Here is a 57,230-nt window from a genome sequence, read left to right as displayed (position 1 = left end):
CAATATTAAAGCAATATTGTTACAAAAAACAACTATTTTGTATAATAGTAATAGAATATGTTTTTGAAATTTGATAATGAAAGAGTGAGAAGTTTGAAAGAAATATTAAAACAACAGTATGCCATTATAGATATTGGATCTAATACAATGCGTTTAGTTATTTATGAAAAGCAAAATGGAGGTTTTTATAAAGAGATTGAAAATACGAAAGTGGTTGCTAGGTTAAGAAATTACTTAATTGATGGTGTGTTGAATGAAGAGGGAATAGAAGTATTATTACAGACATTATTTCAATTTCAAGAAAGTACAAGGTTTCATCAGTTGCATCATGTACTTTGTGTTGCAACAGCAACAATTAGACAGTCTGAGAATCAAGAGGAAATTAAGAAGCTTATTGAAGGACAAACGGACTTTACTCTTAGAGTATTATCAGAATATGAGGAAGCGCGTTACGGATACTTGGCGGTTATGAATTCTACATCGTTTTCAGAAGGAATAACGGTAGATATTGGTGGGGGAAGTACGGAAGTTACATACTTTAGAAATAGAGAGATTTTAGAGTACCATAGTTTTCCTTTTGGGGCACTTTCTTTAAAGCAACAATTTATTAAAGGTGATATTCCTACTAAAGATGAGTTAGAGGGAATGCAACAGTATTTAGAATTTCAATTTCAAACGTTACCATGGTTAATCAATAAGAAATTGCCTCTTATTGCAATTGGTGGTAGTGCGAGGAACTTAGTAAAAATCCATCAAAATTTAATATGTTATCCTATAGCAGGATTACATTTATACAAGATGAAAGAAGAAGATATTGAAAATGTAAAAGATGAATTGGAAAAATTGTCGTTCATAGAACTTCAGAAATTGGAAGGATTGGCAAAAGATCGAGCGGATACGATTATTCCAGCGGTTGAAGTATTTCATACACTTGCTAATGTTATAGAGGCACCGGCATTTGTATTAAGTAGAAAAGGGTTAAGAGAAGGTGTTTTCTATGAAGAGTTGACAAAAGATTTGGGGATTTCATATTATCCGAACGTAGTTGAAGAAAGTTTGCATTTACTATCACATGAATACGAAATGGATATGGAATTTGTTATTCAACTTATTAAACATGGAAGACTAATTTGCAAACAACTTGAGGAAATAGGGCTTATTTCTATGTCAGTAAAAGACTGGGAAGTGTTCCATCAAGCAGCGAAAGTATTTAATATAGGCAAATATATAGACGAAGAAGCGAGCCGTTTACATACGTTTTATTTATTGGCGAATAAAACAATTGATGGCATGATGCATAAAGATAGAGTGAGGTTAGCGCTTATTGCATCTTATAAATCAAAAATGCTATTTAAACAACATTTATCTCCATTTGAAGGTTGGTTTGATAAAAGTGAACAAAAAAAAATCCGCCTATTAGGAGCTGTTTTACAATTTTCAGCTGCTTTAAATGCAAGGCAACGATCGCTTGTTGAAACCATATCTATAACAGAAAGCAAAGAGGCATTAACGTTTAAAGTTTTATGTGAACAGTCTGCATTAGCAGAAAAAGTGCAAGCTGAAAAACAAAAAAAACAGTTAGAAAGAGTATTAAAAACGAATATTAACTTGTTATTTGAACTAAAACATTAGGTCGTACGGATGTCTTTACGAAAAATTTACACTTTGTAATATTGTAATTTGATAAAATAAAATTAACTAAATTATAGTAAAAAAGTTTCAAGGGGAAGTGTGAAGAGAATGGAATTATCGAAGGGGAATGCAGTAAATTTAAATGATACAGCTTATTACAATAATCGAGAGTTAAGCTGGCTAGCATTTAATGAACGTGTACTACAAGAAGCGCAAGATGGAAATAATCCACTTTTGGAAAGATTGAAATTTATTAGTATTTTTAGTTCGAATTTAGATGAATTCTTTATGGTACGTGTAGCGGGATTAAAGGATCAAGTGAGTGCTGGATTTAATCAGCCAGAAAATAAAGCTGGCTTAACACCAAAAAAGCAACTAAATAAAATTGCGATAAAAGCCCATGAACTAATGACAGTACAATATGATACATTTAAAAATTATGTATTGCCAGCGCTTGAGTTAGAGGGAATTGAACGTTTAACATTCCATGATTTGACGAAAGAGCAGCGAGAATTTATAGAAGAGTATTTTGATGAGCAAATTTTTCCGGTGTTAACCCCTGTAGCTATTGATGCATATCGCCCATTTCCAATGTTATTAAATAAAAGTTTGAATTTAGCTACTCTTTTATATGATGAGAAGCAAGCGGAGGAAGAGAATCGGACGAAGCTAGGAATTGTACAAGTTCCTTCATTACTTGAGCGCTTCATATTTTTACCGAGCGAAGGGCAAAAGCATAAATTTATTTTATTAGAAGACGTAATTAGTAGTTTTACTCATAAATTATTTACGGGATATACAGTATCATCTGTTACTCGTTTCCGTATTACACGCAATGCAGATTTAACGATTCATGAAGAAGGTGCGAGAGATTTATTAAAGGTAATTGAAAAAGAATTAAAAAAGCGTAAGTGGGGGGGGGCTGTACGTTTAGAAGTTGGGAAAGAACACATTGATGAAAGAGTATTAGCGTTATTATATGAGGTTCTGGAAGTAAAAGATGAAGATGTATATATAATGGATGGGCCATTAGATTTAACATGTTTGTTTTCTTTATATAAAAAACTAGCTCCTTTATATGAACATCTTGTATATCCGGCTCTTATTCCGCAACCGCCTCAAGATTTAGGTGATGAAGAAGATGTATTTGAAAAAGCAATTGAGCATGATATTTTATTACATCATCCTTTTGAATCATTCCAGCCGGTAGTTGATTTTGTCCGTGATGCGGCAGACGATCCGAATGTACTTGCGATTAAACAAACGTTATATCGAGTAAGTGGTGATTCACCAATTATTCAGGCGTTAAAGATAGCGGCTGAAAAGGGAAAACAAGTGACGGTATTAGTTGAATTAAAGGCAAGATTTGATGAAGAAAACAATGTTCATTGGGCTAAAGAATTGGAACAGGCAGGCTGTCATGTTATTTACGGTGTAAGTCACTTGAAAACACATAGTAAAATTACGTTAGTTGTAAGAAGAAAAAACGGAAAAATTGAAAGGTTCGTACATCTTGGAACTGGAAACTATAATGATGCAACAGCGAAGTTATATACTGATTTTGGATATATTACATCAAGAAAAGACTTTGGGGTTGATGCAACCAATTTCTTTAATTATTTAAGTGGTTATACAACAAAGCCACATTTTCATCATTTATCGGTTGCTCCATTTGATATAAGAGAACAATTTATGGATTTAATAGATGAAGAAATCCGTTATCATAGGCAATATGGAAATGGATATATTATCGCTAAGATGAATTCATTAACAGATAAACCATTAATTAAAAAAATGTACGAAGCATCACAAGCTGGAGTAAAGGTAGAGCTCATTGTTCGAGGAACATGTTGTTTAAGACCTGGTATTCCAAATGTAAGTGAAAATATTCGTGTAGTTAGTGTTGTTGGAAGATATTTAGAACATAGCCGTATTTATTATTTCCATCATAATGGGGAGGAGAAAATATATTTATCTTCAGCTGATTGGATGACGCGAAATATGGAGAAGCGAGTGGAAATATCTTTCCCGATATTAGATATTGAAATGAAGGCACGAATTAAGGCAATTTTACAGCTTACATTAGCTGATAATGTGAAAACACGTGAACAAAATAAAGATGGTGATTACTATTATGTTATTAATGGTAGTACAGAAGAAATTGATAGCCAAGTGAAGTTGTTTAAGATGGCGTATCAAAATACAGATGCTGAATAATGAAAAAAGTAAAAACCTCTTATGTCTATAAGAGGTTTTTACTTTTTTCTACTCATATGCTCCCAAAATGGAAGGATGAGTAGAAACAATAGTTTTATTATAAGCGTGTAATAAGATGGCTCGTTGAGAGAATAACATTTGAAATAATCGTTATTTTAACTTAGTAATAGTATGGTTGTTGACATGGTCCACCGTAACAAGGATAAGGTGCTGGCGGCGGGAAAGGTGGTGGATAAGGTGGGTAAAATGGTCGAGGGCCGAAAGCTAATGCTCCGCCGAGTAATCCACCAGCAATTCCAGCTAGAAAGGGAACGCCAAAAAACGGGAAGAAGCGTGAGTCGCCTACTGGACCAATAGGTGCTGAACGGACTGGGATTGGTTGATAATATGGATACATGAACATACCTCCTTTATTGGACTCACTTTCATCATATGGTAAATGAAACGTGGATGAGCGCGTACAAGAAAGGATATGTAAGAAAATAGGCGAATTATTACGAATGTTGGAGTGTGAAAATTGTGATTTCAGGTTTTGACATAAAACGAAATGGGACACGTGTTCTTCCCAGGCCTCGATTAACATAGAGAGTTAAATCCTGAATTGTATAGAAGCCTTCAATATAGTCTTTGGCGAGTGAAGGTGTAATAATAGCTCCTAAAAAAGGAATTTGTACTTGTCCGCCGTGACTATGACCAGAAAGTTGCAAGTTGATTGGATATCTAGAAACTTGGGGCGCGATATCTGGTTCGTGAACAAGAACAATGTTATAAGTATTTTGCCGTGCATGCGCTAATGTTTTCTCTATTTTTGGTTTGCCTAGTAGTATATCATCGAGACCGAAAATAGAAATTTCACTATTATCCATTAGACGAATTCTTTTTTCACTATTTAGCAATAGTTCAAATCCTGATTCACGCATGATGTGCTCATAGTATTCAGTTCCATATCCACCGTGATCATGGTTACCATAAATAGCGAATTTACCGAAGGGGGCTTGTATATTTTTTAAAATGGATGCAACGAAAGGAGTGTCAGTATACGTTTGATAATTATCAATGAGATCTCCAGTAAAAAGGACAATATCTGGATTTACAGCATTAATTTTAGAAACAACTTGAGATAAATGTTGAAGCGAGAAATAGTATCCGAGATGTAAATCGCTGAATTGAAGAATTTTCATCCCATGAAAACTTTTTGGGATGAGTTGTGATTTTAATGTGTGCTGTGTAAAAGAAATGAAATGGGGCTCTATATATTTAGCATAGTAGTATCCGATGCTACTGGTTATAAATGAATAGAGACAAGTACGCATACCAATTTTTAAAAAATTTCTTCTTGTAATGTGCTTCATAAAAATATGAGTATACCTCAATGTTTTTATTCCATTTATAGGCTACTCAAATCTCCTTTCAGTTTATTTAAAATATACTTTACATAATAAAAAAGTAGTATAGATTACGAAAAAAAATGAATAAAAAGAAAGTTCTTTACGTTAAAATATCAGAAAAGTTTAAAAATATAAAGATTTCTATTAAATAAAGTGATAAAATGAATGTGTATTCATTTTTTGGAGGGGATGTATGTGAAAGAAAAAGTAGTTATTATAACAGGTGGATCGAGTGGAATGGGAAAAGGAATGGCGACTCGTTTTGCAAAAGAAGGGGCACGAGTTGTTATTACAGGACGTACAAAGGAAAAACTAGAGGAAACAAAGTTGGAAATTGAACAATTTCCAGGGCAAGTATTACCTGTACAAATGGATGTAAGAAATACGGATGACATTCAGAAAATGATTGAACAAATTGATGAGAAGTTTGGTAGAATTGATGTTTTAATAAATAATGCAGCTGGAAACTTTATTTGTCCAGCAGAAGATTTATCTGTGAATGGCTGGAATTCAGTCATTAATATTGTGTTAAACGGTACATTTTACTGTAGTCATGCTGTCGGAAAATATTGGATTGAAAAAGGTATAAAAGGGAATATCATTAACATGGTAGCAACGTATGCATGGGATGCAGGTCCAGGAGTGATTCATTCGGCTGCAGCGAAGGCAGGGGTATTAGCGATGACGAAGACGCTCGCTGTTGAGTGGGGGCGTAAATATGGAATACGAGTTAACGCTATCGCGCCAGGACCAATTGAACGTACGGGCGGTGCTGATAAATTATGGATTTCAGAAGAAATGGCTAAGCGTACGATACAAAGTGTTCCGCTTGGAAGGCTAGGTACGCCAGAAGAAATCGCTGGTCTAGCTTATTATTTATGCTCAGATGAAGCGGCGTACATAAATGGAACTTGCATGACAATGGATGGAGGACAACATTTACATCAATATCCATTTTAAAAGGGATAAAAAATGAATGTTTGATTCATTTTTTTATGGTTAAATGTGACGGAATTGTGACATATGAAAGAAAAGTGTTTACAAGAGGTCATATATACGTTATATTTAAGACCTCTTTTTTCTTCATAGTAGAATTGCTAATTCCCCTTAGCATTTTACCCCTCTAATCCCTTCAGGAAAACTGAAGGGATTTTTTATTATTTTTCCGTAAATATCATGTTATAATTTTTGAAAAGTAAAGGGAGGGAAGCACGTTGATAGATGCATTAGATGTAATGAGTAACTTGGATAAAGTCCTTCCTTATTATCAAGCTATTTTTAGTGCTGATGAGCATACTGTAATTGGATATGAAGTAGTAGGACGTATTCAAACAGAAGAGGGCATACAAAGTTTAGCTTCTTTCTTTCACGATGATTCGATTCCAAGTGAATTTCAACTGGAAGCGGATAATATTATAGTAGAAAAAGCTTTAAATCGTTATTTAGAAAGCGATCAAAAATTATTATTATTTATACATCGGAATGCTAATGTATTAATGAATGATGATGATGAAAGCTTGCTTCAACTTTTATTGAGGTATGAAGAACAAGGTTTAAATTTAAAACAAATTGTTTTAGAGATTACAGAGCATGAATGTAAAGAAGATATAGAGCAATTTAATCATTTGCTTATGTATTATCGTACATATGGTATTCAAATTTCGATTAATAAGGTCGGAACGGGCACAAGTAATTTAGAGCGTATTAGCGTGTTAGCACCTGATATTTTAAAAGTAGATTTAACGAATTTAAGGCAAACAGCACTTTTACAATCTTATCAAGATATTTTATATTCTTTATCATTACTTGCTAGAAGAATTGGTGCAACTTTGTTATATGAAGAAATAGATGCTTTTTATCAACTGCAATATGCTTGGAAGAACGGTGGAAGATATTATCAAGGTAATTATTTGAAAGAATGTTTACCTGATTTTATTGAAACGAATGTTTTGAAAGAGCGACTTGGTAATGAATGTCATCAGTTTATTCAGCATGAAAAGAAGAAGTTACAAAAAATTTATAATTTGACAGAGATGTTACGCGATCGCATTGGCGATGTTTTATCAAAACAAAAAAAGAATGAAGATATAAATGATTGGTTATTACAATTTAGTCAAAGTGTATCACAGTGTAGTTTTCGTATATTTATTTGTAATGAAGATGGTTTCCAACAATCAGGAAATGTTATGAAAAAAGATGGAGAATGGATTGTGATGCCGGATTATTATATGAAGAACTGGAGTTGGCGCCCGTATTTTCTCGAGAATATCATGAAAATGCGTTTTGAGAATAAGGCAAGGCTTTCAGATTTATATGCAGATATCGAAACGGGCGAAATGGTACGAACATTTTCTTTCCCAATAGATGATGACAACTTTTTATTTATAGATTTATCTTATGAATATTTATATGAAGAAGATGTTTTATTTTAATGCACGAAGAGATTCGTGCATTTTTTGTTTGTTTTTATCATAAATTGGTAATAGTGAAAATGGTGATGAAAATGCTGTCTATCGTTGTAAAGATTTTACGAACGAAATCTGTCCTTTCTTTGCATAATCATTGTTACAATGAATACTACAAAGACAAGTTCTTTTAAAAGGAAGGTGAAAAAATGAGGAAATATGGAATATGGCTTGTTCTATTTGTATGTGTTGCCTTTCTAGTTGGTTATAGTGTTACGACTGTTTTAGGGAAAGAGGAAGTGAAAGTTGATCGGAAAGAAGTATTTACAACGATACAAAAAGGCTATGAAACCCAGTTTTCAATTCGTGGGAAGCATTTGCCGATGAATAAGATGATAGAGACGTTATCACCGTATTTTACAGATAATTTCCTTCAAGTGTTTACAGATGAAAATAGTAGAAGTGATAAACAAAGTGGTGAATATTTACTTCCGGCAAAAGAAGCACCGTTTTCTTTTAATTCAGAAACGAAAATGTCGTATGATGAAGAACATAAAAATTTATATGTATATGAGCGGACAAAAAGTGGACAATATCAAATTGTAACATTGAAAAGAGATCAAGATAAATGGAAGTTAGCAGGATATCATGAAAGTCAGGAACTCTTAACTGAAATAAAAAGGTTGCAACAATTATAAAGTGAAACTTTTAACCAGTGGGAGGGATTACTAGCCCATCTAACTCCTTTGCTTTAGCTAAATTTTTTGGGTTTTACTACCTACAAATAGCGGGATAAGAATAGGAATAGGCATTTACCTATTCCTATTCTATATTGAGTAGTTTTTGTAACTTTTCAATTTGAAAACCTGCAACTACTTCGCCATCAATTACGACTGTTGGAGTTGAATAAGAATCATAGTCGTTTAAAAGACGATTGCGAGCAGCAGCGTCTTTTTTTACGTCAAATTCTTCATATGCAACGTTATTATGCTTCAAAAATTCTTTAACAATAACACATGGCGGACAATCAGGTTGTGTATAAACCTCAATTTTTTTCATTGTAATTCCTCCTTTTTTCTGTTTTTTATTATATTCTTCCAGTATAAAAACCGCAATAAAGAAGGGGAAATATGTTCTTTCTGTTTTTTCCTTCGCATTTCGACAAATTTTTAGTTGAGTTTCTGGCCAATAACCTTTATCCTAGAGTGTGGAACATTTTTTCTGTTATGACGGATAGAATGAGTATAGCTGTAAAACCTATTGGTAGGAAGATCAGAGAAAGGAGAGATTTCATGTCTCTACTCCAAGGAATTTTAACTCGACTTGTTAGTCTACAAGAACAAGCTGAAAGCGGTGAAGTAGCACAACGCTATTTTGAAGTGAACGGTGAGCGCAAATGTAGCGTGAAATTTTTCGATAAAAGTGAAATGTATGAGTTAGAAGTGTATCAACAAGGTGAAAAACCTCAAGTGTACCAATTCGATAATATCGACATGGTTGCAATTGAGATTTACGATATCATTTCTTGATACATATAAAAAAGGTACTGCCATGTGGCAGTACCTTTTTTAGTTCTATTACTTTCCAGCGTAATGTATAGAAGTTTTTTATTTTTCCTACAATGGTATTAAAATGAAAATTTAATCTGTGTAAGTTTGCCTATCTATGTGGATAAGTAGTCCCGCTAACCGGATGAATATGTGAAGCTAAACTTCTCACAATTGCTGGGTTCTGCAAATAGTGGGAGAAATATAACTAGGAGGTTATCGTATGGAACATTTACCAATTGTGATTTGTCCTAATTGTCAAAGTTCTGCTGAGATTATTCATGTATTAACGGCTCAATCTAATCAAAATGTAATTTATACGTGCCAAGTTTGTCACTTTGTAATTCGAAATATTGAAACGAATAAAGGATAGGAAGTTATAATTTTAGTTTTTGTCCCATACAATGAGAATACGAAAAGTCTGTCTAATTGAAAGGACGTGACTCTGTGGACGGTGCACATAAATTTTACAATGTTTCAGAGAGACATTTAAATTTTGATATGGTCTTTAACCGTATTTGTAGTTTCATTGAAAAGGATCCACGAAATTTATATCGATTATCCATTGGGACAGACTCGCAAGCACATCAAAAGGATACGAGGTTTATTACAGCAATCCATATTCATCGTGTTGGAAAAGGTGCCTGGGGTTGTTTACACCATAGATCAGTAAAAGATAAGCCAGCAACCTTACGTGAGAAAATATATTTAGAAACGCAGTTTAGTCAAGAAATCGCATGTCTATTTACACCTACTCATATACAAACAATATGGGAGTTATTGCATCCTTATGCTCAAGATGGGGCTGGATTCATAATGGAAATTCATTTAGACATTGGGAATGATGGTTTAACAAAGGAATTTATTTTAGATATGACAGAAAAAATTCGAGCGATGGGATTAACTGCAAAAATTAAGCCGGATGCTTATGCGGCGTTTAGCTATGCAAATCGATATACGAAATGATTTTTTGTATGTTTACAATTGCTACATATCTTTTGGTAAAAACTGAATATTACATCTATTAAATAGGTTAAATTTTTTATATAATAAGAGTAACGATGCGATTGTAAGGAGAGGGGTATATGCAAAGGGAAGTTGTTTTAACGAAGGAAGAAGAAAGTTTACTACTAGATATTTTATTTCAGCAAAATTATGCAAGTGAAATTTTAGCTGTGGAACTTACAGATATTGAGAATGGTTTGAAACAGACGGATGTGATGCAATATAAAAAAATCACAAGGTTATTTTACAGATTAAAAAATAAAGGGTATTAAGCGCTACCGGAATGGTAGTCTTTTTTTTGTGCTGTATGCTAAAATAGCTGTGTGATTGTATTTTTATTGAAATAAATTTAGGACAAAATAATAATATGAAAACGCTGTCATAAAATGTGAATAGAGTTATGAACATAAGCAGGAAAAAGGGAAAATGGGGGATGTAATATGATTAGTATTCCGAAAGACGAATTTCAACAAATTCTTGTGAAGGATTTAATGATTTCATCGGAAAAAGTAGCTCATGTCCAAATTGGAAATGGTTTAGAACATGCTTTACTCGTTCTTGTGAAATCTGGATATTCGGCGATACCTGTCTTAGATCCAATGTATAAATTACATGGTTTGATTAGTACTGCCATGATATTAGATGGTATGTTAGGATTAGAGCGTATTGAGTTTGAAAGACTTGATGATATGAAAGTAGAGCAGGTGATGAAGGAAGATATACCTTTTCTTAAATTAGAAGATTCATTTGCAAAAGCTTTAGAAATGACAATTGATCATCCTTTTATTTGTGCTGTTAATGAAGAAGGCTATTTTGAGGGGATTTTAACACGTCGTGCTATTTTAAAATTGTTGAATAAGAAAGTAAGGCAACATAATCGATAACGTGAGAAAAGTGACTTCATGGAAACGAAGAAGTCACTTTTTTTCGTGCATATCACTTGTGTATGTATTATATTTAAAAAGACATAAAACATAAGGAAAGTTTGCGCTGGAAAATTGTATTTTCTGAATGAAAGCTTGTTGAAATAAGGTGTATGGAAGCTAAGGAAAGAGGGAGAAAGTTGCAAATTGATGATTTTCAAATGATGGTTGTGTTAGCTCAGGAATCAAATATGAGAAAAGCGGCGGAACGTTTATTTGTTTCCCAACCTGCGCTGAGTCAACGATTACAATCTATGGAGAAACAATGGGGAATGAAGTTTTTTATTCGCTCACAAAAAGGATTGACAATTACACCTGAAGGGGAAAAAGTTGCAAATTATGCCAAAGAAATGTTGCAAAAGGAAGAGGATATAAAAAGTGAGCTAGCTGTTTTTAGAACGGAAACTCATGGAACGTTAAAAATAGCTGTTGCATCAGTTATTGGTCAATATTGGCTTCCTCCTGTTTTGAAAAAGTTTGTGCATAAATATCCTTCTGTAAAGATATCACTGTTTACTGGTTGGAGTAGTGAAGTGCAAAAGCAGTTTTATGAAGGAGACGTTCATGTTGCTATACTGAGGGGAACACAAGAATATAAAGGTCAAAAGCAAAAATTATTTGAAGATGAACTGTATTTAGTTGATAAAGAAATAAAAGATATTTCGATGCTAAAAGAAACAAATAGGCCGTTCATTCAATTTAAAAGTGACTCGACTTATTATGGACAAATACAAAATTGGTGGTATGGTTTATTTTCTAATCCGCCTAAGCGAACGATTGTAGTTGACCAAATTGAAACATGCAAACAACTTGTTTTAAATGGTATAGGTTATGCCCTTTTACCTTCTACTGTTTTAAAGGAAGTACAGGGAAATATGTATAAAACACCTGTTCAATTGACGAGAGAAACATGGTTGTTAACAAGTGACTCAGCAAGGCAGTTGAAGCAAGTACAAGCATTTTTAGAAATTATAGAAGAAATTCAAAGGGAAAAATAAGATTATTATCTTGCTACTCGCTCTTTCGTTTGGTAGAGTAACATTATAAATGGATTTAGGAGGCAACAAGAATGAAAATGATGGACGCTAACGAAATTATTTCGTTTATTCAAAAAAGTGAAAAGAAAACTCCTGTAAAGGTATACATAAAAGGGGATTTAAAAGAAGTAACATTCCCTGAAACAGTACAAGCATTTGTGAATAAAAAATCAGGTGTATTATTCGGAGAATGGTCTGAAATTAAGACAATTCTTGATGAGAATAATAAGCACATCGTTGACTACGTTGTAGAAAACGATCGTCGTAATTCTGCAATCCCAATGCTTGATTTAAAAGGTATTAAAGCTCGCATCGAGCCAGGTGCTATTATTCGTGACCATGTTGAAATTGGTGACAACGCTGTAATTATGATGAATGCAACAATTAACATTGGTGCTGTAATTGGTGAAGGTTCTATGATCGACATGAACGCAGTACTTGGTGGACGTGCAACAGTCGGTAAAAACTGTCACGTAGGTGCAGGTGCTGTACTTGCAGGTGTTATTGAGCCACCTTCTGCGAAACCAGTTATCGTTGAAGATGATGTAGTAATCGGTGCAAACGTAGTTGTTTTAGAGGGTGTTACAGTAGGTAAAGGTGCAGTTGTAGCAGCGGGAGCTGTTGTAACAGAAGATGTGCCTCCATACACAGTTGTTGCAGGTACTCCAGCACGTGTAATTAAAGAAATTGATGAGAAGACAAAAGCAAAAACAGAAATTAAACAAGAGCTTCGTCAATTAAACCCAGAGAAATAAAAAGCAAAAAAGCGTAAGAGCGTAAATGGGCTCTTACGCTTTTTATAGATAGAGGTGCAAAAATGACAGTAAGCAAATTTGTCCAAATTCGTAGAGATCTACATAGAATTCCAGAAATCGGATTTAAGGAGTGGAAAACACAACAGTATATTTTAGATTATATAGGAACGCTTTCTCATGAATTTGTGGAAGTGAAGACATGGAAAACGGGTGTAATCGTTAAAGTAAATGGAAAAAATCCAGAAAAAATAATAGGTTATCGTGCAGATATAGACGGTTTACCAATTACAGAGGAAACTGGATATGAGTTTGCTTCTATTCATGAAGGAATGATGCATGCATGTGGCCATGATGTACATACAACAATCGGTTTAGGCCTTCTAACGAAAGCTGTGAGCGAAAGAATAGATGATGACCTTGTATTTCTATTCCAGCCAGCAGAAGAAGGACCAGGCGGTGCTCTTCCTATGTTAGAAAGTGAAGAGTTAAAAGGATGGAAACCAAATATAATTCTTGGTCTTCATATTGCACCAGAATACGCTGTAGGGACAATTGCAACGAAAGAAGGACTGTTATTTGCCAATACTTCAGAATTATATATTGATTTAAAAGGGAAAGGTGGCCATGCTGCCTATCCGCATACTGCAAATGATATGATTGTTGCAGCGAGTCATCTTGTTACACAGCTTCAATCCGTTATTAGTCGCAATGTAAATCCTCTTGATAGTGCAGTAATTACAATCGGGAAAATTACAGGTGGTACGGTTCAAAATATTATTGCAGAAAAATCTCGTTTAGAAGGAACGATTCGAACATTATCAGTAGAATCAATGAAGCGTGTGAAAAGCAGAATTGAGGCAATTGTTGCAGGTATCGAAGCTTCTTTCCAGTGTGAGGCGATTATAGATTACGGAGCAATGTATCATCAAGTATATAACCATGAAGAGTTAACGAGAGAGTTTATGCAATTTGTACATAAACAAACAGATATGAATGTTATTACATGTACTGAGGCAATGACAGGTGAAGATTTTGGTTATATGCTTCGAGAAATCCCTGGATTTATGTTTTGGCTTGGAGTAAATTCAGAATATGGTTTACATCATGCGAAATTAAAGCCAGATGAAGAAGTGATTGAAAAGGCAATTACATTTTTAAGCCAATATGTAAAGTGGAAAGGGAATAGAAAATAAAACTTCCGCTTTCTTGAAGTTTCCAAAATTTTTTTGTTCTGAGGTGTAAGTAACGCTCGTATAGATTGATTTTAGACATTTACATACAAATGAAAGAATAAAGTTAATTGGACTGTTTTAATAATGAGCAGGGGGTTTTTAGCCACTGCTCATTATTAATTATTTGACTAACTTATATATGTTTACTTTTAGTATGAAAAGTGTGTAAAATCAATGTGAAACATAGAAAAAAGGGTGGGGAATTACGTGCAAATTAGCAGTGCGATTTTATGTTTCGTCTTATATGCGTATGTTATTATTGCGGCGGTTTATTTTGGGATAAGTTTTTATGCCTATCGTCTAGTAGATAATAATGAATATGACGAAACATACAAATGGGTGAAGAGATATTTATCACCTGTACTAGAAATTATGAATGGGTTTGTGCTCTTTTTATTTATTGGATTAATTGCTTTCTCAACGAGTTTAGTAGGGAATAAAACTACGTTATTTGTATTGGGTATCATTATTTTTATGCTGTTAGGAATAAGGATTGGTAATACGGTCTTTTGGAATGAAAGAAAAGTAGATGGTTGGACGGGAATGTTAATTCCGTGTATGTTAGCTGCAATCGTGACAAATATAGAACATGAATATTATCAATTACATTTTTGGCTCATTATCGTTTTAACAATTCTTTCTGTTTTGTATATAAGCACAGTAGTACTAACATATATTGCACATGAAAAAGGAGATGTTAAAGGCACTCGTTTCTTTAGAGGACGGGCATTATTTTGGAGTGTGCCGACGATGGCAGTTATCGCGCTTATTGCGATATTAGTAAATGGATATCAATTTACTAATTGGCAACTATTTTTAGAAAATTGGTGGATCTTTATCTTTTCGTTTATTGCTTTTTTAGGTGCAACGCATTATTTATTTCATCAACATCATTACATATGGGCGTTGTTATTTGCATTCACACAGCTGCTATTTGCCTTTTTTGGTCAAGAAACATTATTATTCGTTTTTGAAACATTTAGTTCGTTTGGAAATATATTTGTATTTGCTATGTTACTTGTTGGTATCGCTTTTTACTTGCAACAATATTTTTATATACAAAAACAAAAATAAGAGCTAATTACAGTTTTTGTGACGCATATAAAGTGTGTTACACTGAAAATAAATAGTACTTGAAGTTATTGGAGGAATTCCTGTGGGTGAGAAAGAAAAAGAATTTGCTGTCATTGGACTTGGTCGCTTTGGTGGAAGTATTTGCCGAGAACTAGCTCAATTAGGTATGGAAGTAATGGCAATCGATTCAGATGAGGATAAAATTAATGAATTTGCAAATATAGCTTCGCATGCTGTAATTGCAGATTCAACAGATGAGATGGTATTAAAAAGCCTTGGTATTCGAAATTTTGATCATGTAGTCGTTGCTATTGGAGATAATTTAAATTCAAGTATTTTAACGACTTTGATTTTGAAAGAGTTGGGTGTAAAAAATATTACTGTAAAAGCTCAAAATGATTATCATGAAAAAGTGTTAAGTAAAATAGGTGCAGATCATATTGTGCATCCAGAACGTGATATGGGAAAAAGGATTGCTAATAATATTGCATCAAGCAATGTGTTAGATTACCTTGAGCTTTCAGATGAGCATAGTATTGTAGAGATTATTGCGAATAAAAAAATTGATGGGCACTCTTTAATTGAATTAGATATTCGTGCGAAGTTTGGATTGAATATTGTAGCAATTAAACGAGGTAAAGAAGTTATCGTATCCCCTCGGGCTACGGAGAATATTCAAGCAGGAGATATATTAATTGTCATTGGTCATGACGATGAAGTGGATCGATTTAAACACTTTTTAAGATAAGAGAAAAGAAAAGGACAATGCCTTCATAGCATTGTCCTTTTTCTTATATTTCCATAATGATTGGTAAAATCATTGGACGGCGTTTCGTTTTCTCATATAGGAATGGAGCTAATGTGTCTGTAATTTCATTTTTAATTTCAGACCATTGTGTTGTTTTACGCTCCATTACTTTTTCTAAATGAGTTGTAATTAATGTTTGTGCATCATTGATTAAATCACTGCTTTCACGCATGTAAACGAAACCGCGTGAGATGATATCAGGTCCTGCTGCAACTTTAAATTCTTTCATATCAATGCTTACAACTACAATTACAAGTCCTTCTTCAGAAAGGATACGACGATCTCGTAATACGATATTGCCGATATCTCCAATACCGTTTCCATCAATGTAGACCGAACCAGATGGGATTTTTCCAGCTACGCTAGCTTCATCCGAACGTAAAGCAAGAACATCGCCATTATCCATAATGAAGCAATTTTCTTCAGGGATACCACAATCATTTGCTATGTTCATATGCATACGCTGCATACGATATTCACCATGAATTGGCATGAAGTACTTCGGTTTAATTAGACGTAACATTAACTTTTGTTCTTCTTGCCCACCGTGTCCACTTGTATGGATATTTGAAAGTTTCCCGTGAATTACATCAGCGCCAGCGCGGTACAACATGTTAATTGTACGACTTACGCTAATTGTATTTCCTGGAATTGGTGAAGAAGAGAACACAACTGTATCTCCAGGAATAATTTGAATTTGGCGGTGTGTACCGTTTGCAATACGTGAAAGTGCTGCCATCGGTTCACCTTGACTACCTGTACATAAAATAACAACTTTATTAGCTGGTAAGCGGTTTAGTTGAGATGCATCTATGAATGTATCTTTCGGGCAACGAATATAACCAAGGTTTTGTCCGATTTCAATCGCTGCTTCCATACTTCGACCAAACACAGCTACTTTACGGTTGTTTTCAACAGCAGCTTCAATAACTTGTTGTAAGCGGTGAATATTTGATGCAAAGGTTGCGAATATAATCCGTCCGTCTACTTTACGGAAAATGTCTTGAATGCTATCACCAACGCGACGCTCAGACATAGTAAAGTTTGGAACTTCACTGTTCGTACTATCAGATAATAGACATAGCACGCCATCTTTACCGATTTCAGCCATTTTTGTTAAATCAGCTGGTTCACCAACTGGTGTGAAATCAAATTTGAAATCACCTGTATGAACAACTTGACCTTGAGGTGTTTTCACAACAACGCCGTACGAATCTGGAATACTGTGAGTTGTACGGAAGAAGGATACAGACGTTTTTTTGAATTTAATAACGTCATCTTCTTGAATTTCGTAAAGTTTTGCTTTACGAAGTAAGCCGTGTTCTTCTAATTTATTTTTGATGAGTGCAATTGCTAATTTTCCGCCGTAAATCGGAATGTTCACTTGACGTAATAGATAAGGAATTCCGCCGATATGATCTTCGTGACCATGTGTAATGAATAACCCTTTAATTTTATCTTCGTTTCGCACAAAATAAGTGTAGTCTGGTATTACATAATCGATTCCGAGGAGTTCGTCCTCTGGAAATTTAATTCCAGCATCAATTATAATAATTTCATCTTGAAATTGAACAGCGTATGTATTTTTACCGATTTCACCAAGCCCACCGAGAGCAAATACAGCAACTTGGTCGTTTTTTAGAAATTTCATATCGCTATACGATTTCCGCTAATGTTAAATCAGCGTTTTCTTTTTCATATTCAAGATGAGCGCCAGTAACAGACTGAACAAACTCGATATTATATGCGAACTTATTTAATTTTGTACGAACATCTTTTTCAGACGTAGCCTCTAAATATAAAACTTTTGTATTTTCACGTACTGGAACCTCAGTTAATTTTTCTTGATAAAATACTTTAAAAATCATTTGGAAAACCTCTCCTTGTCTATGTTTTGCATTATCTGTTACTTATTATAAAGCAAACAGTCACGATTTTCATGTTTTTTCGAATGAGAATGAAGAAAAAGCCCGAAATGGGCACAAGTTAAGCGATTGTCTTTTTACGGACTAGACCGTTTAAATAACGCTTGAGCTTTTTCTTCAGCTTCTTCAGCATGATTACTCCTTCCTTTCCTTATTTTAAACATGCCTATTACTAGTGAAAACTCTATCTCTGATATAAGAGATAGGACAAAAGTGAATGGTGAATCTTGTCCTTTCCCATACAGTGAAAGTTATTCTATAGTAACGATTAGTAGCCGTTAGTTATAGGTATAGTATGAGGAAGAATGGAAAAGAAAATTCATCCGAACAAGTATCCACATGTTTTACTAATATATATATGCAAAGTTTATAAATAAGGTCAGAAAGGGAACGCTTTCTTCACAGATGTTTAATATGTTATACTTTTTTTTAGAATTTGAAAAGCGATATTCAAAATAGGAATATAGAGTGCCAGAAAGGATTTTGACAAATGAATGATAAAATTGTTTTTTTTGATATTGATGGAACATTATTAGATCATGATAAAAAAATTCCGCAATCTACACGAGATGCAGTAAAACAGTTACAAGAAAAAGGTGTACATGTAGCAATTGCGACAGGGCGCGCGCCATTTATGTTCGAAGATATTCGCAAGGAACTTAATATACATAATTATGTTAGTTTTAATGGACAATATGTTGTCTTTGAAGATGAGGTAATATTTAATAATCCGTTACATCCAGATGCTTTACATAAGTTTACTCAGTTTGCAAAACAAGAAGGATATCCACTTGTATACCTTGACCATCAAGATATGAGAGCATCAGTGGAATATCATGATTATGTGAAAGAAGGCTTTGGAAGCTTAAACTTCGAGCATCCCGCATATGAGCCTAATTTTTATGAGGAACGTAATATTTATCAAACACTACTTTTTTGTGAAGTAAATGAAGAGGAAAAGTTTATTAATCATTATCCAGATTTTCATTTTATTCGTTGGCATGCATATTCAATGGATATCATTCCGAATGGTGGTTCTAAGGCAAAAGGAATTGAGAAATATATTGAAAAGTTAGGTTTTAATCGTAATCAAGTGTATGCATTTGGAGATGGCTTAAATGATTTAGAAATGATCGAAGCCGTTGGCACAGGTATTGTGATGGGAAATGGCCATGAAGACTTGAAAAAACTTGCAAATCATGTGACAAAGGACGTTAGTGAAGACGGTATATATCATGGACTAAAGTGGGCTGGATTGCTGTAAGTGAATATGGAACCCATTTCATAATAAAAAGGCGGAAGATTAACTTCCGCCTTTTTATCCCGCTATTTGCCGGGTAGTAAGACCCCCACCTCAAAATTCAGCGAAAGCAAAGAAGTTAGGTGGGGGGGCTGCTGCCCGTAAAAGCCCGATTGGTGAGGGCTAATAATCAGTGGGGGATGAACAAAACCCCCACTGATTAAAGTTTCACTTTATTATTATCGCTCTAGAGGTTTGGAATCATCAGGAGCGACAAATGGATTTTCTTTATTAATATGGTCATAGAACATAACGCCATTTAAATGGTCAATCTCGTGCTGGAATACGATTGCTGGTAAACCTTTTAAACGTAATTTTACTTCTTCCCCGTTAATAGAAGTTGCTTTTACTGTAATTCTTGTATAACGAGGAACATAACCAGGTACTTCGCGGTCTACAGATAGACAGCCTTCACCGCCCTGTAAATATGTACGTTCAACAGAATGGCTAATGATTTTTGGATTGAATAATGCATGGCTATATAATGTACCGTCCGCATCGGTTACATGAACTGCAATCATTTTTTTTGAAACACCGATTTGCGGAGCCGCTAATCCGATTCCAGGGCGTAAACTATATTTTTCAGCCATTTCAGGATCTTGGCTATTTATTACAAATTCAATCATTTCTTTTAAGGTAGTTGTATCTTCTTCGCTTGCCGGTAATGACACCTCTTCTGCAACGTTGCGCAAAATAGGATCTCCTTCGCGAATAACATCTTTCATTGTAAGCATATGTAATCTCTCCTTTCCTCTTTAGTCTACCAAAGGAGATGGAAAAAGTCATCGGCAAGAAAGGGAAGGCATTTTGGAAATCGTTCTATTATAGAGTAGTTATGTATGTAATAAAAAGAAAAAGACGGCAAAGCCGTCTTTTTCTTTCCATAGTTGTTTCGTTTTACATTAGCGAATGCAAGCAGCACCAACGATAATTAAAAGAATAAACAACACAACGATTAAGGCGAAGCCGCGTCCAGATCCGCCACAAGAACCGCCATAACCGTAGGAAGGATATGAACAAGTTGGATAGCAATATGAGTATCCGTACATGAGATGACCTCCTTTATCATTTCCCGCTAATACTGCGGTTATTATAATGTATGGAAGAGAGGGTAGGAATGTATAGGTATTTACCTAAAAAAGGAAGAGTAGTTTGTATATTTTTGTTACGAAGAGAGAAAAACTAAAGAGAATTAAATCGTTTACATATTATTCTAAGAGAAAAAATAAGTGAAAAAGGGAATAATATAACAGTAGGTCAATGCTTACTAATACAGATGTAAAAAATAAAAACACGTTTGTGTAGTAGAAACCTGCATATTATTTATAAAAAAACGTATTCAAAGTAATTGACATCGTAATTAGAATAGTTGTAAACTAAAAAACGTGATCAAGATTGTATTAATATGTTTCTGAAAAAACATTAGTACAGATTGTTAGGTACACAAAATTATTCTCAACCGACAGACAAACATGTTGGTTTACATCGTTGCGCTTTTTAAACTGGAAAATAGCCAGTGAAAGCGTTTCAGAATATGGTTCAAGAGAGGAAGAGGTGAACGGAATGGGTACTAAAACAAAAAAGACCCTATTTAATGTTGATGAGCAAATGAAAGCTATCGCAGCTCAATTTGAAACATTACAAATTTTAAATGAAAACGGTGAAGTTGTGAATGAAGCAGCTATGCCTGAATTATCTGATGATCAATTAAAAGAATTAATGCGTCGTATGGTGTATACTCGCGTATTAGATCAACGTTCTATTTCTTTAAACCGTCAAGGACGTTTAGGTTTTTACGCACCTACAGCTGGACAAGAAGCTTCTCAATTAGCGAGTCATTTCGCACTTGAAGCAGAAGACTTCATCTTACCAGGATACCGTGATGTACCACAATTAGTATGGCACGGATTACCATTATACCAAGCATTCTTATTCTCTCGTGGACACTTCATGGGTAACCAAATGCCTGAGAATGTAAATGCATTAGCTCCACAAATCATTATCGGTGCGCAAATCATCCAAACTGCTGGTGTTGCGTTAGGTATGAAACTACGTGGTAAAAAATCTGTTGCAATTACTTACACTGGTGACGGTGGTGCTTCACAAGGTGACTTCTACGAAGGTATGAACTTTGCAGGTGCATTCAAAGCTCCAGCGATCTTCGTTGTTCAAAACAACCGTTATGCAATCTCTACTCCAGTAGAAAAGCAATCTGCAGCTAAAACTGTAGCACAAAAAGCAGTAGCAGCAGGTATTTACGGAATTCAAGTAGACGGTATGGATCCATTAGCTGTATATGCAGCAACTGCTTTCGCTCGTGAGCGCGCAGTAAATGGCGAAGGCCCTACTTTAATCGAGACTTTAACATTCCGTTACGGTCCACATACAATGGCTGGTGATGACCCAACTCGTTACCGTACAAAAGATATCGAAAACGAATGGGAACAAAAAGACCCAATCGTACGCTTCCGTAAGTTCTTAGAAGCTAAAGGCCTATGGTCTCAAGAAGTTGAAGAGACAGTAATCGAAGAAGCAAAAGAAGACATCAAACAAGCAATTGCTAAGGCTGACCAAGCTCCAAAACAAAAAGTAACTGATTTAATGGAAATCATGTACGAAAAAATGCCTTACAACTTAGCTGAACAATATGAAATCTACAAAGAAAAGGAGTCGAAGTAAGCCATGGCTCAAATGACAATGATTCAAGCAATCACTGATGCTTTACGCGTTGAAATGAAAAATGATCCTAACGTACTTGTATTTGGTGAAGACGTTGGTGTAAACGGCGGTGTATTCCGTGCTACTGAAGGTTTACAAGCTGAATTTGGTGAAGATCGTGTAATGGATACTCCACTTGCAGAGTCTGGTATTGGTGGACTTGCAGTTGGTCTTGCACTTGAAGGATTCCGTCCAGTTCCAGAAATCCAATTCTTCGGTTTCGTTTTTGAAGTAATGGATTCAATTTCTGGTCAATTGGCTCGTATGCGTTACCGTTCTGGTGGACGTTGGACTGCTCCAGTAACAGTTCGTTCTCCATTCGGTGGTGGTGTTCATACTCCTGAACTACATGCTGATAGCTTAGAAGGATTAGTGGCTCAACAACCTGGTCTAAAAGTTGTTATTCCATCTACTCCATACGATGCTAAAGGTCTTTTAATCTCTGCGATTCGTGACAACGATCCAGTAATCTACTTAGAGCATATGAAATTGTATCGTTCATTCCGTCAAGATGTACCAGAAGGCGAATACACAATTGATTTAGGTAAAGCTGATATCAAACGTGAAGGTACAGATGTATCTGTTATCGCTTACGGTGCTATGGTTCACGCTGCATTAAAAGCTGCTGAAGAACTTGAAAAAGAAGGTATCTCTTTAGAGGTTGTTGACTTACGTACAGTTCAACCATTAGATATTGAAACAATCATCGCTTCTGTTGAAAAAACAGGTCGCGTAGTTGTAGTTCAAGAAGCTCAAAAACAAGCTGGTATTGCAGCTAACGTTGTAGCGGAAATTAACGACCGTGCAATCTTAAACTTAGAAGCTCCAGTTGTACGTGTTGCAGCTGCTGACACAGTATTCCCATTCTCTCAAGCAGAGAGCGTATGGTTACCAAACCACAAAGATATTGTTGAAGCTGTAAACAAAGTAATGAACTTCTAATTTTTAGCTTTTCATGTGCAAAAGAAATCAGCACATGCTGGTTTCTTTTGTACATATTCCATAATAATGAAATGAATCAGGGGGCTGAATTCCGTGGCATTTGAATTTAAACTACCAGATATCGGTGAAGGTATCCACGAAGGTGAAATCGTAAAATGGTTTATTAAACCAGGCGATGAAGTAAACGAAGACGATGTACTTCTTGAAGTACAAAATGATAAAGCAGTAGTAGAAATCCCTTCTCCTGTTAAAGGTAAAGTACTTGAAGTACTTGTAGAAGAAGGAACAGTTGCAATCGTAGGAGATACATTAATTAAATTTGATGCTCCTGGATACGAAAACCTTAAATTTAAAGGTGACGATCATGATGAAGCTCCAAAAGCTGAAGAAGCAGCAGTAGAAGCTCCAGCAGCGGAAGCTACTCCAGCAGCAACTGCAGAAGTAGTAAATGAGCGCGTAATCGCTATGCCATCTGTTCGTAAATACGCTCGTGAAAAAGGTGTAGACATTCATAAAGTAGCTGGTACTGGTAAGAATGGCCGTATCGTAAAAGCTGACATCGATGCATTTGCAAATGGTGGACAAACTGTAGCAGCAACTGAGGCTCCAGCAGCAGTAGAAGCTACTCCAGCAGCAGCGAAAGAAGAAGCACCAAAAGCACAACCAATTCCAGCTGGTGAATATCCAGAAACTCGTGAGAAAATGAGTGGTATCCGTAAAGCGATTGCGAAAGCAATGGTTAACTCTAAGCATACAGCTCCTCACGTAACATTAATGGATGAAGTTGATGTAACTGAGCTTGTTGCTCACCGTAAGAAGTTCAAAGCAGTAGCAGCTGACAAAGGTATTAAATTAACTTACCTTCCATACGTTGTTAAAGCTTTAACATCTGCATTACGTGAATACCCAATGTTAAACACTTCTTTAGACGATGCATCTCAAGAAGTAGTTCATAAACATTACTTCAACATCGGTATCGCAGCTGATACAGACAAAGGTCTATTAGTACCAGTTGTTAAAGATACAGATCGCAAGTCTATCTTCACTATTTCTAACGAGATCAATGATCTTGCTGGTAAAGCACGTGAAGGTCGTCTAGCTCCAACTGAAATGAAAGGTGCTTCTTGCACAATTACAAACATTGGTTCTGCAGGTGGACAATGGTTCACTCCAGTTATCAATCACCCAGAAGTAGCAATCCTTGGTATCGGCCGTATCGCTGAAAAACCAGTTGTGAAAAATGGTGAAATCGTTGCAGCTCCAGTATTAGCATTATCTCTAAGCTTTGACCATCGTTTAATTGACGGCGCAACTGCTCAAAAAGCGTTAAACCAAATTAAACGTCTATTGAATGACCCACAATTATTAGTAATGGAGGCGTAATAACAATGGTAGTAGGAGATTTCCCAATTGAATTAGATACAGTCGTTGTTGGTGCAGGTCCTGGTGGATACGTTGCGGCAATTCGTGCAGCACAATTAGGTCAAAAGGTAGCAATCATTGAAAAAGCTAACCTTGGTGGCGTATGCTTAAACGTTGGATGTATTCCTTCAAAAGCGTTAATCAATGCAGGTCATCGTTATGAGAATGCAATGCATTCTGATGACATGGGTATCACTGCAGAGAACGTAAAAGTTGACTTTACAAAAGTTCAAGAATGGAAAAACGGCGTAGTTAAGAAATTAACTGGCGGTGTTGAAGGCCTTCTTAAAGGTAACAAAGTTGAAATCATTCGCGGTGAAGCTTACTTCGTAGATGCTAATACATTACGCGTTATGACTGAAGATGCAGCTCAAACTTATACGTTTAAAAATGCTGTTCTTGCAACTGGTTCTACACCAATCGAAATTCCAGGATTCAAATACTCTAAACGTGTTATCAACTCTACAGGTGCTTTAAGCTTACCTGAAATTCCTAAAAAACTTGTTGTAATCGGCGGCGGTTACATCGGTATGGAATTAGGTACTGCATATGCTAACTTCGGTACAGAAGTTACTGTAGTAGAAGCTGGCGACGAAATCTTAGCTGGTTTCGAAAAAGCTATGAGCTCTGTTGTTAAACGTGCTCTACAGAAAAAAGGTAACGTAAATATCCATACAAAAGCTATGGCTAAAGGCGTTGAAGAAACAGAAACTGGCGTAAAAGTTAGCTTTGAAGTTAAAGGTGAAATCCAAACTGTAGAAGCAGATTACGTATTAGTAACTGTAGGTCGTCGTCCAAACACTCAAGAAATCGGTCTTGAGCAAGTTGGAGTTAAAATGACTGACCGCGGCATCATCGAAATCGATGAGCAATGTCGTACAAATGTACCAAACATATATGCAATCGGTGATATCGTTCCTGGACCACCATTAGCTCACAAAGCTTCTTACGAAGGTAAAGTAGCTGTAGAAGCAATTAGTGGCCATGCATCAGCTATCGATTACATCGGAATTCCTGCAGTATGCTTCACTGATCCAGAATTAGCATCTGTTGGTTACACTAAAAAACAAGCTGAAGAAGCTGGAATGACTGTAACTGTATCTAAGTTCCCATTCGCTGCTAACGGTCGTGCATTATCATTAAACAGCACTGACGGTTTCCTACAACTTGTAACACGTAAAGAAGATGGCCTTCTTGTAGGTGCTCAAGTTGCAGGTGCAGGTGCTTCTGATATTATCTCTGAGATTGGTTTAGCTATCGAAGCTGGAATGACAGCTGAAGATATCGCTCAAACAATCCATGCTCACCCAACATTAGGTGAAATCACAATGGAAGCAGCTGAAGTTGCTCTTGGAATGCCAATTCACATTGTAAAATAATTTAATTAATAAAAATAGCCCCTCTCTTATTGTAAGAGAGGGGCTATTTTTATTTTCATCAAATGACTTGCAAGGTCTTTAAACGTACTTGTCGAATGAATATATAATACTTTAACAAATGATTCATGCGTAATTTACTTCAAAGGTAATATGTATCATCCTATAATATGTAATTGATTCAAACTTAACCCCATATATTAATAAAATAGAGCATGTCAAAGGAGAAGGTTCCATGAAAATATTACATGTTATATTTTATCATTTACTACTATGGAGTGGCTTTTCCACTGTGTTAACATTATCGAATGGTGATAAGCTTCATTATAAAGTCATTCTTTTTTTCGTATTCCTGTATTTAGCCTATGTAATAGCATATTTTGTATTACACGTAAGAAAGCAAGCTTTATTTCTTACATGTTCGAATTGTATACTATTTTTAATCATATTATCTATTTTTTAAATTAACGTTTATAAAAATACATTGTTCTTCCATTAAATAATTGTAACTCTCCTTCTAATTTCTTCGCTAAAAAACGGCAAAATTCATTTGCTTTCCCTTTGTCACCATATGTTGCATTAGGTGGTAAAGAAACTTGGATGAAAGATTGTTCATTTTCTATACCAACACCAATATAAATTGAGTCATACCGGTCGTGATTGGATTGAAGTTTTAATGTTGTTGTAGATGTATCTAAAATTTCATAAGGAAAAGCGGTATTTGTATACGTGTAATTAATTTGGGCCCCAGTTTTATAAGTAACTGTTTTATAATAATGAAAAAGTTGTTTTATATCATCTATTGAAACAGATTGTTGATTGGATTTAGGTACAAGCGTAATAAAGGCATGTTGCATAGAACTTCCCCCTAACTTAGTAGAATACTATCATTCTACATCCTACTGAATTTTTTGACAATTAAAAGGAGTATTACATGTTTTGTTTAATATACTAGTAATGAAACGTGATGTAGAAAGGTGGAAACCAATGTTTGAAAAATTGTATGATGAGCATGAAAGTGTGAAGGTACGATTTTTAGGGTTTATGACACATGATACACGTTATGATTTTGGTGTTATTTATACAAATATGTTTTTTGGAAAGCCGCTCATTGTTTGTATGCAAACAGGAAGGTCTACTTTACTCGGACGAGATGATGTAGAGAATGTTCAATATATACAGGAGATTTTTAAATTAGGATCAGAAGAGGAAGCAAAGGAGTTAGCTCAGTTTTTCAAATTTCTAGTTCCGTCAACTTCTTTACATGCGGAATATGAAGAATAATTAATGTGAAACAGTCGTACTTATAAATATGGCTGTTTTTTTATTTTAATATCGCATACTAATTTAAATTTAAAATATTTAATGTGTTATACTAAAAACCTATTGACGTAAAAAGTATAACATATTAAAATGAAGACAGAAAGTTAAGCGGTTACAAAAAAGTTTTTGGGATTATAAACTTAGGGGGAAATGAAAAATGGGAACAATCGTATGTCAAGATTGTGAAGGTACAATTGCACACTTCGAAGATGAGAAAGTAACGGTACTTTACGGGAAATGTGGATCTTGCGGATGTGATCACACAGAGCATACAAAAGCCCAATAATTGATAGGAAATGGACAGCTAAAAGTTTTTAGGACCATAAACTTAGGAGGAAATGAAAAATGGGAACAATCGTATGCCAAGTATGTGAAGGAACAATCGGACATTTTGAAGATGAGAAAACGACGGTACTTTACGGAAAATGTGGAACAAATTGTGACTGTGCTAGAAAAGATAATGCGAAAGCTTAATGATAAATAAATAGATTACTATTAAAACTCAGGGGGAAATGAAAATGGGAACAATCGTATGCCAAGTATGTGAAGGAACAATTGGACATTTTGAAGATGAAAAATCAACAGTACTATACGGGAAATGTGGATCTCATTGCGAATGTGACCATAAAGAACATACAAAAGCTTAATAATAAGAAAAAGCGCCTACATGTGTAGGCGCTTTTTTTAATAAATTGTAGTTGTATGGCCAACTGTTGCAACGATTGCATCATCTCTAATTGGAATAAAGCTTATGGATGTCTGTGGTGTACTAGAAGAAGCGTATTGGCTCATTATACGGCTATCGATACGGGTAATAGTATCGGTCAAGAAAGCTGAAATAAAAGCGTAAGGGACTCGTCGTTCATTTAATGAATAAATAATTTCTTCTTTTGTTTTTACACCTACGCCATGTCCGTAAAAAAAGAAATTTCCTAAATAGATTGTGTTTTCTCCTTGCCACTCAATCGTAGCTGGATTCACTTGTGGGTTTTTAAAGTAAACGAGGTCACCTGGAACAAGATCGCCACCGGTTTTTGTTATGAGCCTTAGATCTTGATCGTAGTCCCATGTATAAAGTAAAAGGTTTGCAAATAGACGATTGAAAGTTTCTTCCTCATACAATGATAATAAAGCTTTATAAAAAATAATGATCATAGCGGTTGCGCATTCAGTTCCATATAGTTTTCCGTTTTTGAAAATATCTTGTATGGCAATAGAAGGTGGTATGTTTGGAAGAAGCTCGAATCCTCCAAGGGACGTTCTTTTCCAATACTGGGGGTTGCAAAAGGATTGTTGAAATGTGCGAAACTGAAATCCACTTTGAAAAAGTTCTAGTGCAGAGATAATAATATTAACTCGTAAATTGAGATCAAAGCTGAGTTCATCAGCTGTTCGGAAGGAATAAACTTCTTGATTTCCTGCCATTATTGATAAAATTTGTTGTTTCTCTGCTGCAAATGGCTCATATTCATTTGTAATATAAGGATGTACAATAGAACGGCCTATTACAATCATAATAGTATCCCCACCTATACGTTACATTCTTTAGTATCGTATGAAGAATAGGAAAAAAGGTGAAAAAAAAGCCTATCAACTGATAGGCTTGTACTCTTTAATAACACGTAATGTTTGTAATGTCATATCTTCAGGACCTTGTACAGGTAAACCTGCTTCTAAGTTTTTACGAATATACTCTAAGTTTTCTTGTGTAATAATTTCCCCCGGAGTAAAGATTGGAATCCCTGGCGGATAAACCATAACAAAATCAGCTATAATACGACCCGCTGCATTTTCAAATGGAATGACTTCTGTTTCCGAATAAAAAGCATCTCGAGGAGAAAGTGCTAGCACTGGAATTTCTGGAATCTCTACTTGTACTTGAACACCTTTATCTGCCCTATTTCTAAATGTTGCTGCTAAATCTTGTAATGCTGCAATAAGTGTATTTGTATCACTTTCTGTATCTCCCAAAGTGATAAGACATAGTATGTTGTATAGATCTGAGAGTTCTACTTCAATGTTATATTTCTCTCTAAGCCATACTTCAGCTTGGTGGCCGGTAATACCTAAATCTTTTACAGATACAATTATCTTTGTAGGATCATAGTTAAAGGTAGCATCTGTACCTAACATTTCTTTTCCAGGACAGTAAAGATGCTCAATAGAATTTATAGCATCACGAACATGTTCAGCTAATTGTATTGTTTGTGCTATGAGTGCTGTTCCTTCTGTAGCAAGACGTTTTCTGGCAACATCAAGGGATGCTAACAAGATGTAAGAAGTTGATGTAGTCGTAAGCATGCTAATAATAGATTGGACATGCTTTACATTCACCAAGCCTTCTTTCACATTAAGAATAGAACTTTGAGTTAAAGAGCCTCCTAATTTGTGAACACTTGTTGCTGCCATATCTGCACCCGCTTGCATCGCTGACATCGGCAATTCATCGTGAAAATGAATATGAACACCATGAGCCTCGTCGACTAGTACAGGGATGTCATAAGAATGTGCTAATTGTACAATCTGTTCTAAGTCTGCAGCAAACCCAAAGTACGTTGGATTAATAACAAGTAAGCCCTTTGCATCTGAGTGCTCTTCAAGTGCTTTTTTGACAGATTGAATTGTGATTCCATGAGAAATACCGAGCTTCGGATCGATTTCAGGATGCATGAAAATCGGTTTTGCACCTGAGAAAATAATAGCTGACATTACTGATTTATGCACGTTTCGTGGTACTAGGATTTTGTCACCAGGACCGCAAACGCTCATCACCATTGTCATAATAGCGCCACTTGTACCTTGAATAGAAAAGAAAGTATGATCTGCACCGAATGCAGCGGCTGCTAAATCCTGTGCTTCTTTAATCATACCTTTTGGATGATGTAAATCATCGAGTGGCGCAATATTAATTAAGTCAATTGCTAATGCATTATGCCCAATAAATTCGCGAAATGTAGGATCCATGCCCTGTCCTTTTTTATGACCAGGAATATGGAATTGAATTGGATTTCGCTTACTGTGCTCAACTAAAGCGGTAAACAATGGTGTTTCGTATTGGGACAATCTATACACCCCTTCTTCTTCATAATATTTAGTATAATTTGTTTTATATAATCCTGCTCTAAAAAAGGTAAGTCTTTTTTTAGAATGAGGCTTGTTTTTCTGCCATTCAAAAAATCGTTTTTGAGATGGTAGCTTCACTTTATTTTCTATAAAACAAAAGCATTATATCACCAATAATTATAGATGTATAGAAAAAAATGTTTTTAAGGTGAGTATGTTTAATAGTTAGCCTCAACTAATGAATAGAGGAAGACAATTCCATTAAAATGAATAAATAGTGTATAATGCAGAGTGGCTATAATGAATAATAAAATATTCTCTTTAAGATAGCATAATGAAACAAGAAGAAATGATAAATGGGGTGCGAAATGGAATATCAATATCCGTTAGATTATGATTGGTCAAATGAGGAAATGGTTATAATTGTGAAGTTTTATGAAGCAATTGAGAAAGCTTATGAAAAAGGAATTATAAGAGAAGAATTAATGGGTTTATATCGTCGCTTTAAAGAGATTGTTCCATCGAAAGCAGAAGAAAAGAAAATTGATAAAGAGTTTCAAGAAGTAAGTGGATACTCTATATATCGTGCTATTCAAAGAGCAAAGGAAGTCGAAGAACAAAAGGTTGTAAAAATGTAAAAAATATTTTGAAAAATAAAAACTGAAGTGATATAATGTGATAACAACTAAAAACGGACAATATAAATTGTCCGTTTTCTACTATCGATTACAAAGTGCATATAAAGGAAGGAGTGATTGCATCGTAGATTCAATCTTAGCAAGGAATTGTTCGTTGGTCATTGCTGAAAACTCCTCTGGTGATATATGAATACCAACTAATAATTCTGCTTTTTTTACAGTAGCTAGTCGTTCAATCATCTTTTGTAAGTCTTCGGTTTCAAGTGTTTTATGTAATTTCACACTTGGTTTAGTATGGTCAATGGACCAAACGAAGTCATTTGGAATATTTGTTTTTAAATCATTTAAATGTTCTAAGAAGGCATGAGCCGTCTCAACTTTTTGTGGACACTCATAGATTAAACCAAAGTATATGAAGGCATGAGTACCCCATAAGCCGATTTGGAAATGCGGTAGCATTTTATATCCTCGTTTATTTGTTGAAAAAGCAACCCAAGTATCGTTTGGTGGATTGACTTTGCGACGTGCGTGTTTTGCAACATGATAAAAAAAGTTCTCATCAGTGTGTTGGGATAAGTATTCTGCAAATTGTTCCCCTAAAGCTTCTAGCTTAGGATGAATGTTCGTTTTAATTGCACTCATTCGTTCTTCGAGACCATCAACTGTAAAGACATCAAAATCAGTTGACTTGAATGTTTGTATTGTCATGATTGTTCCTCCAACTCCTATTTTGCTTTTATTTTAGCATAGCTTGTACTATTCATAAAAAAAACAGCACAAAAAAATTTAAATAAAAAAATATAATTTTGTTGCATAGATGATTTATCCAACATAGTATAGTATAAAACAAAAAATCAGAAAATTGAATTAATTCTAGTCCGAGGGCAGACGAATATTGGGAGGAGGCAAATAATATGAGACAGGTGATTAATGCGTTAAAGAGAACAGATGCCGAAAAGAGAATACCGGTGCTACGTTTGGAGCTAGATTATGAATTAGCAACTTTATATGATGCGATGATGGAAGATGATAAACAGAAAAAAGAAGAGTGTGTACAAAAGTTAGAAGTGTTAAGACTTGAAATGATTCGTTTAGAAGCGTAATAATAGTATATGTATAAAAAATTAGTTGGTGCGAACCTTATAAAGGGTTCGTTTTTTCTGTGAACAGTAAAGATCGGAGTGTTTAAACATGCAAGAAGTATGGAAAGACATCGATGCACACGCCAAACGGTGGATTCGGGATGCAGGAGAGCATTTAATGGCATCCATGAAAAAAGCACTTATTATAGAAACAAAATCCAATGCAGCTGACTTAGTGACAAATATGGACCGAGAGATAGAACAGTTTTTAATTGGGAAAATTAAAGAAACATTCCCGAATCATAATATTTTAGGAGAAGAGGGTTATGGAGACGAGATAACGTCTTCTGACGGGGTTGTTTGGTTAATTGATCCAATTGACGGCACGATGAACTTTGTTCATCAAAAAAGAAATTTTGCAATTTCAATGGGGATTTATGAGAACGGTATCGGAAAGATTGGACTTATTTATGATCCAGTACATGATGAACTATATCATGCAGTCAAGGGATCTGGAGCTTTTTGTAATGATATATCAATTCCTCCATTGGAAAAAGGAACTGTAGAGCAAGGTATTGTAGCTTTAAATGCGATATGGCTTACAGATAATCCATTGCTTAATATGGAAAGTATGATGGCACTTGTTAAGAAAGCAAGGGGCACGAGATCGTATGGCTGTGCAGCGTTAGAGATGGTGTACGTTGCAACAGGAAGAATAGATGCATATGTAACGCCGAGATTATCACCATGGGATTTTGGCGGAGGACAGATAATTGTAGAAGAAGTTGGAGGGAAGGTAACGACATTCTCTGGAGCGCCACTTTCTATCATAGAGAAGAGCAGTGTGCTAGTTGCAAAACCAGGAGTGTATGAAGAAGTGTTATCTTTTATATCAGAGCCACAAAAAAAGTAAGAGGCTATGTATAAGCTTCTTACTTTTTAGCGTTATTGTGATTTGCGCATTTTTCTTTTTGTTACAAAACCGTATCCAACTGCAACAAATGTACCGATAATGCAAATAATAATACCGATTGGACTATTTTCAGCAATCATAATGCCGATACCGATTAAGAAAATAACACCGATAATTGCGGTTAATAAAAAGCGATATTGAATGTGTTCCATTTCTTCACCCTCCAATCTCATTTTACTTTCACAAAAGTAAGAATACAACTATATTTTCATTCTTGCTTTTATTTTAATTGCTATTGTATCCCCTTCGCTCTTATAATAGAGAAGGATTAAAAAGACATTAGGAGTTGGACATGTTGAAAAAACGACAAGATTTACGTAATATAGCAATTATTGCCCACGTTGACCATGGTAAAACAACACTTGTTGACCAGTTATTACGTCAAGCGGGGACATTCCGTGCGAATGAACATATTGAAGAACGCGCAATGGATTCAAATGATCTAGAGAGAGAACGCGGTATTACAATTTTAGCGAAGAATACAGCGATTCACTATGAAGATAAAAGAATTAATATTTTAGATACACCAGGTCACGCTGACTTCGGTGGAGAAGTAGAACGTATCATGAAAATGGTTGATGGTGTTCTACTTGTTGTTGATGCATATGAAGGTTGTATGCCACAAACACGATTTGTTTTAAAGAAAGCTCTTGAGCAAAACTTAACTCCAATCGTTGTTGTAAACAAAATTGACCGTGACTTCGCTCGCCCTGATGAAGTAGTTGATGAAGTAGTTGACTTATTCATCGAACTTGGTGCAAACGAAGATCAATTAGAGTTCCCAGTTGTATTTGCATCAGCAATGAACGGAACAGCAAGCTTGGATTCAAATCCGGCAAATCAAGAAGAGAATATGAAATCATTATTCGATACAATTATCGAACATATTCCAGCACCAGTTGATAACAGTGAAGAGCCACTTCAATTCCAAGTAGCACTTCTTGATTACAACGACTACGTTGGACGTATTGGAGTTGGACGCGTATTCCGCGGTACAATGAAGGTTGGGCAACAAGTTGCTTTAATGAAAGTTGACGGAAGTGTAAAACAATTCCGCGTAACGAAATTATTCGGTTACATTGGATTAAAACGTCAAGAAATTGAAGAAGCAAAAGCTGGAGATTTAGTAGCTGTTTCAGGTATGGAAGACATCAACGTAGGTGAAACGGTATGTCCGGTTGAGCATGAAGAGGCTTTACCATTATTACGTATTGATGAGCCAACGCTACAAATGACATTCCTTGTAAATAACAGCCCATTTGCAGGTCGTGAAGGTAAATTCATTACATCTCGTAAAATTGAAGAGCGTCTTCGTTCACAATTAGAAACAGATGTAAGTTTACGTGTAGATAATACAGATTCTCCTGATGCATGGATCGTATCTGGACGCGGGGAACTGCATTTATCTATCTTAATTGAAAACATGCGTCGTGAAGGTTATGAACTACAAGTATCTAAGCCTGAAGTAATTATTAAAGATATCGATGGCGTAAGATGTGAACCTGTAGAGCGCGTACAAATCGATGTTCCTGAAGAGTACACTGGTTCTATTATGGAATCAATGGGTGCACGTAAAGGTGAAATGTTAGATATGGTGAATAACGGAAACGGTCAAGTTCGCCTTACTTTCATGGTTCCGGCACGTGGTTTAATTGGTTACACAACAGAATTCCTAACATTAACTCGTGGTTACGGTATTTTAAACCATACATTCGATTGCTACCAACCAGTACATGCTGGACAAGTGGGTGGACGTCGCCAAGGTGTTCTAGTTTCACTTGAAACAGGAAAAGCATCACAATACGGCATTATGCAAGTTGAAGACCGTGGTGTAATCTTCGTTGAACCAGGTACAGAAGTATATGCTGGTATGATTGTCGGAGAACATACTCGTGAGAACGACTTAACAGTTAACGTTGTGAAAATGAAACAACAAACTAACATTCGTTCTGCGACGAAAGATCAAACTTCAACAATGAAGAAACCACGCCTAATGACTTTAGAAGAATCATTAGAGTACTTAAACGATGACGAGTTCTGTGAAGTAACTCCAGAATCAATTCGTCTGCGTAAAAAGATTCTTGATAAGAGTGAGCGCGAAAGAGCTGCTAAGAAAAAGAAATCTGTTGAAGCGTAAAAACAAAAAAACAACGACCTTTTATAAAGGTCGTTGTTTTTTATTATGTTTATTTTTTAGAATATTTACTCTTTTTTGTGGACAGTATTTTTTTTGCGAGTTACTCTTGTATTAAGTGTATAAAGAAAATTGTATTTTACTGCTAGGGGGGAAGAGTGTGTTAGAAAGGATGTCTTTTTTTGCGAAATTGTGTAAGGTAGATGAAAATCCAGAGTTAGGAATGTGGTTACTTTATGGGACGATTATTATATTAAGTGCTCTCGTCTATAATTTAGGGTTTGCTAGAAAGTTGTCTGTACTTAAAAATATTGTGATATACATATCATTAGCAATTGGATGTACAGTATTAACCTTTTTTGCTGTATTTTTACCCGTTGGAGAAGGACTTGTTGTAGCGGCAATTGTACTTGGGATTTATAGATTACGTTTGCGTCAAGCGAAACAACAAAAAGCAGGATGAGGAAGGGGGAGTTTTTATGCGTTCAGTACAAGATGCACTATATAATTGGTTAACAATTAAAACAGTTGCTGAAGCACGTCCAGATGATAGTGCTGCAAAAGAAACGTATTTGTTATTTCAAAATATGATATATGAAGAACATAAATTAAAAAATGTGGAAGTCGAAAAGAACGAGGAGATGTATTTAATTACATATGAAATGAATGGGGAAAGGAAGTCTGCAAGGTTTCCGCTAGAAGCCATTGATTGTTTTTTGGATCAGATGAATCGTGAACCAGAAAAATATAAATAAGTCCTTATCTATATGAGTAAGGACTTATTTACATTTTACCAATCGTCTTCGATTTTTTTATCACGATATAATCGGAAATTACCACTTGCATGACGTTCCATTGTACGTTCTGCAATTCGTTCCGAACATTCCATGCACATATATGTATGAATAGGGCGATTACGCAGTTTTTTTGCCATAGGATTTTCATCATCTAACATATCTTTTTTATCACAAATCATACATTTGACTCTCATTTCGTCACCTCAATACGAATTCTATCAGTATAAGTATATCATGGAAGTATAATGTTTTTGAATAATAGTGGGAAAAAATAATATTTTCGCAATTCAAAAAATAAGTTATGATAAGGATATACCAAGTATGTTTGGAGGTGAAAATATGGCGAATGTAGTAGAGCCTACCTTAACAGAGGATTTAGTACAAACGTTGCGTAAAGAGTGTATTGTTATGATAGCAACGACAGATTTCGAAAAACAAGTTCCTAACGTAAGTGCTATTTCTTGGGTGTATGCAGTGAGTAAAACTAGTATTCGATTTGCAGTAGATCAACGTTCACGTATTGTGGAAAATATCCGGCATAATACAGGTGTGGTATTGACTATAATGGCGAATGAATCCGTATTTTCCATAAGTGGTGCAGGTGAAATTTTGACAGATAGAATGGAAGGTATTTCTTTAAAATTAACTGTAATAGAAGTAAATGTGCAAGAAGTGCGTGATGTTATGTTTTATGGAGCGAAACTTGCAATTGAACCAACATATGAAAAAACATATGATCTTCGGGCAGCGAAAAAGCTGGATAACGAAGTGCTAGTAGGGATAAGAGAATTATAAAGATGCTAAATAAGAAATTCGTTTATTCACTTTTGTAATCGGTTATTGTGATTTAACGTTAATAATTATAATAAAAGGTAATATATTGAATAGAAATGAATAAAGAATAAATAAAAGGTTTAATGACTATGATTTTCGATTCTACCTCGTTTACACGGTACATATAATTATAACAATGGTTCGTCCATATTTTATGGATGAAACCCTTGTTCTACAAATTTAAAAGTGGAGTCAGGGGGTAACAGGTTGGATAAAATTTATGTGTTAGATACGAATGTACTTTTGCAGGATCCTTTATCTATTTTTTCATTTGAAACCAATGAAGTAGTGATTCCAGCAGTTGTATTAGAAGAGGTTGATTCGAAAAAACGTTATATGGATGAAGTAGGACGAAACGCTCGTTATGTATCTAAGTTAATAGATAAATTTCGTGAAATAGGAAAGCTGCATGAAAGTATCCCGCTAGAAAACGGCGGAACATTTCGTATTGAATTGAACCATCGTTCATTTGTGCAACTACAAGATATTTTTGTAGAAAAAACAAATGATAATCGAATTTTAGCTGTAGCAAAAAATCTATCTTTAGAAGAACAGGAAAAAGAGGACGGGAAGTCTGTTATTTTAGTAAGTAAAGATGTACTCGTAAGGGTAAAAGCTGATGCAATTGGTTTGAAGGCTGAAGATTATTTAAGTGATCGCGTAATTGAAGTAGAAAATATATATTCTGGCTTTTTAGAAGGATATATATCAAAAGAACAATTGGATTATTTTTATGAGAAAGGTGAATTGCCTCTATCTGAAATTGCGAATCATCCTTTTTATCCAAATCAATTTGTAGTAATGAAAGATGCATTGGGGGGCTCTAGTTCTGCGCTTGGCATCGTGGATCACTTAGGTAAGAAGGTAAAGAAACTTATTTTTCACAATGAACAAGTGTGGGGGATACGACCACGAAACGTGCAGCAAATCATGGGATTAGAATTGTTGCTTCGTGAAGATATTCCGCTTGTAACGTTAACAGGGAAAGCCGGCACAGGAAAAACGTTACTTGCATTAGCTTCGGGACTTATGCAAACAGAAGACTTAGGGTTATATAAAAAATTACTCGTTGCAAGACCGATTGTCCCAGTCGGAAAAGATATCGGTTATTTACCAGGAGAAAAAGAAGAAAAGTTAAGACCATGGATGCAGCCAATTTTTGATAACCTAGAGTATTTATTTAATACGAAAAAGCCAGGAGAGTTAGATGCTATTTTAGCTGGAATGGGTTCGATTGAAGTAGAAGCCCTTACTTATATACGCGGGAGAAGTATTCCAGATCAGTTCATTATCATTGACGAAGCACAAAATTTAACAAAGCATGAAGTGAAAACGATACTAACTAGGGTAGGGGAAAAGAGTAAGATTGTATTGATGGGAGATCCTCAGCAAATTGATCACCCATATTTAGATGAATATAATAATGGCTTAACGTATGTTGTAGAGAAGTTTAAAGAACAGCGCATTAGTGGTCATGTGAAGTTTGTTAAAGGGGAGCGATCTAATTTAGCTCAACTAGCAGCAGATTTATTGTAAAAAGGAGTGAGCTTAAGCTCACTCCTTTTCTTTAAATAATTGTAAATTTACGGATGTTCCGGATTGGATTTTGTTGATTAGATCCATCATTGAAATAGAGATGAACAGGTCCGTCTTCTTTTAATGGTTTTCCTTCTTTTGAAAAGCCTAGTATAGCATTTTTGACAGTTTCTAATGGAAGTGTCATTGTATGATCTACCGTTTCAATTTCAACTTGCGTAGCGTCCTCTAAAATTTCAGCGTTAGCAAGGAATGGATGAAATGGTATACCAAATGTTCCAGTAATCAGCTGTTCTTTTTTATATTTCTTCACACTTTGTTGTATTGGAGGAAAAGCGGCACCATCACGGATTTCGCGATCCCAATGTTCTGAAGTGTTTTTTAAATAAGTTTCTAGTTCAGACGTGTTTTCTCTAGTTTCATCAAAGTAAGTTGTCAAATCTACTTTTCGATCGTCAAAGATCCAAACAGTTGGATCAATAGTGATTGGAAAACGTACTTTTCCGTTAATAAATAAAATTTCGCTCATTGTTGTTCCCCCATTTGTGTTATACTCCCACTTTTCAGTATAATAGTATTAGACACTGTTGTCACAAAAAATGTTTCTATTGCAATTTATGAAAACTATCGCTAATATTAATAGATAGGATAGAGGAGAGTAGGACGGAAACGGAGGGAATCAATTTGGCGTCTGAGACAGTAGCAAATCATCAGGAAAAGGCACTAGCCCTTCTACAAGCGGATGCAGAGAAGATTTTAAGACTTATTAAGGTGCAAATGGACCATCTTACAATGCCGCAATGTCCATTATATGAAGAAGTGTTAGACACACAAATGTTTGGACTATCCCGCGAGGTCGATTTTGCAGTTCGCCTTGGTCTTATTGCAGAAGAACAAGGGAAAGCAATGTTAGGTGAGCTCGAACGTGAGTTATCTGCACTTCATGAAGCGTTTACAAACAAACAACAATAACGGGTTCAAATAAGGGGGCTCAAACTAAATTAGTTTGAGCTTTTTATTTGTATAATAAAGCAGGAAGAATCAATGTACATATGGAATACAACAATAATTAAATTGAAACAGAAAGAGGAAATGAAATGAAAAAAGTATGGAAATCAATGGATTATTCATTATTACTTCCTCTTGTTATCTTATGTGTGCTGGGAGTAATAATGGTATATAGTTCTAGTTCCATTGCTGCGATTTCGAGGCATAACTGGCCGGCAAATTACTTTTTTAAAAAACAATTAATAACTTTAGCTATTGGAACGGTATTGTTAGTAATTGTAGCCTCGTTACCTTATAAGTTTTGGAGGAAACGAATAATTTTATCGGCGATGGGGCTAGGGAGTATTGCTTTACTAGCAGCAGCCTTGATTTTTGGTAAGGAAATAAATGGTGCAAAAGGTTGGATATTAGGTATACAGCCCGCTGAATTTGTTAAACTATCGATTATTATAATATTAGCTCGCTTTTTTGCAAGAAGACAAGAGACAAATACACCTGTTTTTAAAGGGTCGGGACTTACACTTGGTTTTGTTGGAATGGCAATGTTTTTAATTTTAAAGCAAAATGATTTAGGTACCGATTTGTTAATTGCAGGAACAGTAGGAATTATGTTTCTTTGTTCAGGAGTACGGATTAATTTATGGATTAAACGAATTGTTTTAACTTCTATAGTATGGATTCCAGCGCTATATTTTCTGGCTAATTATAAATTAAGTGGGTACCAAAAGGCCCGTTTTTCAGTTTTTCTTGATCCATTCAATGATCCTCAGAATGATGGATTCCAATTGGTAAATTCTTTTATTGGAATTGCTTCAGGAGGGCTAAACGGTCGAGGATTAGGAAATAGTGTGCAAAAATATGGATATTTACCAGAACCGCAAACAGATTTTATTATGGCTATTATATCTGAAGAGTTAGGTTTTATTGGTGTAGCTATTATTTTAATTTGCTTGCTACTTATTATTATTCGTTCATTCAGGATTGCTCAAAAATGTAAAGATCCGTTTGGAAGTTTAATTGCAATCGGAATTGCAAGTTTAATGGGAGTACAAACTTTTGTTAATGTTGGTGGTATGTCTGGATTAATACCGCTTACGGGAGTACCTTTACCGTTTATTAGTTATGGCGGGAGTTCCTTAATAGCTAATCTACTTGCGATGGGAATACTACTTAATATTGCTAGTCATGTAAAACGAGAAGAGAAACAGCAGAATGAGGGAATAAAAGAAAGAGAACAAAATGGACCACATCTTGTAGTTGTAAAATAAAAACACATTGTGCTTTAGAGCATGATGTGTTTTTATTTTTAAGTAGTTTTAAATGTGATGTATTAATTTCTCTTTTAGTTAAAAAATGTATCACATTAGTTAAAATGTGATATACAATTAAGTTGTTAGAAAAGGAAGAGGTATGCTATACTATTTTTGTGAAACAAATTGAACAGAAAACTTATCATTTGTTAAAAAATAAGGTATGATGGATAAAAATAAAGTGAAGCTTTCTAAGTATAATATAATGTGGAAAGTGAAGAACTTCACGCTTTTTAAGGTGTGTATATATTTTATCTCTAGAGTGGTAGGAAAGTAGAGGGGGAAAATCATGACAAAGCTGCAACGTATTCAAAAAGTATTGGTAGCTAACCGTGGAGAGATTGCAATTCGTGTGTTTCGAGCTTGTTCGGAACTAGGATTAAAAACAGTTGCAATCTATTCTAAAGAGGATAGTGGTTCTTATCATCGCTATAAAGCCGATGAGTCCTATTTAGTTGGGGAAGGAAAAAAACCAATTGATGCTTATCTAGATATTGAAGGCATTATTGAGATTGCAAAAAGTAATCATGTAGATGCAATCCACCCTGGATATGGTTTCTTGTCAGAAAATATTCAATTCGCGAAACGTTGCGAAGAAGAAGGAATTATCTTTATCGGTCCGAAAAGTAAGCATTTAGATATGTTTGGAGATAAAGTGAAAGCAAGAACACAAGCGCAGCTAGCACAAATCCCAGTTATACCTGGTAGTGATGGTCCAGTAGATTCATTAGAAGAAGTCGAAAAATTTGCTGAAAAGTATGATTACCCGATTATTATTAAAGCGTCCCTTGGTGGTGGTGGTCGTGGTATGCGTATTGTGCGTACTAGTGAGGAATTAGGAGAATCATATAATCGAGCGAAATCAGAAGCGAAAGCAGCCTTTGGTAATGATGAAGTTTACGTCGAAAAATTCGTTGAAAAACCTAAACATATAGAAGTACAAATTTTAGCAGATGAAGAAGGCAATGTTGTTCATTTATACGAGCGTGACTGTTCTGTACAACGTCGTCATCAAAAAGTTGTAGAAATAGCACCGAGTGTATCACTTTCAGATGATTTGCGTCAGCGTATTTGTGATGCTGCTGTGAAGTTAACGAAAAATGTAAACTATTTAAATGCAGGAACAGTAGAATTCCTTGTAAAAGATGATGAGTTTTACTTCATTGAAGTAAATCCACGTGTTCAAGTAGAACATACGATTACAGAAATGATTACAGGAGTAGATATCGTTCAATCACAAATTTTAATAGCTGATGGACATTCATTACATAGCAAAATGGTAGGTGTGCCGAAGCAAGAGGAAGTAGTTGTGCATGGATTTGCAATTCAATCTCGTGTAACAACTGAAGATCCTCTAAATAATTTTATGCCGGATACAGGAAAAATTATGGCGTATCGATCAGGCGGTGGTTTTGGTGTGCGTCTTGATACAGGAAATAGCTTCCAAGGTGCAGTTATTACACCGTACTACGATTCTTTACTTGTAAAAGTTACAACTTGGGCACTTACTTTTGAGCAAGCAGCTGCAAAAATGGAACGTAACTTAAAAGAATTCCGTATTCGTGGTATTAAAACAAATATTCCATTCCTAGAGAATGTAGTAAAACATAAAAACTTTTTATCAGGAGAATATGATACTTCGTTTATTGATGTGTCACCTGAACTATTCTTGTTCCCAAAACGTAAAGACCGCGGAACGAAAATGTTAAATTATATTGGTTCAGTAACAGTAAATGGCTTCCCAGGAGTAGGGAAAAAAGAGAAACCAATTTTTCCAGATGCTCGTATACCGAATGTACTACACTCAGAGCCAATCCAAAATGGCACGAAACAAATTTTGGATGAGCGTGGAGCGGACGGATTAGTAAATTGGGTACAGGATCAAAAACGTGTACTTTTGACGGATACAACATTCCGTGATGCACATCAGTCATTACTTGCAACTCGTATTCGTACAAAAGATTTACATCAAATTGCAGAGCCAACAGCGAGAATGTTACCGAACCTATTCTCAGCGGAAATGTGGGGCGGTGCAACGTTTGATGTTGCGTATCGTTTCTTAAAAGAAGATCCATGGGAACGATTACTAGATCTTCGCGAAAAAATGCCGAACGTGTTATTCCAAATGTTACTTCGTTCTTCAAACGCAGTTGGATACAAAAACTATCCAGATAATTTAATCCAAAAATTTGTGGAATGTTCTGCTCAAGCTGGCATTGATGTATTCCGTATTTTTGATAGTTTAAATTGGGTAGAAGGCATGAGAGTTGCAATTGATGCTGTACGAGATACTGGTAAAATTGCAGAAGCAACAATGTGCTACACAGGAGATATTCATGATCCATTACGTAGTAAATATGATTTGAATTATTATAAAAACTTAGCAAAAGAGTTGGAAGCATCGGGAGCTCACATTTTAGGTATTAAAGATATGGCTGGCTTACTAAAACCAAACGCAGCATATGATTTAGTTTCAGCATTAAAAGAGACGGTATCAATTCCGATTCACCTGCATACGCACGATACGAGTGGAAATGGTATATTAACGTATACGAAGGCAATTGAAGCAGGTGTTGATATTGTCGATGTAGCGGTGAGTTCTATGGCTGGTCAAACGTCACAACCGAGTGCGAACACATTATTCTATGCACTAGGTGGAAATGAAAGACAACCAGATGTTAATATCGATTCTTTAGAAAAGCTATCTCATTATTGGGAAGATGTACGCAAATACTATGCACCGTTTGAAAGTGGTATGAATGCACCTCACACAGAGGTATATATGCATGAAATGCCAGGTGGACAGTATAGTAATCTTCAGCAACAAGCGAAGGCGGTTGGTTTAGGAGATCGCTTCGATGAAGTGAAAGTAATGTACCGTCGTGTGAATGACATGTTTGGAGATATTGTAAAAGTAACACCGTCATCAAAAGTTGTTGGCGATATGGCATTATTTATGGTTCAAAACCACCTGACAGAACAAGATGTTTTAGAGCGTGGACATGCTTTGGACTTCCCGGGATCTGTTGTTGAAATGTTCTCTGGTGATTTAGGTCAACCGTACGGTGGTTTCCCGAAAGAATTGCAAAAGATTATTTTAAAAGGGAAAGAGCCGTTAACAGTAAGACCAGGTGAGCTACTAGAGCCAGTAGATTTCGACGCGTTAAAAGAAGAATTATTCCATAAACTTGGACGCGAAGTAACAATTTTTGATGTAGTTGCATATGCATTATATCCAAAAGTATTTATGGACTATGAAAAAGTTGCTGAGCTTTATGGAAATGTATCTGTACTTGATACACCGACGTTCTTCTATGGTATGAGACTCGGTGAAGAAATTGATGTGGAAATTGAACAAGGTAAGACATTGATGGTTAAACTTGTATCAATTGGAGAACCACAGCCGGATGGAAATCGTGTCCTTTACTTGGAATTTAATGGTCAACCACGTGAAATTGTCGTGAAAGACGAGAATGTGAAAGCAACAGTTGCACAACGTGTGAAAGGAAACCGTGAAAATCCAAATCACATTAGTGCAACAATGCCAGGAACGGTAATTAAAGTAGTTGTAAAAGAAGGCGATGAAGTGAAAAAAGGCGATTCTATGGCAATTACAGAGGCGATGAAAATGGAAACGACAGTTCAAGCGCCGTTCAATGGTAAAGTGAAAAAAGTATATGTTAACGATGGTGATGCAATTCAAACGGGTGATTTACTTATTGAATTAGATCACTAAAATAAAGAAAAGAGCTGTGTAAATACAGCTCTTTTCTTTATTGCAAAAAATCCCTTGCCGAATTGGCAAGGGATTTTAGTTTTAAATTATTTTGTTTGTTTAGAAGTTGATCCGGCTTCTTTTGCATTCACTTTACTTCTTGTTCCTAACATAACTAAATAGCATAGTACGGCAAACAAGCAAGAAATGAATAGAGAATGTAACAATGCCATCGCTAAACTAGCGTTTGTAAATACAACTAAAACTCCTACTACAGCTTGAAGTGTAACAAGGATAAATGAAATGATCCATCCCCAATATACTACAGGTTGCTGCTTGTAATGGCGAATAGCGAGAATCATCGCGTATAGTATCCAAGCGAAAATTAACATCGCTGCAACTCTATGGCCCATTTGAACCCATTCATGTAGTTGAGTTGGCATAGGTCTGTTTTTGCTACATAAAGGAAAATCTGGACAAGCTAAGCTAGCTCGTTCGTGACGTACTAAAGCACCTGTGTAGACGACGATATAACTGTAAATTGTTACACCATAAATATGAAATTTCATTTTTTTGTCCATAATAAGTGAACGTGCATCAAATTTTTGGTCAATTTCAAAGATAAGACACGTTAATAAAATGACAGAAGCAAATGAAATTAAGGAAATACCGAAATGGATAGCAAGTACAGCTGGCATTTGTCCCCAAACAACTGCTGCTGCTCCCATTAATGCTTGTGCAACTAAAAATACGAAGGATAAAATTGCTAACGTTTTTGTTTCACGCACATGTTTATAATATTTCCAGGACAAAATACAAAGGAGAGTGACAAGAATTCCAGCTGATCCTGATGTTAATCGGTGGCTAAGTTCAATAATAGTTTCCATTGATAAATTAGATGGAACAAATTCACCGTTACAAAGTGGCCATGATTTACCACAACCTTGACCAGAACCTGTTTTTGTAACTAAAGCGCCTCCTAATAAAACTATTAATAAATCAAGGCTTGTAATGACTGCTAACCATTTAATAAAGCGTTGCAATCTCTTTCACCATCTTTCTGCTATGAAGTTATTGCGAAATATTTTCATTCCATTATGTATAGAATAAAACGCGCTAGTTCCTATGATATATAAAAAATAATAAAATAGCAAAGAAATGGAGGAGGAAGACAAGGGAGAGAAAATAGGTGTGAAAACAGGGTTCGCAAGGAAAAATTTAGGTGAAAAATAGGCTATTTTGAAAAGAAATGGGGAGAATACGTGTTAAATAGGAGAAAATAGTTTATTATAGAATGTAACATCATGTTATGATAAGGACAAGTGAGAATGAAGTTTTTTATATTCGACACAAAAAGTTCATGTTTTCTTCACAAAATGTTCGGGAAATATGATTTAATATATTGGAGTATGGGCGTAGATTAGTAGTAGAATGGGTTAACAATGTTTCTACTGTAATAATATTGCTATATAGAAGCGAATTATTTCATTTGAAATAGGCGCAAAAAGAAAGATGAAAGTTTTAAGAGGGGGTTAGAGTGATGAACCATGCAACAAGTGAGCTGCATGATGAGTCCGCTGTTACAAGTGTACCGGAAACAACTCGGTTACAAGATTTATCAGCACTCGTTAAAATGGGGATTGTAAACTCAAATACACTTACTGTATTTACAGGATTTTGGTTGGCGTTACACTTTAATGGATTAAGTGTGATGGACAATCTGGATAAGCTATTTTTTACAATCGTTGGTTCTGGATTAATTATGGCGGGGGTATGTTGTTTAAATAACTACATCGATAGAGACATCGATCCGTTAATGGAAAGAACAAAGACTCGTCCAACGGTTACTGGAAAGTATAAACCAGGATTTGCACTTACATTTGGACTAGTTATATTACTTCTTGGATTTGTATTCTTATTATTAACAACACCAATGGCAGTTTTAATGGGATTTATTGGTGCTTTCACATATGTTGTCCTATATACTTTATGGACAAAGAGAAAGTATACACTAAATACTGTTGTAGGTAGTATATCTGGAGCAGTTCCACCTTTAATTGGATGGGCAGCAATCGATCCATCTTTAGGTCATCCAATTGCTTGGATGTTATTTTTAATTATGTTTATTTGGCAAATCCCACATTTCCTTGCATTAGCGATGAAACGTGTTGATGAATATCGAAATGCAGGAATTCCAATGCTTCCTGTAGTTCATGGATTTGAAATTACGAAACGCCAAATTATGATTTGGACAGTATGTTTATTACCACTACCATTTTATATGAGTGGACTAGGGATAACATTTATGGTAATTGCAACACTGCTTAACATCGGATGGATCGCTTTAGGATTTTATGGCTTCCGTAAGAAAGATGACATAAAATGGTCCGTGCAAATGTTTGTTTATTCCCTAAATTATTTAACAATCTTATTTGTATCAATGATTGTAGTTACATTCTTCTAAGACAACGACATAATTGGATTTCTTTACGTTGAGATTTACTTTACTTAACTATAAAGTACAATCTAATTCACAAGGAAAGTGGGGGTTGTTTGTATGAAGAAACAGTGGCGACTGCTTTCGTTCGTTTCACTGCTGGCTTTACTGTTAGGGGGATGCGGTAAAGCCTTTCAATCTACTTTAATTCCGCAAGGAGAAGTAGCAAAAATGCAATATGATTTACTTCTACTGGCGAGTGCAATCATGGTAGGAGTAGTACTAGTAGTTACTATTATTTTCTTGTATGTAATTGTGCGTTTCCGACAAAAGAAAGGTCAGGAAGATTATATTCCAGAGCAAGTTGAAGGGAATCACAAACTAGAAATTATATGGACAGTTATTCCGATTATTCTTTTACTAATCTTAGCTGTTCCAACGGTTACATATACATTCAAACTTGCTGATGTAAGTGCGATGGAGAAAAAGAATATTGATAAAGATACTATCGTTGTTGATGTAACAGCGAATCTTTATTGGTGGGAATTTTCTTATAAATCAGAAAAGATAGTAACTTCGCAAGATTTAGTCATCCCCACAGGTAAGAAAGTATATTTAAATTTGAAGGGTGCCGATATTAAACACTCATTTTGGGTTCCATCTTTAGCTGGGAAAATGGATACAAATACAGACAATGTGAACAAAATGTGGTTAAAGGCAGATAAATCGGGCACTTATAATGGTTTTTGTACAGAATTTTGCGGCCCATCACATTCTTTAATGCAATTTAAAGTGAAAGCTTTAGATGAAAGCGAGTACAAAAATTGGCTTGCTGATATGAAGAAGATTGATGGGAAGAAAGAAGTAGCTTCAACAAAGGCGCAAGAGGGCCAAGAAATATTTAATAAAAGCTGTATTGGTTGTCACGCAGTTGGATCTAATGATAGTAGACCACCTTCCGCTCGTATCGCACCAAACTTAGCAAACTTTGCGGATCGCGATATGGTTGCCGGTATTGCCGAAAACAATGAAGAAAACTTAAAAAAATGGCTGAAAGATCCTGAAAATATGAAGCCAGGAAACAAAATGACTGGCAAATATGGCAACTTAACGGATGATCAAATTGATGCATTAAATGCATACTTACAAACGTTAAAAGTTGAAAAGTAAAGAGGGATTATTCGCGAAGGGGAGGTTGAAAACGTGAGTTCTGTAGCAAAAAAACAGGGGATGGGTGCTGTCATATGGGATTATTTAACGACAGTAGACCATAAAAAGATTGCCATTCTCTATTTAATTGCAGGTGGATTGTTTTTTGTAATAGGCGGAATAGAAGCTCTATTTATTCGCCTTCAATTAGCGATTCCTAACAACGCTTTTCTTGTTGGGGATGCTTATAATCAAGTATTGACGATGCACGGTACAACAATGATTTTCCTCGCAGCTATGCCACTCGTGTTTGCATTTATGAACGCCGCTGTACCACTTCAAATTGGTGCACGTGATGTAGCGTTCCCGTTTTTGAATTCACTCGGATTTTGGTTATTTTTCTTTGGTGGAGTATTTTTAAATTTAAGTTGGTTTTTAGGTGGAGCACCTGATGCAGGATGGACATCTTATGCATCTTTAGCTTTAGCCTCTAAAGGTCATGGTGTTGATTTCTATGTACTCGGTTTGCAAATCTCAGGTATTGGTACATTAATTGGAGGTATTAACTTCCTTGTAACCATTATTAATATGCGTGCGCCAGGAATGACGTATATGCGTATGCCGATGTTTACATGGACGACATTTGTAACATCTTCGCTTATATTATTCGCTTTTCCACCGTTAACTGTAGGATTAGGACTTTTAATGTTAGATCGTTTATTTGGAACAAGTTTCTTTAATCCAGCATTGGGCGGGAATACAATTATATGGGAGCATTTATTCTGGATTTTCGGTCATCCAGAAGTATACATTCTTATACTCCCAGCTTTCGGAATATTCTCAGAAATATTCGCGACATTTTCGAAAAAACGATTGTTTGGTTATTCATCGATGGTGTTTGCGACTGTATTAATTGGATTTTTAGGATTTATGGTATGGGCGCATCATATGTTTACTGTTGGACTTGGTCCAGTTGCTAATGCTATTTTCTCAGTTGCAACAATGGCGATTGCGGTTCCGACTGGTATCAAAATATTCAACTGGCTCTTTACAATGTGGGGCGGAAGTATTCGTTTTACGACACCAATGATGTGGGCAGTAGCTTTCATTCCATCATTCGTAATGGGTGGAGTTACAGGGGTTATGCTAGCATCTGCACCAGCTGATTATCAATTTCATGATAACTATTTCGTAGTAGCACATTTTCATTATGTAATCGTTGGCGGTGTTGTATTTGGTTTACTTGCAGGAGCTCATTATTATTGGCCACTGATGTTTAATAAAGTATTAAATGAAACATTAGGAAAGATAACGTTTTGGCTATTCTTTATTGGTTTCCATTTAACGTTCTTTATTCAGCATTTCCTTGGCTTGATTGGTATGCCGCGCCGTTACTACACATATCTTGAAGGGCAAGGGTTGGAAATGGGGAATATGATTAGTTCTATTGGAGCGGTGTTTATGGCTCTTGGGACTATTGTTCTTCTATTCAATGTAATTAAAACGACAGTATCAAAAGAAAAAGCTGGTCGTGATCCGTGGGATGCACGTACATTAGAATGGACAATGCCAGCACCGACACCAGAATATAACTTTAAACAATTACCATTTGTTCGCGGATTAGATCCGTTTTGGATTGAAAAACGTGAAGGTAATAAAGAGATGACAGCAGCGGAACCAGTTGGTGATATTCATATGCCAAATCCTTCGTTTTCACCATTTGTCATTTCTTTCGGATTGTTTATAGCGGCATTTGGTGCAATGTATATGCAGGGTGGAAAAGATAAGTTCTGGTTATTAGTAGCAATTATTGGTTTAATCATTACATTTGGCGCAATGTTCCTACGTTCAGTAATCGATGATCATGGATATCATATTCATAAAGAAGATTTAGATGATAAGGGGGGCAAGGCATAATGCATGTAGATGAAAAATTAACGAATGAAACATTTCCAGCAGAGCCTGAAAAAGCAACCCTTGAAGGGAAAAATAAGTTTGTCGGTTTTTGGTTATTTCTTGGAGGCGAAACAGTGTTGTTCGCTTCCTTATTTGGCACATATTTAGCGTTAAAGAATTCTACAAATGGTGGACCAACATCTCAAGAGATGTTCCAAATGCCACTCGTTTTCATTATGACGATGCTTTTATTAACGAGTAGCTTAACGAGTGTATATGCGATGTATCACATGAAAAACTTTAACTTTAAGAAAATGCAACTTTGGTTACTAGTAACTGTATTGCTAGGTTTAGGGTTTTTAGGGTTTGAGATATATGAGTTTTATCATTATACACATGAATTTAAGCATACTATGAGAAGTAGTGCGTTTGGCTCTGCGTTTTATGCTCTTGTTGGTACACATGGACTCCACGTATTGTTTGGGTTATGTTGGATTTTAACATTAATCTTTAGAAATGCGAAGAGAGGTCTAAATTTATACAATGCACCGAAGTTTTATGTTGCATCGATTTATTGGCACTTTATTGACGTAGTTTGGGTGTTTATTTTCACTGTAGTATATTTAATGGGAATGGTGGGATAAACAATGGCGATAAAGCAAACGAATAATCCTAAAGTTGATCTTGTTTATCGGAAGAGAAAAAGTGCGGAGGAAATGAAGCATCAAGTTATTACGTTTGCATTAATGATTTTTTTAACATTAGTTGCATTTGTAGCGGTGGCGTATCCAAAAACTTTTAGTCCGACTTTCTCTGTTCCATTTATTTTACTATTAGCAGTCGTACAAGTAATTTTTCAATTGTATTATTTTATGCATATGAGTCATAAAGGACATGAAGCAGCAAGTTTCTTTCTATACTCTGGTCTGCTAATAGGGTTAATTACAATTTTAGCATTTATGACAATCGTCTGGATTTGAAAAGTGAAAAATAAGGGAGCTTGTGTTGTCACAGCTCCCTCTTCATATTATGGATAACCTTACGAAGGTAGGTGTGAAAATGAGTAACTTGTGGATATTTGGTTTTCAGGCTTTATGGAGTCCAATCTTTTTAATATTTATGCTGTCGATTCTTATTGGGTACTTCTTAATTGTTGGTCCATATAGAATGCGATTTGAAAATGCGACGAAGGTAAGTAAGAAGCAAATTTTTTATTTTACGACTGGTATTGTTCTTTTGTATTTTGTAAAGGGAGGGCCAATTGATTTAATTGGCCATATTATATTTAGTGCTCATATGTTTGAAATGGCGGTCATGTATATTGCAGTGCCACCGTTACTGTTGCTTGGTATACCGATTTGGTTATATCGTTACATTACTTCTTTTAAGTTCGTTCAAATTATATTAAAGGTATTTGCTAAACCACTTATTGCGTTGTTTGTATTTAACGGCCTGTTTTCTTTTTATCATTTACCAGTTGTTTTTGATACGGTAAAACAAAGTCAAATTGCTCATCCTATTTGTCTCGCTATATTGTTTTTTACAGCAATCATGATGTGGTGGCCGATGTTAAATCCATTACCAGAATATCAAACGTTAAGTGATATAAAGAAACTTGGTTACATGTTTGCTAATGGTATATTATTAACGCCAGCTTGTGCGTTAATCATTTTTGCGACAGCCCCATTATTTGCAACGTATACGGATCCGGCTGCTTGGATGAAAGCGATGGAACTATGTGTACCAGCGGGCACTTTATCAGATTTAAATATAACGGGACCGGAATTTTTGCACTGGATGCCAGTAGTACAAGACCAGCAAACTGGTGGTATCATAATGAAAATTGTCCAGGAAATAGTGTACGGTACAATTATAGGCTATGTATTCTTTAGATGGGCACGTAGAGAACGTGAAAAGGATAAGGAGCAGTTGCAACAATTGCCGCCGTATTTACAAACTAAGTAAAAAAAGCGTATGGGATTCCATACGCTTTTTTTACTTAGTTTTACCGTTTATAAAAGATTGAATTTTCTAATTATTTATGTTAAGTTAGTGTAGGCGTGTACTAAAAGTGGATATAAAATTTACTACTAGCTTTCATGCGTAATAATTCCATATGTAGTGCAAGTTTTTTAGAGAGTTACAAATATATATTGTTATCTTTAATAAACACGAACTATTTTAAGGGGGAATTTAAATGGGTAGTAGTGGAAGTATGGTAAAGCCGATTAGTGGTTTTTTGACAGCGCTAATTCAATATCCAGTACCAGTAGTAGAGTCACGTGCAGACATTGATAAACAAATTCAACAAATCATAAAAACAATTCATTCGACCAAATCAGGTTACCCTGGATTAGAATTGATAGTATTTCCTGAATATAGTACACAAGGGCTCAATACAAAAAAATGGACTACAGAAGAATTTTTATGTACAGTGCCTGGGCCAGAAACCGACTTATTTGCTGAGGCATGTAAAGAATCTAAAGTATATGGTGTTTTTTCGATAATGGAAAAAAATCCTGGTGGAGAGCCATATAATACAGCAGTTATTATTGATCCACAAGGTGAAATGATTTTGAAGTATCGTAAGCTAAATCCTTGGGTACCAGTCGAGCCTTGGAAAGCTGGAGATTTAGGCTTACCTGTTTGTGATGGACCTGGAGGAAGTAAATTAGCTGTTTGTATTTGTCATGATGGCATGTTCCCTGAAGTAGCTCGTGAAGCGGCCTATAAAGGTGCAAATGTCTTAATTCGTATTTCTGGATATAGCACACAAGTTAGTGAACAATGGATGCTAACTAATCGTTCAAATGCATGGCAAAATTTAATGTATACATTGTCGGTAAACTTAGCGGGTTATGATGGTGTATTTTATTACTTTGGTGAGGGACAAGTATGTAATTTTGATGGGACTACTTTAGTACAGGGACATCGAAATCCTTGGGAGATTGTTACTGCTGAAGTATATCCAGAACTAGCAGATCAGGCTAGATTAGGGTGGGGATTAGAAAATAATATATATAATTTAGGCTCAAGAGGTTATGTAGCAACTCCTGGTGGGGTGAAAGAAAATCCATATACGTTTGTAAAAGATTTAGCTGAAGGTAAATATAAGGTTCCTTGGGAAGATGAGATTAAAGTAAAAGATGGATCTATTTATGGATATCCAGTAAAAAAAACGATTCATTCTTAGGGAAGGGAAATAAAACAAGCGCATCATATTGATGCGCTTGTTTTTGTTAATCAATAATTTGAAATTCTTTTAACTCTTTTTCGACATTTTGTAGGAGTTGTTCGCTTTTTTGAAGTACGTTCGTTGGGAAAGTCTCATCATCACCATATTCAACGCCGTGAGGATAATAATGTTTTCCTAATAAGGGGGGGAGTAGTTTTACTTCAGCGTGTCTACTGCCGATGTCACCTTCAACAGCAACTCCTTGCACTCGTAAATAATAAATATCCTTTAATATTTCAAATTTATAATCGTATGTAACCCGTTCATAATCCCACTGTCCAGCAAGTACGAAGTGGTTGTTTTCCATGATTTCAGTTAAAAGAGTTAATTCAACGACGGCTCCATTAAATTTCGTATTTGTAAATTGCATATAATACCTCCTTTTTTAATGTTACACCATTATTTTTATAATAGTATGAATAATGAGAAAGTGCAATTCATATTGAGAGAAAAGGGATAATCCAGACTTTTTTCACGAAAATATGATATAGTGAAAAGAGTACGGTACACACAAAAAGAAAGAAAAGGATTTGTGTATATCTCAATTTTATGTTTTGTTCAGGAGGTATATCGTTTGAAGAAATTATTGCGTATCGTAATGATTACATTTTTAATTTTAGCTGTTGATTTATACGGAAAATTACTCGTTTCACAATATATATTAACCCCATCTCAATCAAAGCAAGAAAATAAAATTGTGAAAAAGAAAAAGCAAATTAAGGAAGACTCCTCAGATACTGTTTTAAATATGATTGGTGAAGACTCTGAAAATTTATTGGCGAAGTGGGGAGAACCCTCTCGAATAGAGCCGTCTGCATACGGATATGAATGGTGGGTATACAATCAGGATTTAACTCAGTATGCTCAATTTGGAGTTTCTGAACGTAAAGTTGTAACGGCGTATGCTGCTGGTGAACAAGTTAAGGTTCCACCTTATTATATAAATGAAAAATATGAAGAAGTATATAAAAAAAGTCCGCCTTCGCATGAAATTTCATTAAAAAGAGGGAAAAATAATTATCAATTTGAACTATCTGATACCGAAGTCATGGAACAACCGTTAATACCTGTAGAAGATGGATGGGCGCAATTGTATTTTGATCAATTTACACATGAGCTTGTGGGTGTTCGTTATATGGATGATGAAACATTATTACGCCAAAAACCGTATCAGCTCGTTTATTCAGGTGAATTAATAGCAGAACAACCATTGACTCCAGAAAAAATAAAACAAGTAGAAAATGGGAATATGCAACAAATTTTTGATTTAACAAATATCATTCGAAGTCGTCATAAATTATCATTATTAACATGGGATCAGGAAACAGCAGATGTTGCTGTTGGTCACAGTAAAGATATGAAAGACAATAATTATTTTTCTCATGACTCACCTACATTAGGTACGCTAGGAGATCGTTTGCAACGCGGGAAAGTAGGATTTCAACTTGCTGGTGAGAACATAGCGGCGCAACATAGTGATGGAATTGCGGCAGTGCAAGGTTGGTTAAATAGTGAGGGGCATAGAAAGAATTTATTAAATGAACAATTTACAGGATTAGGTGTTGGTGTATACGATAAATTTTATACACAAAACTTTATTCGAAAATAAAGCGAAACTGTAAGCGGTGGGGTGTTATATTACCTAATTAGTTACTTCGTATTCACTGAATTGTAGGTGGGAATCTGACCGTATGCAAATAGCAGAAAAAAAGGTGCATGAATCGTCTGAAAATAGGCGAACCATGCGCCTTTTTTTTCTTACTATATAGTAGATATACATGGAGAGGTGAGGATTATGCCAACAACAAAAGGACCGTTACATCCATCGGTTCAACAGTTTAAAGAATTTGTAAACCATCACCCTAAAATGGTTCATGAGGTTAGAAGTGGTCACAAAACATGGCAACAATTTTATGAAGAATGGTACTTACTTGGTGAAGAAGATCCAATATGGGCAACTTATAGACCGGATGGAGCGCCTGCGTTTTCTTCGGTAAAAGAAAATAAAAAAGAAAAAGATAATCGAACTGAAGAGGAAAAAACTGCTGATGTGATGGGGCAAATGCTTTCTTTTTTTAAAAAGTTGGACGTGGAACAAATGCAGAACCATTTAGCCAATGTGACGAGTGCTATTGGGAGCGTGCAACAAGTTATTCAGCAATTTCAAGGTAACCGTACGCAGCAAGAACAAAGTACTTCAGAAAATAACCCGTTTTTCTTTCAAAAGGATTAGGGGGAAAGATGATGAGAGCAGAAATTATGGAGTTTATAAAGGCTGATGAGGATTTATCTCGCTATATTAGAGAGCAACCGTACTGGTATAGAAAATTAACACGAAATCCTGAAGAAAAAGAGGCTTTTGAGTTAGCGGCGATGCAACATTTCAAAAAAACAATACCAGATAAAGTGGAAAAGTTTCAAAATCAATTGGCCGTTGCTTCGATTATGATTGATATGTTTCAGTATATGAAGCAACAAAATGCAACCTAATTGGAAGTGAAAAATATGTCCGTCATGCAGAACTTTTGTTACAATAGAGGTTGATTATTTAAAAAGGAGTTGCAGCATGACGGAAATTTGTTTAGTACGACATGGACAAACTGATTGGAATTTTCAAGAAATTATTCAAGGGCGAGAAGATATTCCGCTTAATGAAGTTGGTAAGAAGCAAGCGAGTCAAAGTGCAGCTGCTTTACAAGAAGAAACGTGGGATATCATTATAAGTAGCCCATTAATTAGAGCGCAAGAAACGGCTAGTGAAATCGCAAAGGCGGCTGGATTACAATCGATTTTATTAGATGAGCGATTTGTTGAACGGAATTTTGGAGAAGCTTCAGGGAAGCCAGTTGCGGCTGTTAGAGAGTTGATTGCTGAGGGGAAAGTAGAAGGTATGGAGCAAGATGAAGAGATTGTAGCTCGTTGCTTTGCTGCTTTAGAAGATGTTGCAACAACTCATTTTGGCAAACGTATTATTATTGTTGCTCACTCACACGCGATAAAAGCGATTTTACATGCCATTGAACCAGATGAAATTACATTTAAGACACCATTAAAAAATGCGTGTATTAGTTATGTGAAACAAAATAGTGGGAAATGGGATGTTCTTAAATATAATATAGCGGAACATATTAATGTATAAGTGTGTACGGATATAGTGTGAAAATAGTTTCATTATATCTTTCTTTTGAGTAAGTCACTTCAATTAGTAGTTCTAATCTAAATGTGGTATGATGGATACTCGGAGGTGTCTCTCATGATTGTAGCGACGCTAGAAAGCGTATTAATATTAGATAAGGCAGAGCAGCTTGCAAAAGCGATTATCTGTTCAGATATAGCAGAAGATTATCGTAAGTATTATAGAGAATTACATGAAGATATGGAACTTCAGACGTTAATTCAGCAATTTACAGCGATGAAAGAACGGTATGAGGAAGTACAGCGTTTTGGAAAATACCATCCTGACTATACTACCGTGTCGATGAAAATGAGAGAATTAAAGCGTTCTGTGGACTTACATGATAAGGTTGCAGCTTTTAAAAGAGCAGAAACTGCTTTGCAGAAGTTATTAGACGAAGTTAGTGTAGCAATCGGTTCGGAAGTGTCTTCTTCCATTAAAGTGCCAACAGGAAATCCATTCTTTGATGCTGGTGGTTGTGGTGGAGGTTGTGGTACTGGCGGAGGTTGTGGTTGTAAAAAAACGGGGTGATGTACCCCGTTTTTTAGAAGTTGGAAGAAAACGTATACAGAGTTTGTCCTGTAATGTTATAAATTTCTGATTGGTTTTCATAGAATATAAAATATATGTTTTTAAAAGGAGAAGATGGAGAAGATTATGTTCGGGCAACGACAAAGTATGATTGTTTATTTACATTCATTGAAACATGCCAAGATTTTAAGGAAATATGGTAACATACATTACATATCAAAACGATTAAAATATGCTGTAGTATATTGTGATATGGAACAAATTGAGCATATGATGCATAAGTTGAACAAACTTCCTTTTGTGAAAAAGATAGAACAGTCGTATCGCCCGTATTTAAAAACGGAATTTGAAAATTCCCGTCCTGATCGAGCAAAAGAATACGATTATAGCTAATAGAAAAAATCCCCTGCTAAATTTAGCGGGGGATTTTTCACTTGAAATATAGTGTTATTTCATCGGAGGAATGAAATTATTCATTCGTAAAATACCAATTAAATGATTAAAAAATAGTTCTTTTTCTGGGAAAGTTGTAGATGGTTTTACAGTAAAGGTAGCCACTTTTTTCCCAAGTTGTTCTGCCGTTTCTTCAAATAAAACGACACGTTTACTTTTTTTATTTTCAAATACAGGAATGCCTTCACGACATATGTATAATGGCTGGAAATCACCAGTAGTAGTTGGTTTTAAT

At 35.4% G+C, this 57,230-nt stretch carries 66 protein-coding genes (1 of these 66 only partly in view); 49 read left to right on the top strand and 17 right to left on the bottom strand.

The features are described 5' to 3' along the window. The first annotated feature begins 57 nt into the window (after positions 1-57). A complete protein-coding gene (locus MHI26_RS20610; protein ID WP_061666348.1) occupies positions 58-1,632 on the top strand; it encodes a Ppx/GppA family phosphatase in 1,575 nt (524 codons plus the stop codon). Between the two features lie 108 nt (positions 1,633-1,740). Then, entirely contained in the window at positions 1,741-3,849 is a 2,109-nt protein-coding gene (locus tag MHI26_RS20605; RefSeq protein ID WP_061666349.1) for a polyphosphate kinase, read from the top strand. Between the two features lie 160 nt (positions 3,850-4,009). On the opposite strand, the gene MHI26_RS20600 is transcribed toward MHI26_RS20605, so the two are convergent. Together MHI26_RS20600 and MHI26_RS20595 are read right to left on the bottom strand one after the other, a co-directional pair. After that, positions 4,010-4,246: a hypothetical protein gene (locus tag MHI26_RS20600; RefSeq protein ID WP_000283738.1), complete on the bottom strand. Its 237-nt coding sequence runs from the start codon at positions 4,244-4,246 to the stop codon at positions 4,010-4,012. A gap of 97 nt (positions 4,247-4,343) precedes the next feature. Next, positions 4,344-5,201: a metallophosphoesterase gene (locus tag MHI26_RS20595; RefSeq protein WP_003307640.1), complete on the bottom strand. Its 858-nt coding sequence runs from the start codon at positions 5,199-5,201 to the stop codon at positions 4,344-4,346. A 231-nt stretch (positions 5,202-5,432) separates the two neighbouring features. Here MHI26_RS20595 and fadH point away from each other — a divergent pair, with 231 nt between their 5' ends. From fadH to MHI26_RS20580, 3 genes are all read left to right on the top strand, one after another. Then, complete coding sequence (fadH, locus tag MHI26_RS20590; RefSeq protein ID WP_000660913.1) at positions 5,433-6,197, top strand: 2,4-dienoyl-CoA reductase; 765 nt, start codon at positions 5,433-5,435, stop codon at positions 6,195-6,197. Between the two features lie 254 nt (positions 6,198-6,451). Next, positions 6,452-7,669 (top strand): EAL domain-containing protein, encoded by a 1,218-nt coding sequence (locus MHI26_RS20585; RefSeq protein WP_000564306.1) that lies wholly within the window; start codon positions 6,452-6,454, stop codon positions 7,667-7,669. A 182-nt stretch (positions 7,670-7,851) separates the two neighbouring features. Then, positions 7,852-8,340 carry a DUF3993 domain-containing protein gene (locus MHI26_RS20580; protein WP_001233817.1) on the top strand — a complete coding sequence of 163 codons (489 nt, stop codon included), beginning with the start codon at positions 7,852-7,854 and terminating at the stop codon, positions 8,338-8,340. Positions 8,341-8,464: 124 nt separating this feature from the next. On the opposite strand, the gene MHI26_RS20575 is transcribed toward MHI26_RS20580, so the two are convergent. Continuing rightward, positions 8,465-8,701 carry a glutaredoxin family protein gene (locus tag MHI26_RS20575; RefSeq protein WP_000717872.1) on the bottom strand — a complete coding sequence of 79 codons (237 nt, stop codon included), beginning with the start codon at positions 8,699-8,701 and terminating at the stop codon, positions 8,465-8,467. Positions 8,702-8,934: 233 nt separating this feature from the next. On the opposite strand from MHI26_RS20575, the gene MHI26_RS20570 reads away from it, so the two are divergent. The 10 genes from MHI26_RS20570 to MHI26_RS20525 all read left to right on the top strand — a co-directional run bounded on the left by MHI26_RS20570 (position 8,935) and on the right by MHI26_RS20525 (position 15,963). Next, positions 8,935-9,171, top strand: coding sequence for a YkuJ family protein (locus tag MHI26_RS20570; protein ID WP_000055151.1), 237 nt, complete (start codon positions 8,935-8,937; stop codon positions 9,169-9,171). A gap of 241 nt (positions 9,172-9,412) precedes the next feature. Next, positions 9,413-9,562, top strand: coding sequence for a hypothetical protein (locus MHI26_RS20565; protein ID WP_000400649.1), 150 nt, complete (start codon positions 9,413-9,415; stop codon positions 9,560-9,562). Between the two features lie 74 nt (positions 9,563-9,636). After that, positions 9,637-10,155 carry a ribonuclease H-like YkuK family protein gene (locus MHI26_RS20560; RefSeq protein ID WP_000348489.1) on the top strand — a complete coding sequence of 173 codons (519 nt, stop codon included), beginning with the start codon at positions 9,637-9,639 and terminating at the stop codon, positions 10,153-10,155. 119 nt (positions 10,156-10,274) lie between these two features. Continuing rightward, positions 10,275-10,466 (top strand): antirepressor AbbA, encoded by a 192-nt coding sequence (gene abbA, locus MHI26_RS20555; protein ID WP_001188692.1) that lies wholly within the window; start codon positions 10,275-10,277, stop codon positions 10,464-10,466. Positions 10,467-10,634: 168 nt separating this feature from the next. Beyond that, on the top strand, positions 10,635-11,078 hold the full coding sequence (gene cbpB / locus MHI26_RS20550) for a cyclic-di-AMP-binding protein CbpB (protein WP_000623573.1): 444 nt from the start codon (positions 10,635-10,637) through the stop codon (positions 11,076-11,078). A gap of 152 nt (positions 11,079-11,230) precedes the next feature. After that, a complete protein-coding gene (locus MHI26_RS20545) occupies positions 11,231-12,115 on the top strand; it encodes a LysR family transcriptional regulator (protein ID WP_061666350.1) in 885 nt (294 codons plus the stop codon). A gap of 71 nt (positions 12,116-12,186) precedes the next feature. Beyond that, positions 12,187-12,909, top strand: a complete 723-nt coding sequence (gene dapD / locus MHI26_RS20540) for a 2,3,4,5-tetrahydropyridine-2,6-dicarboxylate N-acetyltransferase (RefSeq protein WP_000783241.1) — start codon at positions 12,187-12,189, stop codon at positions 12,907-12,909. 62 nt (positions 12,910-12,971) lie between these two features. Next, on the top strand, positions 12,972-14,102 hold the full coding sequence (locus tag MHI26_RS20535) for an N-acetyldiaminopimelate deacetylase (protein WP_061666351.1): 1,131 nt from the start codon (positions 12,972-12,974) through the stop codon (positions 14,100-14,102). 246 nt (positions 14,103-14,348) lie between these two features. Then, positions 14,349-15,215, top strand: coding sequence for a cytochrome c oxidase assembly protein (locus MHI26_RS20530; RefSeq protein ID WP_001167323.1), 867 nt, complete (start codon positions 14,349-14,351; stop codon positions 15,213-15,215). A gap of 82 nt (positions 15,216-15,297) precedes the next feature. After that, complete coding sequence (locus MHI26_RS20525; protein WP_000504032.1) at positions 15,298-15,963, top strand: potassium channel family protein; 666 nt, start codon at positions 15,298-15,300, stop codon at positions 15,961-15,963. 43 nt (positions 15,964-16,006) lie between these two features. Here the strand turns inward: MHI26_RS20525 and rnjA are convergent, their stop codons facing one another. Together rnjA and MHI26_RS20515 are read right to left on the bottom strand one after the other, a co-directional pair. Further along, complete coding sequence (gene rnjA, locus MHI26_RS20520; protein WP_000670375.1) at positions 16,007-17,674, bottom strand: ribonuclease J1; 1,668 nt, start codon at positions 17,672-17,674, stop codon at positions 16,007-16,009. A gap of 4 nt (positions 17,675-17,678) precedes the next feature. Further along, positions 17,679-17,891 (bottom strand): DNA-dependent RNA polymerase subunit epsilon, encoded by a 213-nt coding sequence (locus MHI26_RS20515; protein ID WP_000576435.1) that lies wholly within the window; start codon positions 17,889-17,891, stop codon positions 17,679-17,681. 547 nt (positions 17,892-18,438) lie between these two features. Here MHI26_RS20515 and MHI26_RS20510 point away from each other — a divergent pair. Continuing rightward, positions 18,439-19,212 (top strand): Cof-type HAD-IIB family hydrolase, encoded by a 774-nt coding sequence (locus MHI26_RS20510; protein WP_000998276.1) that lies wholly within the window; start codon positions 18,439-18,441, stop codon positions 19,210-19,212. A gap of 215 nt (positions 19,213-19,427) precedes the next feature. On the opposite strand, the gene def is transcribed toward MHI26_RS20510, so the two are convergent. Next, positions 19,428-19,982, bottom strand: a complete 555-nt coding sequence (gene def, locus MHI26_RS20505; RefSeq protein ID WP_000957050.1) for a peptide deformylase — start codon at positions 19,980-19,982, stop codon at positions 19,428-19,430. Positions 19,983-20,150: 168 nt separating this feature from the next. Continuing rightward, entirely contained in the window at positions 20,151-20,297 is a 147-nt protein-coding gene (locus MHI26_RS20500) for a YjcZ family sporulation protein (RefSeq protein ID WP_000274562.1), read from the bottom strand. A gap of 514 nt (positions 20,298-20,811) precedes the next feature. On the opposite strand from MHI26_RS20500, the gene pdhA reads away from it, so the two are divergent. The 5 genes from pdhA (at position 20,812) to MHI26_RS20475 (ending at position 26,169) form a co-directional block, all read left to right on the top strand. Beyond that, entirely contained in the window at positions 20,812-21,927 is a 1,116-nt protein-coding gene (gene pdhA / locus MHI26_RS20495; protein WP_000536895.1) for a pyruvate dehydrogenase E1 component subunit alpha, read from the top strand. 3 nt (positions 21,928-21,930) lie between these two features. After that, complete coding sequence (gene pdhB, locus MHI26_RS20490; protein WP_000068163.1) at positions 21,931-22,908, top strand: pyruvate dehydrogenase complex E1 component subunit beta; 978 nt, start codon at positions 21,931-21,933, stop codon at positions 22,906-22,908. 93 nt (positions 22,909-23,001) lie between these two features. Then, positions 23,002-24,291 (top strand): pyruvate dehydrogenase complex dihydrolipoyllysine-residue acetyltransferase, encoded by a 1,290-nt coding sequence (pdhC, locus tag MHI26_RS20485; RefSeq protein WP_000863420.1) that lies wholly within the window; start codon positions 23,002-23,004, stop codon positions 24,289-24,291. A 5-nt stretch (positions 24,292-24,296) separates the two neighbouring features. Further along, positions 24,297-25,709: a dihydrolipoyl dehydrogenase gene (lpdA, locus tag MHI26_RS20480; RefSeq protein ID WP_000260104.1), complete on the top strand. Its 1,413-nt coding sequence runs from the start codon at positions 24,297-24,299 to the stop codon at positions 25,707-25,709. A gap of 232 nt (positions 25,710-25,941) precedes the next feature. Next, positions 25,942-26,169 carry a hypothetical protein gene (locus MHI26_RS20475; RefSeq protein ID WP_000697473.1) on the top strand — a complete coding sequence of 76 codons (228 nt, stop codon included), beginning with the start codon at positions 25,942-25,944 and terminating at the stop codon, positions 26,167-26,169. 1 nt (position 26,170) lies between these two features. Here the strand turns inward: MHI26_RS20475 and MHI26_RS20470 are convergent, their stop codons facing one another. Further along, on the bottom strand, positions 26,171-26,563 hold the full coding sequence (locus tag MHI26_RS20470) for a DUF1885 family protein (protein ID WP_061666352.1): 393 nt from the start codon (positions 26,561-26,563) through the stop codon (positions 26,171-26,173). A 130-nt stretch (positions 26,564-26,693) separates the two neighbouring features. Between MHI26_RS20470 and MHI26_RS20465 the strand changes: the two genes are divergently transcribed. The 4 genes from MHI26_RS20465 to MHI26_RS20450 all read left to right on the top strand — a co-directional run bounded on the left by MHI26_RS20465 (position 26,694) and on the right by MHI26_RS20450 (position 27,676). After that, positions 26,694-26,990: a DUF3055 domain-containing protein gene (locus tag MHI26_RS20465; protein WP_000462038.1), complete on the top strand. Its 297-nt coding sequence runs from the start codon at positions 26,694-26,696 to the stop codon at positions 26,988-26,990. Between the two features lie 196 nt (positions 26,991-27,186). Beyond that, entirely contained in the window at positions 27,187-27,315 is a 129-nt protein-coding gene (locus MHI26_RS20460) for a GapA-binding peptide SR1P (RefSeq protein ID WP_000536778.1), read from the top strand. 59 nt (positions 27,316-27,374) lie between these two features. Next, positions 27,375-27,503, top strand: coding sequence for a GapA-binding peptide SR1P (locus tag MHI26_RS20455; protein WP_000536803.1), 129 nt, complete (start codon positions 27,375-27,377; stop codon positions 27,501-27,503). Positions 27,504-27,547: 44 nt separating this feature from the next. After that, positions 27,548-27,676: a GapA-binding peptide SR1P gene (locus MHI26_RS20450; protein WP_000536796.1), complete on the top strand. Its 129-nt coding sequence runs from the start codon at positions 27,548-27,550 to the stop codon at positions 27,674-27,676. A gap of 37 nt (positions 27,677-27,713) precedes the next feature. On the opposite strand, the gene MHI26_RS20445 is transcribed toward MHI26_RS20450, so the two are convergent. Both MHI26_RS20445 and speA read right to left on the bottom strand, forming a co-directional pair. Beyond that, positions 27,714-28,544: a protein-glutamine gamma-glutamyltransferase gene (locus MHI26_RS20445; protein ID WP_000635339.1), complete on the bottom strand. Its 831-nt coding sequence runs from the start codon at positions 28,542-28,544 to the stop codon at positions 27,714-27,716. Positions 28,545-28,619: 75 nt separating this feature from the next. Next, the gene (speA, locus tag MHI26_RS20440) at positions 28,620-30,092 is read right to left on the bottom strand and encodes an arginine decarboxylase (protein ID WP_061666353.1); all 1,473 of its coding nucleotides are present in this window, start codon (positions 30,090-30,092) and stop codon (positions 28,620-28,622) included. A 368-nt stretch (positions 30,093-30,460) separates the two neighbouring features. On the opposite strand from speA, the gene MHI26_RS20435 reads away from it, so the two are divergent. Further along, a complete protein-coding gene (locus MHI26_RS20435; protein ID WP_061666432.1) occupies positions 30,461-30,730 on the top strand; it encodes a UPF0223 family protein in 270 nt (89 codons plus the stop codon). 81 nt (positions 30,731-30,811) lie between these two features. On the opposite strand, the gene MHI26_RS20430 is transcribed toward MHI26_RS20435, so the two are convergent. Beyond that, positions 30,812-31,438, bottom strand: a complete 627-nt coding sequence (locus MHI26_RS20430) for a YktB family protein (RefSeq protein WP_000155318.1) — start codon at positions 31,436-31,438, stop codon at positions 30,812-30,814. Positions 31,439-31,644: 206 nt separating this feature from the next. On the opposite strand from MHI26_RS20430, the gene MHI26_RS20425 reads away from it, so the two are divergent. After that, the gene (locus tag MHI26_RS20425) at positions 31,645-31,833 is read left to right on the top strand and encodes a hypothetical protein (protein WP_001250164.1); all 189 of its coding nucleotides are present in this window, start codon (positions 31,645-31,647) and stop codon (positions 31,831-31,833) included. A gap of 88 nt (positions 31,834-31,921) precedes the next feature. Continuing rightward, positions 31,922-32,725, top strand: a complete 804-nt coding sequence (locus MHI26_RS20420) for an inositol monophosphatase family protein (RefSeq protein ID WP_001158707.1) — start codon at positions 31,922-31,924, stop codon at positions 32,723-32,725. Between the two features lie 32 nt (positions 32,726-32,757). Here MHI26_RS20420 and MHI26_RS20415 read toward each other — a convergent pair whose 3' ends face one another. Continuing rightward, complete coding sequence (locus MHI26_RS20415; protein WP_000400123.1) at positions 32,758-32,937, bottom strand: DUF5325 family protein; 180 nt, start codon at positions 32,935-32,937, stop codon at positions 32,758-32,760. Between the two features lie 140 nt (positions 32,938-33,077). On the opposite strand from MHI26_RS20415, the gene typA reads away from it, so the two are divergent. The 3 genes from typA (at position 33,078) to MHI26_RS20400 (ending at position 35,674) form a co-directional block, all read left to right on the top strand. After that, on the top strand, positions 33,078-34,922 hold the full coding sequence (gene typA, locus MHI26_RS20410) for a translational GTPase TypA (protein WP_000914752.1): 1,845 nt from the start codon (positions 33,078-33,080) through the stop codon (positions 34,920-34,922). 157 nt (positions 34,923-35,079) lie between these two features. Continuing rightward, a complete protein-coding gene (locus MHI26_RS20405; RefSeq protein WP_000893662.1) occupies positions 35,080-35,382 on the top strand; it encodes a YlaH-like family protein in 303 nt (100 codons plus the stop codon). Positions 35,383-35,398: 16 nt separating this feature from the next. Beyond that, positions 35,399-35,674, top strand: a complete 276-nt coding sequence (locus tag MHI26_RS20400; protein ID WP_001258140.1) for a hypothetical protein — start codon at positions 35,399-35,401, stop codon at positions 35,672-35,674. Between the two features lie 35 nt (positions 35,675-35,709). Here the strand turns inward: MHI26_RS20400 and MHI26_RS20395 are convergent, their stop codons facing one another. Further along, positions 35,710-35,910, bottom strand: a complete 201-nt coding sequence (locus MHI26_RS20395) for a YlaI family protein (protein ID WP_002082250.1) — start codon at positions 35,908-35,910, stop codon at positions 35,710-35,712. A gap of 145 nt (positions 35,911-36,055) precedes the next feature. On the opposite strand from MHI26_RS20395, the gene MHI26_RS20390 reads away from it, so the two are divergent. Continuing rightward, positions 36,056-36,511, top strand: a complete 456-nt coding sequence (locus tag MHI26_RS20390; RefSeq protein WP_000024597.1) for a pyridoxamine 5'-phosphate oxidase family protein — start codon at positions 36,056-36,058, stop codon at positions 36,509-36,511. Between the two features lie 246 nt (positions 36,512-36,757). Further along, complete coding sequence (locus MHI26_RS20385; protein WP_000358083.1) at positions 36,758-38,086, top strand: PhoH family protein; 1,329 nt, start codon at positions 36,758-36,760, stop codon at positions 38,084-38,086. Positions 38,087-38,117: 31 nt separating this feature from the next. Here MHI26_RS20385 and MHI26_RS20380 read toward each other — a convergent pair whose 3' ends face one another. After that, complete coding sequence (locus MHI26_RS20380) at positions 38,118-38,615, bottom strand: hypothetical protein (protein WP_001289809.1); 498 nt, start codon at positions 38,613-38,615, stop codon at positions 38,118-38,120. 155 nt (positions 38,616-38,770) lie between these two features. Between MHI26_RS20380 and MHI26_RS20375 the strand changes: the two genes are divergently transcribed. From MHI26_RS20375 to pyc, 3 genes are all read left to right on the top strand, one after another. Next, entirely contained in the window at positions 38,771-39,058 is a 288-nt protein-coding gene (locus tag MHI26_RS20375; protein ID WP_000135694.1) for a YlaN family protein, read from the top strand. Between the two features lie 125 nt (positions 39,059-39,183). After that, on the top strand, positions 39,184-40,362 hold the full coding sequence (locus tag MHI26_RS20370) for an FtsW/RodA/SpoVE family cell cycle protein (protein ID WP_000758399.1): 1,179 nt from the start codon (positions 39,184-39,186) through the stop codon (positions 40,360-40,362). 331 nt (positions 40,363-40,693) lie between these two features. Further along, the gene (pyc, locus tag MHI26_RS20365) at positions 40,694-44,140 is read left to right on the top strand and encodes a pyruvate carboxylase (protein ID WP_000164059.1); all 3,447 of its coding nucleotides are present in this window, start codon (positions 40,694-40,696) and stop codon (positions 44,138-44,140) included. Between the two features lie 86 nt (positions 44,141-44,226). On the opposite strand, the gene ctaA is transcribed toward pyc, so the two are convergent. Further along, the gene (gene ctaA / locus MHI26_RS20360; protein WP_001188745.1) at positions 44,227-45,162 is read right to left on the bottom strand and encodes a heme A synthase; all 936 of its coding nucleotides are present in this window, start codon (positions 45,160-45,162) and stop codon (positions 44,227-44,229) included. 497 nt (positions 45,163-45,659) lie between these two features. Between ctaA and ctaB the strand changes: the two genes are divergently transcribed. The 7 genes from ctaB to MHI26_RS20325 all read left to right on the top strand — a co-directional run bounded on the left by ctaB (position 45,660) and on the right by MHI26_RS20325 (position 52,794). Next, entirely contained in the window at positions 45,660-46,583 is a 924-nt protein-coding gene (gene ctaB, locus MHI26_RS20355; protein WP_001015060.1) for a protoheme IX farnesyltransferase, read from the top strand. A 93-nt stretch (positions 46,584-46,676) separates the two neighbouring features. Beyond that, positions 46,677-47,726, top strand: coding sequence for a cytochrome c oxidase subunit II (gene coxB / locus MHI26_RS20350; RefSeq protein ID WP_000745273.1), 1,050 nt, complete (start codon positions 46,677-46,679; stop codon positions 47,724-47,726). A gap of 60 nt (positions 47,727-47,786) precedes the next feature. Beyond that, positions 47,787-49,622, top strand: coding sequence for a cytochrome c oxidase subunit I (ctaD, locus tag MHI26_RS20345; RefSeq protein ID WP_153577875.1), 1,836 nt, complete (start codon positions 47,787-47,789; stop codon positions 49,620-49,622). Then, positions 49,622-50,245, top strand: a complete 624-nt coding sequence (gene ctaE, locus MHI26_RS20340; protein WP_000557861.1) for a cytochrome c oxidase subunit III — start codon at positions 49,622-49,624, stop codon at positions 50,243-50,245. The genes ctaD and ctaE overlap by 1 nt, the downstream gene beginning before the upstream one ends. 3 nt (positions 50,246-50,248) lie before the next feature. Continuing rightward, positions 50,249-50,581, top strand: coding sequence for a cytochrome c oxidase subunit IVB (gene ctaF / locus MHI26_RS20335; protein WP_000985703.1), 333 nt, complete (start codon positions 50,249-50,251; stop codon positions 50,579-50,581). Between the two features lie 79 nt (positions 50,582-50,660). Further along, the gene (gene ctaG, locus MHI26_RS20330) at positions 50,661-51,566 is read left to right on the top strand and encodes a cytochrome c oxidase assembly factor CtaG (RefSeq protein WP_061666433.1); all 906 of its coding nucleotides are present in this window, start codon (positions 50,661-50,663) and stop codon (positions 51,564-51,566) included. Positions 51,567-51,798: 232 nt separating this feature from the next. Next, entirely contained in the window at positions 51,799-52,794 is a 996-nt protein-coding gene (locus tag MHI26_RS20325) for a formamidase (RefSeq protein ID WP_061666354.1), read from the top strand. Positions 52,795-52,840: 46 nt separating this feature from the next. On the opposite strand, the gene MHI26_RS20320 is transcribed toward MHI26_RS20325, so the two are convergent. Further along, positions 52,841-53,206: a YugN family protein gene (locus MHI26_RS20320; RefSeq protein WP_001160944.1), complete on the bottom strand. Its 366-nt coding sequence runs from the start codon at positions 53,204-53,206 to the stop codon at positions 52,841-52,843. Positions 53,207-53,410: 204 nt separating this feature from the next. On the opposite strand from MHI26_RS20320, the gene MHI26_RS20315 reads away from it, so the two are divergent. The 6 genes from MHI26_RS20315 to MHI26_RS20290 all read left to right on the top strand — a co-directional run bounded on the left by MHI26_RS20315 (position 53,411) and on the right by MHI26_RS20290 (position 56,935). Continuing rightward, positions 53,411-54,445, top strand: coding sequence for a CAP domain-containing protein (locus MHI26_RS20315; protein ID WP_000735373.1), 1,035 nt, complete (start codon positions 53,411-53,413; stop codon positions 54,443-54,445). Positions 54,446-54,631: 186 nt separating this feature from the next. Further along, positions 54,632-55,069, top strand: a complete 438-nt coding sequence (locus tag MHI26_RS20310) for a YlbD family protein (protein WP_001143346.1) — start codon at positions 54,632-54,634, stop codon at positions 55,067-55,069. 11 nt (positions 55,070-55,080) lie between these two features. Further along, entirely contained in the window at positions 55,081-55,326 is a 246-nt protein-coding gene (locus tag MHI26_RS20305; RefSeq protein ID WP_001200990.1) for a YlbE-like family protein, read from the top strand. Positions 55,327-55,402: 76 nt separating this feature from the next. Further along, positions 55,403-55,975 carry a histidine phosphatase family protein gene (locus MHI26_RS20300; RefSeq protein ID WP_000134948.1) on the top strand — a complete coding sequence of 191 codons (573 nt, stop codon included), beginning with the start codon at positions 55,403-55,405 and terminating at the stop codon, positions 55,973-55,975. Positions 55,976-56,089: 114 nt separating this feature from the next. After that, positions 56,090-56,542: a YlbF family regulator gene (locus MHI26_RS20295; RefSeq protein ID WP_000634366.1), complete on the top strand. Its 453-nt coding sequence runs from the start codon at positions 56,090-56,092 to the stop codon at positions 56,540-56,542. Positions 56,543-56,668: 126 nt separating this feature from the next. Next, positions 56,669-56,935, top strand: a complete 267-nt coding sequence (locus MHI26_RS20290) for a YlbG family protein (RefSeq protein WP_002082261.1) — start codon at positions 56,669-56,671, stop codon at positions 56,933-56,935. A 54-nt stretch (positions 56,936-56,989) separates the two neighbouring features. Here the strand turns inward: MHI26_RS20290 and MHI26_RS20285 are convergent, their stop codons facing one another. Further along, positions 56,990-57,230, bottom strand: the 3' portion of a protein-coding gene (locus MHI26_RS20285; protein ID WP_061666355.1) for a DUF7147 family protein. Its footprint extends 149 nt past the window's final position; only the last 241 of its 390 coding nucleotides appear in the window; its start codon lies off the right edge, out of view; it ends in the stop codon at positions 56,990-56,992.

The sequence above is a fragment of the Bacillus sp. FSL K6-1218 genome (assembly GCF_038006445.1).
GTDB lineage: Bacteria > Bacillota > Bacilli > Bacillales > Bacillaceae_G > Bacillus_A > Bacillus_A thuringiensis_S.
The sequence above is the reverse complement of the archived record's forward strand: the minus strand, read 5'-3'. Positions and strand labels throughout refer to the sequence as shown.

Bases quoted from the DNA above. Each gene is read 5' to 3' on its own strand.
- MHI26_RS20610 (WP_061666348.1), top strand. From the start codon at position 58: ATGTTTTTGAAATTTGATAATGAAAGAGTGAGAAGTTTGAAAGAAATA.
- MHI26_RS20605 (WP_061666349.1), top strand. From the start codon at position 1,741: ATGGAATTATCGAAGGGGAATGCAGTAAATTTAAATGATACAGCTTAT.
- MHI26_RS20600 (WP_000283738.1), bottom strand. From the start codon at position 4,246: ATGTATCCATATTATCAACCAATCCCAGTCCGTTCAGCACCTATTGGT.
- MHI26_RS20595 (WP_003307640.1), bottom strand. From the start codon at position 5,201: ATGAAGCACATTACAAGAAGAAATTTTTTAAAAATTGGTATGCGTACT.
- MHI26_RS20580 (WP_001233817.1), top strand. From the start codon at position 7,852: ATGAGGAAATATGGAATATGGCTTGTTCTATTTGTATGTGTTGCCTTT.
- MHI26_RS20575 (WP_000717872.1), bottom strand. From the start codon at position 8,701: ATGAAAAAAATTGAGGTTTATACACAACCTGATTGTCCGCCATGTGTT.
- MHI26_RS20570 (WP_000055151.1), top strand. From the start codon at position 8,935: ATGTCTCTACTCCAAGGAATTTTAACTCGACTTGTTAGTCTACAAGAA.
- MHI26_RS20565 (WP_000400649.1), top strand. From the start codon at position 9,413: ATGGAACATTTACCAATTGTGATTTGTCCTAATTGTCAAAGTTCTGCT.
- abbA (WP_001188692.1), top strand. From the start codon at position 10,275: ATGCAAAGGGAAGTTGTTTTAACGAAGGAAGAAGAAAGTTTACTACTA.
- cbpB (WP_000623573.1), top strand. From the start codon at position 10,635: ATGATTAGTATTCCGAAAGACGAATTTCAACAAATTCTTGTGAAGGAT.
- MHI26_RS20545 (WP_061666350.1), top strand. From the start codon at position 11,231: ATGGAAGCTAAGGAAAGAGGGAGAAAGTTGCAAATTGATGATTTTCAA.
- dapD (WP_000783241.1), top strand. From the start codon at position 12,187: ATGAAAATGATGGACGCTAACGAAATTATTTCGTTTATTCAAAAAAGT.
- MHI26_RS20535 (WP_061666351.1), top strand. From the start codon at position 12,972: ATGACAGTAAGCAAATTTGTCCAAATTCGTAGAGATCTACATAGAATT.
- rnjA (WP_000670375.1), bottom strand. From the start codon at position 17,674: ATGAAATTTCTAAAAAACGACCAAGTTGCTGTATTTGCTCTCGGTGGG.
- MHI26_RS20515 (WP_000576435.1), bottom strand. From the start codon at position 17,891: ATGATTTTTAAAGTATTTTATCAAGAAAAATTAACTGAGGTTCCAGTA.
- MHI26_RS20510 (WP_000998276.1), top strand. From the start codon at position 18,439: ATGAATGATAAAATTGTTTTTTTTGATATTGATGGAACATTATTAGAT.
- def (WP_000957050.1), bottom strand. From the start codon at position 19,982: ATGCTTACAATGAAAGATGTTATTCGCGAAGGAGATCCTATTTTGCGC.
- MHI26_RS20500 (WP_000274562.1), bottom strand. From the start codon at position 20,297: ATGTACGGATACTCATATTGCTATCCAACTTGTTCATATCCTTCCTAC.
- pdhA (WP_000536895.1), top strand. From the start codon at position 20,812: ATGGGTACTAAAACAAAAAAGACCCTATTTAATGTTGATGAGCAAATG.
- pdhB (WP_000068163.1), top strand. From the start codon at position 21,931: ATGGCTCAAATGACAATGATTCAAGCAATCACTGATGCTTTACGCGTT.
- lpdA (WP_000260104.1), top strand. From the start codon at position 24,297: ATGGTAGTAGGAGATTTCCCAATTGAATTAGATACAGTCGTTGTTGGT.
- MHI26_RS20475 (WP_000697473.1), top strand. From the start codon at position 25,942: ATGAAAATATTACATGTTATATTTTATCATTTACTACTATGGAGTGGC.
- MHI26_RS20470 (WP_061666352.1), bottom strand. From the start codon at position 26,563: ATGCAACATGCCTTTATTACGCTTGTACCTAAATCCAATCAACAATCT.
- MHI26_RS20465 (WP_000462038.1), top strand. From the start codon at position 26,694: ATGTTTGAAAAATTGTATGATGAGCATGAAAGTGTGAAGGTACGATTT.
- MHI26_RS20460 (WP_000536778.1), top strand. From the start codon at position 27,187: ATGGGAACAATCGTATGTCAAGATTGTGAAGGTACAATTGCACACTTC.
- MHI26_RS20455 (WP_000536803.1), top strand. From the start codon at position 27,375: ATGGGAACAATCGTATGCCAAGTATGTGAAGGAACAATCGGACATTTT.
- MHI26_RS20450 (WP_000536796.1), top strand. From the start codon at position 27,548: ATGGGAACAATCGTATGCCAAGTATGTGAAGGAACAATTGGACATTTT.
- MHI26_RS20445 (WP_000635339.1), bottom strand. From the start codon at position 28,544: ATGATTGTAATAGGCCGTTCTATTGTACATCCTTATATTACAAATGAA.
- MHI26_RS20435 (WP_061666432.1), top strand. From the start codon at position 30,461: ATGGAATATCAATATCCGTTAGATTATGATTGGTCAAATGAGGAAATG.
- MHI26_RS20430 (WP_000155318.1), bottom strand. From the start codon at position 31,438: ATGACAATACAAACATTCAAGTCAACTGATTTTGATGTCTTTACAGTT.
- MHI26_RS20425 (WP_001250164.1), top strand. From the start codon at position 31,645: ATGAGACAGGTGATTAATGCGTTAAAGAGAACAGATGCCGAAAAGAGA.
- MHI26_RS20420 (WP_001158707.1), top strand. From the start codon at position 31,922: ATGCAAGAAGTATGGAAAGACATCGATGCACACGCCAAACGGTGGATT.
- MHI26_RS20415 (WP_000400123.1), bottom strand. From the start codon at position 32,937: ATGGAACACATTCAATATCGCTTTTTATTAACCGCAATTATCGGTGTT.
- typA (WP_000914752.1), top strand. From the start codon at position 33,078: ATGTTGAAAAAACGACAAGATTTACGTAATATAGCAATTATTGCCCAC.
- MHI26_RS20400 (WP_001258140.1), top strand. From the start codon at position 35,399: ATGCGTTCAGTACAAGATGCACTATATAATTGGTTAACAATTAAAACA.
- MHI26_RS20395 (WP_002082250.1), bottom strand. From the start codon at position 35,910: ATGAGAGTCAAATGTATGATTTGTGATAAAAAAGATATGTTAGATGAT.
- MHI26_RS20390 (WP_000024597.1), top strand. From the start codon at position 36,056: ATGGCGAATGTAGTAGAGCCTACCTTAACAGAGGATTTAGTACAAACG.
- MHI26_RS20380 (WP_001289809.1), bottom strand. From the start codon at position 38,615: ATGAGCGAAATTTTATTTATTAACGGAAAAGTACGTTTTCCAATCACT.
- MHI26_RS20370 (WP_000758399.1), top strand. From the start codon at position 39,184: ATGAAAAAAGTATGGAAATCAATGGATTATTCATTATTACTTCCTCTT.
- pyc (WP_000164059.1), top strand. From the start codon at position 40,694: ATGACAAAGCTGCAACGTATTCAAAAAGTATTGGTAGCTAACCGTGGA.
- ctaB (WP_001015060.1), top strand. From the start codon at position 45,660: ATGAACCATGCAACAAGTGAGCTGCATGATGAGTCCGCTGTTACAAGT.
- coxB (WP_000745273.1), top strand. From the start codon at position 46,677: ATGAAGAAACAGTGGCGACTGCTTTCGTTCGTTTCACTGCTGGCTTTA.
- ctaD (WP_153577875.1), top strand. From the start codon at position 47,787: ATGGGTGCTGTCATATGGGATTATTTAACGACAGTAGACCATAAAAAG.
- ctaE (WP_000557861.1), top strand. From the start codon at position 49,622: ATGCATGTAGATGAAAAATTAACGAATGAAACATTTCCAGCAGAGCCT.
- ctaF (WP_000985703.1), top strand. From the start codon at position 50,249: ATGGCGATAAAGCAAACGAATAATCCTAAAGTTGATCTTGTTTATCGG.
- ctaG (WP_061666433.1), top strand. From the start codon at position 50,661: ATGAGTAACTTGTGGATATTTGGTTTTCAGGCTTTATGGAGTCCAATC.
- MHI26_RS20325 (WP_061666354.1), top strand. From the start codon at position 51,799: ATGGGTAGTAGTGGAAGTATGGTAAAGCCGATTAGTGGTTTTTTGACA.
- MHI26_RS20320 (WP_001160944.1), bottom strand. From the start codon at position 53,206: ATGCAATTTACAAATACGAAATTTAATGGAGCCGTCGTTGAATTAACT.
- MHI26_RS20310 (WP_001143346.1), top strand. From the start codon at position 54,632: ATGCCAACAACAAAAGGACCGTTACATCCATCGGTTCAACAGTTTAAA.
- MHI26_RS20305 (WP_001200990.1), top strand. From the start codon at position 55,081: ATGAGAGCAGAAATTATGGAGTTTATAAAGGCTGATGAGGATTTATCT.
- MHI26_RS20300 (WP_000134948.1), top strand. From the start codon at position 55,403: ATGACGGAAATTTGTTTAGTACGACATGGACAAACTGATTGGAATTTT.
- MHI26_RS20295 (WP_000634366.1), top strand. From the start codon at position 56,090: ATGATTGTAGCGACGCTAGAAAGCGTATTAATATTAGATAAGGCAGAG.
- MHI26_RS20290 (WP_002082261.1), top strand. From the start codon at position 56,669: ATGTTCGGGCAACGACAAAGTATGATTGTTTATTTACATTCATTGAAA.